The sequence below is a fragment of the Hymenobacter telluris genome (assembly GCF_017313265.1).
Classification (GTDB): domain Bacteria; phylum Bacteroidota; class Bacteroidia; order Cytophagales; family Hymenobacteraceae; genus Hymenobacter; species Hymenobacter telluris.
Genome location: NZ_JAFLQZ010000024.1, coordinates 1 through 57,671, shown reverse-complemented (window position 1 = coordinate 57,671; position 57,671 = coordinate 1). Strand labels below are relative to the sequence as shown.

33 protein-coding genes and 6 pseudogenes (1 of these 39 running past the window's edge) are annotated in these 57,671 nt (G+C 51.3%); 18 read left to right on the top strand and 21 right to left on the bottom strand.

Annotated elements, in window-relative coordinates; genetic code table 11:
- From J0X19_RS25295 to J0X19_RS22910, 4 genes are all read left to right on the top strand, one after another.
- A protein-coding gene (locus tag J0X19_RS25295; RefSeq protein ID WP_394369135.1) for a helix-turn-helix domain-containing protein crosses the window boundary here: on the top strand, window positions 1-197 show its 3' portion. Its footprint begins 40 nt before the window's first position; only the last 197 of its 237 coding nucleotides appear in the window; its start codon lies beyond the left edge, outside the window; it ends in the stop codon at window positions 195-197.
- A 352-nt stretch (window positions 198-549) separates the two neighbouring features.
- Complete coding sequence (locus J0X19_RS22920) at window positions 550-1,599, top strand: tyrosine-type recombinase/integrase (protein ID WP_206986747.1); 1,050 nt, start codon at window positions 550-552, stop codon at window positions 1,597-1,599.
- A gap of 157 nt (window positions 1,600-1,756) precedes the next feature.
- Entirely contained in the window at window positions 1,757-1,945 is a 189-nt protein-coding gene (locus J0X19_RS22915) for a hypothetical protein (protein WP_206986746.1), read from the top strand.
- Between the two features lie 327 nt (window positions 1,946-2,272).
- On the top strand, window positions 2,273-3,037 hold the full coding sequence (locus J0X19_RS22910; RefSeq protein ID WP_206986745.1) for a hypothetical protein: 765 nt from the start codon (window positions 2,273-2,275) through the stop codon (window positions 3,035-3,037).
- A 619-nt stretch (window positions 3,038-3,656) separates the two neighbouring features.
- Here the strand turns inward: J0X19_RS22910 and J0X19_RS22905 are convergent.
- Complete coding sequence (locus J0X19_RS22905; RefSeq protein WP_206986744.1) at window positions 3,657-4,769, bottom strand: helix-turn-helix domain-containing protein; 1,113 nt, start codon at window positions 4,767-4,769, stop codon at window positions 3,657-3,659.
- 630 nt (window positions 4,770-5,399) lie between these two features.
- On the opposite strand from J0X19_RS22905, the gene J0X19_RS22900 reads away from it, so the two are divergent.
- The 5 genes from J0X19_RS22900 to J0X19_RS22880 all read left to right on the top strand — a co-directional run bounded on the left by J0X19_RS22900 (window position 5,400) and on the right by J0X19_RS22880 (window position 14,072).
- Window positions 5,400-6,575: a ComEC/Rec2 family competence protein gene (locus J0X19_RS22900; protein WP_206986743.1), complete on the top strand. Its 1,176-nt coding sequence runs from the start codon at window positions 5,400-5,402 to the stop codon at window positions 6,573-6,575.
- Window positions 6,562-8,880, top strand: coding sequence for a ThiF family adenylyltransferase (locus J0X19_RS22895; RefSeq protein WP_206986742.1), 2,319 nt, complete (start codon window positions 6,562-6,564; stop codon window positions 8,878-8,880). Before J0X19_RS22900 ends, J0X19_RS22895 begins: the two co-directional genes overlap by 14 nt.
- A 104-nt stretch (window positions 8,881-8,984) precedes the next feature.
- Window positions 8,985-11,000 carry a gluzincin family metallopeptidase gene (locus J0X19_RS22890; RefSeq protein WP_206986741.1) on the top strand — a complete coding sequence of 672 codons (2,016 nt, stop codon included), beginning with the start codon at window positions 8,985-8,987 and terminating at the stop codon, window positions 10,998-11,000.
- Window positions 11,001-11,154: 154 nt separating this feature from the next.
- Window positions 11,155-12,531 (top strand): ComEC/Rec2 family competence protein, encoded by a 1,377-nt coding sequence (locus J0X19_RS22885; RefSeq protein ID WP_206986740.1) that lies wholly within the window; start codon window positions 11,155-11,157, stop codon window positions 12,529-12,531.
- A gap of 524 nt (window positions 12,532-13,055) precedes the next feature.
- On the top strand, window positions 13,056-14,072 hold the full coding sequence (locus J0X19_RS22880) for a DUF2235 domain-containing protein (protein WP_206986739.1): 1,017 nt from the start codon (window positions 13,056-13,058) through the stop codon (window positions 14,070-14,072).
- Between the two features lie 598 nt (window positions 14,073-14,670).
- Here J0X19_RS22880 and J0X19_RS22875 read toward each other — a convergent pair.
- Window positions 14,671-15,891: an MBL fold metallo-hydrolase gene (locus J0X19_RS22875; protein ID WP_206986738.1), complete on the bottom strand. Its 1,221-nt coding sequence runs from the start codon at window positions 15,889-15,891 to the stop codon at window positions 14,671-14,673.
- A 311-nt stretch (window positions 15,892-16,202) separates the two neighbouring features.
- Between J0X19_RS22875 and J0X19_RS22870 the strand changes: the two genes are divergently transcribed.
- A complete protein-coding gene (locus tag J0X19_RS22870) occupies window positions 16,203-17,594 on the top strand; it encodes a serine protease (protein WP_206986737.1) in 1,392 nt (463 codons plus the stop codon).
- A 5-nt stretch (window positions 17,595-17,599) separates the two neighbouring features.
- Window positions 17,600-20,215: an AAA-like domain-containing protein gene (locus J0X19_RS22865; RefSeq protein WP_206986736.1), complete on the top strand. Its 2,616-nt coding sequence runs from the start codon at window positions 17,600-17,602 to the stop codon at window positions 20,213-20,215.
- Window positions 20,216-20,857: 642 nt separating this feature from the next.
- Here the strand turns inward: J0X19_RS22865 and J0X19_RS22860 are convergent.
- Window positions 20,858-21,145, bottom strand: a pseudogene (locus tag J0X19_RS22860) (hypothetical protein); the annotation flags it as partial.
- 676 nt (window positions 21,146-21,821) lie between these two features.
- Window positions 21,822-22,217, bottom strand: a pseudogene (locus J0X19_RS25290) (transposase); the annotation flags it as partial.
- A gap of 650 nt (window positions 22,218-22,867) precedes the next feature.
- Here J0X19_RS25290 and J0X19_RS25285 point away from each other — a divergent pair.
- The 3 genes from J0X19_RS25285 (at window position 22,868) to J0X19_RS22840 (ending at window position 29,078) form a co-directional block, all read left to right on the top strand.
- The gene (locus J0X19_RS25285) at window positions 22,868-23,062 is read left to right on the top strand and encodes a DNA methyltransferase family protein (protein WP_206986757.1); all 195 of its coding nucleotides are present in this window, start codon (window positions 22,868-22,870) and stop codon (window positions 23,060-23,062) included.
- A 212-nt stretch (window positions 23,063-23,274) separates the two neighbouring features.
- On the top strand, window positions 23,275-24,309 hold the full coding sequence (locus J0X19_RS22845; RefSeq protein WP_206986733.1) for a cytidine/deoxycytidylate deaminase family protein: 1,035 nt from the start codon (window positions 23,275-23,277) through the stop codon (window positions 24,307-24,309).
- 110 nt (window positions 24,310-24,419) lie between these two features.
- Complete coding sequence (locus J0X19_RS22840) at window positions 24,420-29,078, top strand: molybdopterin cofactor-binding domain-containing protein (RefSeq protein ID WP_206986732.1); 4,659 nt, start codon at window positions 24,420-24,422, stop codon at window positions 29,076-29,078.
- 220 nt (window positions 29,079-29,298) lie between these two features.
- On the opposite strand, the pseudogene J0X19_RS25280 reads toward J0X19_RS22840, so the two are convergent.
- Window positions 29,299-29,496: pseudogene (locus tag J0X19_RS25280) on the bottom strand (integrase core domain-containing protein); the annotation flags it as partial.
- A gap of 62 nt (window positions 29,497-29,558) precedes the next feature.
- Between J0X19_RS25280 and J0X19_RS22830 the strand changes: the two are divergent.
- From J0X19_RS22830 to J0X19_RS22820, 3 genes and pseudogenes are all read left to right on the top strand, one after another.
- A pseudogene (locus J0X19_RS22830) lies at window positions 29,559-30,332 on the top strand (IS5 family transposase); the annotation flags it as partial.
- Between the two features lie 600 nt (window positions 30,333-30,932).
- On the top strand, window positions 30,933-32,243 hold the full coding sequence (locus tag J0X19_RS22825; RefSeq protein ID WP_206986730.1) for an acyltransferase family protein: 1,311 nt from the start codon (window positions 30,933-30,935) through the stop codon (window positions 32,241-32,243).
- 755 nt (window positions 32,244-32,998) lie between these two features.
- Window positions 32,999-33,901, top strand: coding sequence for a hypothetical protein (locus J0X19_RS22820; RefSeq protein WP_206986729.1), 903 nt, complete (start codon window positions 32,999-33,001; stop codon window positions 33,899-33,901).
- A 432-nt stretch (window positions 33,902-34,333) separates the two neighbouring features.
- Here J0X19_RS22820 and J0X19_RS22815 read toward each other — a convergent pair whose 3' ends face one another.
- The 8 genes from J0X19_RS22815 to J0X19_RS22780 all read right to left on the bottom strand — a co-directional run bounded on the left by J0X19_RS22815 (window position 34,334) and on the right by J0X19_RS22780 (window position 42,024).
- Complete coding sequence (locus J0X19_RS22815; protein ID WP_206986728.1) at window positions 34,334-34,885, bottom strand: hypothetical protein; 552 nt, start codon at window positions 34,883-34,885, stop codon at window positions 34,334-34,336.
- Window positions 34,882-35,751, bottom strand: a complete 870-nt coding sequence (locus J0X19_RS22810) for a hypothetical protein (protein ID WP_206986727.1) — start codon at window positions 35,749-35,751, stop codon at window positions 34,882-34,884. The genes J0X19_RS22815 and J0X19_RS22810 overlap by 4 nt, the downstream gene beginning before the upstream one ends.
- Window positions 35,752-35,833: 82 nt before the next feature.
- Window positions 35,834-36,385 carry a hypothetical protein gene (locus tag J0X19_RS22805; RefSeq protein ID WP_206986726.1) on the bottom strand — a complete coding sequence of 184 codons (552 nt, stop codon included), beginning with the start codon at window positions 36,383-36,385 and terminating at the stop codon, window positions 35,834-35,836.
- Window positions 36,382-37,638, bottom strand: a complete 1,257-nt coding sequence (locus J0X19_RS22800; RefSeq protein WP_206986725.1) for a hypothetical protein — start codon at window positions 37,636-37,638, stop codon at window positions 36,382-36,384. The genes J0X19_RS22805 and J0X19_RS22800 overlap by 4 nt, the downstream gene beginning before the upstream one ends.
- A gap of 5 nt (window positions 37,639-37,643) precedes the next feature.
- Window positions 37,644-39,587, bottom strand: a complete 1,944-nt coding sequence (locus J0X19_RS22795) for a type II secretion system protein GspD (RefSeq protein WP_206986724.1) — start codon at window positions 39,585-39,587, stop codon at window positions 37,644-37,646.
- Between the two features lie 16 nt (window positions 39,588-39,603).
- Window positions 39,604-41,055 (bottom strand): GspE/PulE family protein, encoded by a 1,452-nt coding sequence (locus J0X19_RS22790; protein ID WP_242583239.1) that lies wholly within the window; start codon window positions 41,053-41,055, stop codon window positions 39,604-39,606.
- A complete protein-coding gene (locus tag J0X19_RS22785) occupies window positions 41,055-41,588 on the bottom strand; it encodes a hypothetical protein (protein ID WP_206986723.1) in 534 nt (177 codons plus the stop codon). Before J0X19_RS22785 ends, J0X19_RS22790 begins: the two co-directional genes overlap by 1 nt.
- Before the next feature lie 19 nt (window positions 41,589-41,607).
- Window positions 41,608-42,024: a prepilin-type N-terminal cleavage/methylation domain-containing protein gene (locus tag J0X19_RS22780; RefSeq protein ID WP_242583236.1), complete on the bottom strand. Its 417-nt coding sequence runs from the start codon at window positions 42,022-42,024 to the stop codon at window positions 41,608-41,610.
- Between the two features lie 361 nt (window positions 42,025-42,385).
- On the opposite strand from J0X19_RS22780, the gene J0X19_RS22775 reads away from it, so the two are divergent.
- Window positions 42,386-42,913 (top strand): OmpH family outer membrane protein, encoded by a 528-nt coding sequence (locus J0X19_RS22775; RefSeq protein ID WP_206986722.1) that lies wholly within the window; start codon window positions 42,386-42,388, stop codon window positions 42,911-42,913.
- Between the two features lie 163 nt (window positions 42,914-43,076).
- On the opposite strand, the pseudogene J0X19_RS22770 reads toward J0X19_RS22775, so the two are convergent.
- The 8 genes and pseudogenes from J0X19_RS22770 to J0X19_RS25275 all read right to left on the bottom strand — a co-directional run.
- Window positions 43,077-43,795 (bottom strand): annotated as a pseudogene (locus tag J0X19_RS22770) (IS5 family transposase); the annotation flags it as partial.
- Between the two features lie 758 nt (window positions 43,796-44,553).
- Window positions 44,554-44,736: a hypothetical protein gene (locus tag J0X19_RS22760; protein ID WP_394369136.1), complete on the bottom strand. Its 183-nt coding sequence runs from the start codon at window positions 44,734-44,736 to the stop codon at window positions 44,554-44,556.
- 116 nt (window positions 44,737-44,852) lie between these two features.
- On the bottom strand, window positions 44,853-44,987 hold the full coding sequence (locus J0X19_RS25065; RefSeq protein WP_257573413.1) for a hypothetical protein: 135 nt from the start codon (window positions 44,985-44,987) through the stop codon (window positions 44,853-44,855).
- 1,116 nt (window positions 44,988-46,103) lie between these two features.
- Window positions 46,104-46,652: a hypothetical protein gene (locus J0X19_RS22755; protein ID WP_206986719.1), complete on the bottom strand. Its 549-nt coding sequence runs from the start codon at window positions 46,650-46,652 to the stop codon at window positions 46,104-46,106.
- Between the two features lie 32 nt (window positions 46,653-46,684).
- Window positions 46,685-54,118, bottom strand: coding sequence for an RHS repeat domain-containing protein (locus J0X19_RS22750; RefSeq protein WP_206986718.1), 7,434 nt, complete (start codon window positions 54,116-54,118; stop codon window positions 46,685-46,687).
- A 45-nt stretch (window positions 54,119-54,163) separates the two neighbouring features.
- Window positions 54,164-54,637 (bottom strand): hypothetical protein, encoded by a 474-nt coding sequence (locus J0X19_RS22745; RefSeq protein ID WP_206986717.1) that lies wholly within the window; start codon window positions 54,635-54,637, stop codon window positions 54,164-54,166.
- Between the two features lie 283 nt (window positions 54,638-54,920).
- Window positions 54,921-56,450, bottom strand: a complete 1,530-nt coding sequence (locus J0X19_RS22740) for a PKD domain-containing protein (protein WP_206986716.1) — start codon at window positions 56,448-56,450, stop codon at window positions 54,921-54,923.
- Window positions 56,451-57,032 (bottom strand): annotated as a pseudogene (locus J0X19_RS25275) (immunoglobulin domain-containing protein); the annotation flags it as partial. It abuts the gene before it with no gap.
- Window positions 57,033-57,671: the final 639 nt, after the last annotated feature.

Genomic DNA, 57,671 nt, shown 5'->3' with positions numbered 1-57,671 from the left:
TACGCGCTTTGCGGTTGCAGAAGGGGCTGAGCCAACAAGCGCTGGCCGACGAAGCTGATTTGAGCCGACCCACGATTCAACGGGTGGAGACCGCCCACTTATGTGCTAGCTTGGATGTGTTGACGAGCATTGCGCGTGCGCTACAGGTGCCGCTACGAGAACTGCTAGATTTCCCCGAGGCGGATGCGCAGTCGTAGTACAAAATGCATTGTTCCAGCAAGTGCGGGTTGCGGACTATTTTCATCGCCAGCTAAGCTCGAATCCATGCAAAAGCTATAGGCTTCAATTCGACAGTTAGCGCGAGCGCATCAGTCGTCTCTTATTAGAGTACAGAGGAGCAGCGGAAAGAATACGTGTTCCTTATGGTCCCGAAAGGAACCATCCAGTCAGCTTGAGATATAAGTTATGATAACCTTTACTTATCATAACTTATATTTGCCCAACCAGAACGAGCGGTTTTCGGCTAAACCCGACACTTGTATATAAGGTGGGGGCTATAATCAGGGTAGCTTCCTGAGTCTCTCGTTCAAGTAGTACCCAAACCTTTCTATGAACGAAGACCTCTCTCTTGTCCTGGCGGCCAACGCTAACCAATCGGTCAGTGCACAACTGGCGCGGGCGTCGGCCAAGGTCGCAGGTTTCTTGGAAGTCGGCCTGCAGGGCGCCGCGAATACGGAGCGGGCCTATACCTCTGACTTGAAAGGCTACGTGGCCTTCTGCGAGCAGCACGGCTTGCAAGCCATGCCCGCCGACGTGGACACGCTCACAGAGTACGTGGCGTACCTGGCCTCTGAGAAACCCGAGTCCGCACCCAGAGAGGGTAGGCGGAAGAAGGGCCAGCAACCGCTCACCGGGCCGCACGCCCTGGCCACCATCAAGCGCCACCTCGCCGCTATCCGCAAAGCGCACCAACTCGCCGGCTACCGGTTGCCGGCTACCCTGGACGCGCTCAACCTCGTGATGGAAGGCATTACCCGCACCCTGGGCAAGCGGCAAGTCCAGGCGCAAGCTTTCACGGTCGAGGAACTCAAGCAGGCCATTCGCCGCATCGACCTGGACACGTCCGCCGGCATCCGGGACCGGGCCCTGCTGCTGCTGGGCTTCGCGGGGGCCTTTCGGCGTTCGGAACTGGTGGAGTTGAACATCGAGCAGCTGGAGTTCACCGAGCGCGCCTTGCTGGTGCACCTGGCCAAAAGCAAAACCAACCAGTATGGCGCCGTCGAGGACAAAGCCATTTTCTACGCGCCGACGCTGGATTTCTGCCCTGTCCGCTGCCTGCGGGCCTGGCTGAACTTACTGGGCCGCACGACGGGGCCGCTGTTCGTCAAAATTCCGCGTACCACGCCGGGGCAACTGGCCGTTCCCTCTACGAAGCGACTCTCCGATATCTCGATTAACAAGCTGGTGCAAAAGCGGCTGGGACCCGCGTACTCGGCCCACTCGTTACGGGTTTCGTTCGTGACCACGGCCGTGCTCAACGGCCAATCGCACAAGGCCATTAAGAACCAGACCAAGCAAAAGACCGATGCCATGATTGAGCGCTATACCCAGCTTAACAACGTGGTGTCCTACAATGCTGCCCAAAGCCTAGGCCTCTAAAACCTGGGGCCGCAGCGCCTTTTAACAAAAGTCTAAGTCTATCTTCCATAAGTTGATCACTTCATCTTTAAGTAGATATTGCAATAAGAAGAAATAAAAAAGCATGTTATATCCTCCAAGACAGTCCGCTCCACTCAACTACCCTAAAAACAAGACAATGGCATTTACCCAGCAAGACCGAACTGATTTCTTGAACGAATTGGAAAAAGCTTCTCAAAACTTAAGCTCTAACCAAGCTGAATTTTATCATGCCGTATTGCATCAACTGATATTAATTGCAACAGAGTCGACAATCGACCAATTGATTGAGGCTGTGAATCGTGCTAAGAATGTGACAGAACTTTAAGCAACTCTCATCATCGGATAAGAATAAATTCCGTCATTGTTATCTTCTTGGACTGAACCACACAATCACTATCTTCGTTGCCTACGTATCACCTCATCTAGAATTATATGGCACGGAAGAAACTAGCAGAGCTTACCTCTACAGGCTTGAAACGTGTTCTAAAAAATGCATCAGGTCGGGTTGCGATAGAGAATTTGCAACGAGGTGTTGCTATAACGGTACTTGACAAAGGTCAAATTATTCAAATACGTCCGGATAACACCCGAAGGGTAGTCCGCAAACAGTTGGCAAACCAACCTGTGCGCATTACCGAAACTGAGTTGCTCCTTGATTGAACATATTCCACGGCTTCGCATGCTTGCCGGACCCAATGGGTCCGGCAAGTCTTTTTTAGTACCTTCTCTACAAGAGGAAGTCAACCTTGGTGTTCTCGTTAATGCGGATGAGATTGAGGCTCGTCTTAAAGCTCAGTTTCGGCACCGCAATCTACGATTGCTAAATCTTCATGACTGGAGCCTACAGCTTACGCAAGCAGATCTGGAAGCTTTTTGGTATACAGAAGATAAGCAAGCAGCTATAAAGCCTGGTCAACGCGAAACACGTCACTTGCGCATTGAACAAAACGTGCTGCTCTTCAGCCGTGCTAAAGTTGATTCATACTTAGCGGCTCGAGTTGCTGATTTCCTGCGTCACGCCTTGTTGAATACGCAGCAGACCTTCACCTTTGAAACGGTAATGTCCCACTCTTCGAAAGTGGACTTTTTGCGAGATGCGCAAGCTGCTGGTTTCCGTACCTATCTGTATTTTGTTGCTACTGAAGACCCTGAGATAAATGTAGGTCGTGTTCGAGCCCGGGTTCAGAAAAAGGGGCATGATGTGGCTCGCGACAAAATAATTTCCCGTTACAGCCGCTCATTAGACTTACTATTCGACGCAGTGCGTTTGGTCAACAGAGCTTTTATCTTTGACAACTCGTCTGTGGCCCCACAGCTAATAGCTGAAATAGAAGAAGGTCGTAAGGTTACATTCAAGACGGATATTCTCCCAGCTTGGGTGGATAAGTATTTTAGACAGAAAGCTCTTCAAAAATAGTATTGTGGCTACCTATTGCCATGACCTTGTTTGTGCGATTATCTTAGAAATGTCACTAAACTCACTACTAATTCAAATGGAGGATGGCATAGCTCCTAATGGTAGAACTGACGTAGTTTGAATTACTTTATTTAATAAAGTTATGCTACTGGAGCTATCAAGGGACTTTTTAGCTCCACCTCCAGTTGATTATATTGTACTCGCAAGCGCGGATTGAGTTGGCTAAGCCGCCTAGACGCTGAAATAGCTTCGGGGCGTGTCATATGGCGTCTTGCAACAAGTTGCTTGACTAACCAAGACATATTATAAAGTTGCACTGGTGGTACGTAACAGCGGCGACATAAACTATTGCAGAGTGCTAACATGGGCCAGTTATTAGCATGAGCTAACTGGTACACTGAGCATTCCGCCAGGGTTAAACCATCAGCCTGCGCCTCTAATACTGCTGCTCGAAGTTGGTCTTGATGACTGAGTTGAACTATTTCTAAGCGACCGGCAACACGATATGGCTCTATTGCACACTGAGACGGCCCATCTAACCCTTCCCATAGCAGGCAGGTAGTAGAATAAGTAAATGGCAATTGGAACACTGGGTCGAGTAAATCAGCCGCCTCCAATTCTATGAATAACTCGGCGTCTTGGATGGCAAATTGGTCGTATCGCATTCTTCAATTGATAAATATTCATTGCGAAAAGCACTCAAACTCGTGCCAACCAGCGCTGCTGCTTTACTAACTGACACAACGTCTTCTGCGATGAGGCGATGTACCAGTTGCCGGAAACGTTGTGGTCGAGCAGCCTCACCAGCATAACTTCCATAACCCGTCTCTAACTTATTCTTCGCCATTCTAATGCAGAAATATTTATAGTGACCAGCTGTAATGATCTCCAAGTCCGATAAGCGGCGCATTATAGCCTGCACAGAGATCCCATACTGCTCTTTAACTGCTTTCAACTCATAATGCGATATTCGGGTGCGAGTTGCGCCGAATTTCCACGTAGTTACCTTTCTAGGTAATAATAAAGCACTAGCGAAACGGTGGCAAAATGTCTCTATTAGCTTAGGTTCCAGCCCCTCAAAGGATAAGACAAGATGTCCGAGTTCGTGCAAGGCCGTAAACCGGCGACGTTCTGGGGTATCATGTTCATTCAATACTACTACTGGCAAACCATTCGGAAAAGTGGCTAGGCCATTGAAAGCAGACGACGTGGGTACGCTAAATACGCATACACCTTTATCTTCTAGCGTATCTATAATGCTTGTTATGGGGTTCATTCCTAGCTCCCATGCCTCTTGGATGTGTACTACTGCCTGCTCCACATCATCCGCAGTAGTGACAGGCCAGCGCTTAGGTGAGTTAGTTTGCGAACACCAGCCAAAAGGAGCCTGAAAATGGTGTGAGATACGAAGCAATTCTTCGACTTCTAGGTAACGCTCGACGTAGTCACGGATGTGTTCTTTAATACTGGCGGCTTCCTTCGCACTGAGCTTAACCTTCTTTCGAAAGTCGACTTGACCAAGACTCACACGCTTAGACCGGAAAAAATAGCCTGGTTCTACCCCAAGGACTTTGGTGAGCAGTGACAGTATCTCACCTTCCGGTTCCATTAAACCTTGTTCGTACTTATGGAGTGCCTGTCTGCTAACACTCCCAATTTGGTCAGCCAGTTCTTGTAGGCTCCACCCTTTCATCGTGCGGGCTGCCCGTAAATTTTCTGCAAAGGCTGTCATGCTGAATACCTCATTAAACAAGATATAGCTAAGATGCTTTTAGTCAATGTGTAAGCTGAATTGAACGCTGTTTTAACGAGGGTTTTGTTTACAAACATGTAAGTAATATTTGTTTTGTCTACCCTATAGAGGCAACTAAGCAAGATTGAACTTAGTATATTTGCTAAATGATAGACTAGTTAAGCTCATGTAAGTTGCTTACAAGGGCCAACTAATTCTTCAGCATTTATCTCATTTCACTTGTCATTGATGCTTCCACCATAAAAAAACCAGCCGCCATCAGACGCGGCGACTGGCTCCATTACTAACAACAGAGAAAGCAATTACGGGGTCCAATCGTTTGTTGCTTTCTTCTACACGTGTTAACGGCCTAGCCAGCTGAAGGCGCGGCGCACGGTAATTATGACCGCAAAGATAGATTGCGTTTATCAATTTACGCATTATCATTGCTTCTTGTTGTACCGTGGATTGGCTCAGCGTGTCCACTGATTGGACACTTTCCACCGACTACCCTTGTAGGTTATTATTTCCTCGGGCCATAGCCTTGAGTCGTTTGGCGCATTTCGGTATACCTCTTGGTAGCCGAGTGCTGGCACTTCACTTGGGATAGTCACTTCCGGTATTTTGTACATGGCTACTGCCACCATTAAGTATTATCCGGTTTGCAACGGAGACTGCTCGTTGCTCACCTTAACCGACAACACCACCATCATGGTGGATTGTAACATCCGCGAGTCCTCAAAGGGTGACAGCGACGAAACCCAGTTTGACGTAAAAGCCGATCTGCTGCAATCTATTCAGCGTCGTGAGAGTAAGCCGTTCGTGGACGTGTTCGTGCTGACTCACGGCGATAAAGATCATTGCCTCGGCTATACGAAAAACTTCTACCAAGGCGATCCGCTAAAGTACGATAAGACCAATCTAGAAGCCCAGGAGATTATCATGGATGAAATATGGTTTTCGCCCATGATCCAGGAAATTCATAGTAACGACGAAGAGGACAATGTGCAGCAGGAAGTAATGCGACGCGTGGCTCTTCACCTCAAAGGCGACCCTAATAGCAATAAGCCAGGCAACCGCATCTTGATTATCGGGTATGACGGCAATGATAGCTTCCAGAAGCTGAATCATCTGCGTAAGATCCCAGGAAACATCATCACAAGCTTCAACCAAAAAGAGCAAACCCTTTTTTCGGTTTTCCTGCATGCTCCCTTTAAGGAGCAACTGTATGATGAGGAAAAGACTAAGAACTCCGCCAGCATCGTCTTTCAGGCTCGCTTCAAGCAGTCACCCGCTGACACGAACTTCTCGTGCCTAGCAATGTTTGGCGGAGATGCGGACCATTACTCTTGGTGTATCATCCAAACCAAAACGGAGCAGAGCAACAATCATATCAACCAGCAAGCACTGAATTGGGACCTATTTTTAGCTCCTCATCACTGTTCTTGGACGTACTTCAACGACTGCCCACAAAAGGACAATCCAACTCCAAAAGATAGCTCTCTGGCCATTCTAGATTACAAGCGTCTGAATGCAAAGGTTATTGCTTCTAGTAAAGCTATCCTTGATAATGACGACAATCCACCTCACCACCAAGCCAAGAAGCAGTATGTAAATAAGGTAGGCAGCGTCAAATTTCTGAACACTGAAACGCACATTGTAAAAAAGAAGACCCCCCAGCCCATTGTCTTTGAGGTGACAGCACAGGGGCCAGTGCCGCCCAAAATAACGGAAGGCAGTGCCATCGGAGCTGGAGCGGCCGGTTTGGGAGCCATCAACAAGGTTTCAGGTTATGGCGCTCGCTAAGTTTAGCTCCTCATTAAGTTCTTACGAAGGTCAGTTAGCGAATCCTGCACTGCAGGATTCGCTAACTGACCTTCAACAATTTTTGGGCGGGGCGCCATTGCCTCTGCTGGTGTGGTCCGACACTCAGGTAGTGCTACCACTAGATGTAGAGGTTGAGTTGCCGCCGCTGGGCAACTATGAAGACCTCGATATTCGAGCTATAGAACCAGTTTTTATAGCTTTCTCGCTAGCCCAATATCCGACTCTACCACCAACAGTATACACGGACCGGTTGGATTTTCCCAAAGATCGGCTGGCTCACCTCTACATTGCCCAACTTGGGCTGCCACCCGCTTTTTGTCTAGTGCGTGGCAGCATTAAAGAATGGTATGCCAATAAGCGACTGCGCGATGTTGTTACACGTACTGGTAACTGGCTCCGCGATGCGGCCGTAGGAAATTTAACGCTGGACAGTGGTCAGTATGACCCTCTACGATTAGAGGGATATACGGGTACTATCATTTACCCGTATGATCAATTTGCTGCCATCATTGAAGCTAAAGACTCCTGGAAGCCTAACCAGAACTTTGCCATGGTTCTGTTTGAGAATATGGCCAAGGAAGAGGAAAAGCCGGCCTTTCGGTTTGTGAAGCTAATAACTCCAGAAACATACCATGCTACGCTTTTAGATTATATTAAGGCAACCAAGGAGTTACTGGCTGATAAAACCTTTAAGGTCAAAAAATACCACATAGGGTATCTACTGTGGAGTAGCACATCCGATAGCTACGCACACTACTCCGTTAATCTGCCGCAAAGCTGGGAGGAATTTCAGACCTTCTGCACTTCGTATGGCCTGAATGTGGGCGCACTAACGCAATTCATTACGCAGGGCGATGAGCATTACAACTTTTTTCCCGAGTTGCCTATTGTCTGCGGGTTGCGTCGACCTAAGCCTGTTATTGGTTTCTCGGCGGACCTTGAGTTTGTTAATTTTTTTGTGGACTTACCTTCATCTGCTATCCAGGAAGGGCAGATCACTACTAACCCTGCGGTTCGATTTCAGGCGCATAACGAGCCGCTAACTTTGCGCAAAGCTCGCAGCATATCAGGCAGCTATCCGCTCTTGCCGGTCATCACATTTGCTGTGGGTTGCGGTGCGTTGGGTTCCAAAATAATCATGCACCTAGCCCGCAACGGAGCAGGCAATCTTGTCTTAGTGGACTCGGATAAGGTGTCACCGCATAATCTGGTTCGCTACGCACTGCACGCCGAGGCGGAGGGAAACAATAAAGCCTTGGCTCTAGCTAGCACTATCAAGAACCTGTACCGACACGAACCCGAACTTGTTGCCTTTGGCCTGCCGCAAACAGGCGAATCTATCTGGATTGGCAAGAGCGCTGAACAGTTAAATGGAATAAAGTACATTTTAGATTTTACGGCTTCTGAGGCTTTCTTTACGTCGCTGGTAGTCCAGCCCCATTTGTCACATGCCGCCATCAACCGTGCAGTTATTTCCGACCAAGGCAATCTGGGTATTTTAAGCTTGGAAGGCACCGAGCGTAATCCACGGTTAGACGATTTGCAGGTGGCCTTATATGCACAAGGCAAACGCAGACCGGCCGTATCGGCGTGGCTACAACGCGAGCAGGCCACATCTACCGGCGAAAGTACACTCGTCACAGTGGGAGTCGGGTGTAATTCTGAAACAACCATTCTTGCCGATGAAGTTATCAGCACCCATGCCGCCTACGTGGCCCAAGTTCTGAAAGCTGAGACTAAACGAGCTGAACGGACGGCGCAGGGACAGGTTTTTCTTAGTAAGGTAACCTGTTTCGACGGGTATCCGGTGCTGAATACCGAGCGGATACTAGTGCCTAAACGTGAGGTACTCACGGCACTGAATGATTCGAGTTGGCAGATACGCCTGTGTCCTAAGGCAACTAAGGCAGTACGGCTGGCCCTACGTAAAGCGTACCCCAATGAAACGGGCGGCGTCTTCATCGGGCAGGTTAACTATAAAACCAAGGTCATTCATGTAGTGGACGCGGTGTTAGCCCCACCAGATAGCCGGGCTACACCTGTATGTTTTTTCCGGGGCGTAGAAGGTTTACCGGAGGCAATCGGTCGGGCAGTTGAGCAGTCAGGCGGGCAGTTAGGGTACGTGGGGGAATGGCATACCCATCCGCTGGGCCCTAGCGCCATGAGTGCAACAGACCATGCAACTGTGCGCCGCTTTAAGCAGGAGTTTGAAGAGCTACCCAATCCGCTTCCAGTATTCCTGCTTATTGCTACACACCAGGAGTTATTACCATTCATCTACTAGCCAGCTCTCAGCCTTGCTTAGGCTTGTTGCACTTTGTCAACTAGTTGGTTTCGCGCCCTCCAATGATGTTTGAATACGTTTCTCGGTCTTAACGCTACTGCTCTGTGAATCCACCCTATTTCCGCCAACTGCGAGCTTATAGCTTTGATCCTTCTTTATCACTGCGTCTCGACACCGCAGCCATTAACCACCTCACTTATAAGATCGAATGGGAGCCTGTGGCTTCGGGGCCCGTTGGAGAGTATGTAGAAGTAATTGACTACGATCCGACCGTGCGCCGATTCTACTTGCCAGTTGACTTAAACGACCGCTACCTGCTGGCGCAAAACGGTTTGGAGCCGAGCGAGAGCAACCCGCAGTTTCATCAGCAGATGGTGTACGCGGTGACGATGACCACGATCAAAAATTTCGAACAAGCATTAGGCCGCAAAATTCAGTGGGCCCAGCGGCGCACGCTCGATGGCCCGAATTACGAAGAGTATGTCCCTCGATTGCGTCTTTATCCGCATGCCATGCGCGACGCTAATGCGTACTACAGCCCGTTGAAGAAGGCCGTACTGTTTGGTTATTTCTCCTCTACCCCTGCTGACGATACCCAACTCATGCCTGACTCGTTGGTGTTTACTTGCCTGAGCCACGATATTATCGCTCATGAGGTGACGCATGCTATTCTTGATGGTATCTATGAGCATTACAGCGAGCCAACCAATCCTGATGTACTCGCCTTCCACGAGGCATTTGCTGATATAGTAGCCTTATTTCAACGATTCACATTTCCGGAAGTGCTACGTCATCAAATTGCGCGCACCCGGGGCGATCTGACCTCCCAAAACCTACTGGGTGAACTAGCACAGCAGTTTGGAACGGCTATAGGTGGCTATGGTGGCTTACGCGACGCTATTGGCCGTCGTGATCCTAACACAGGACAGTGGCAGCCTAAAGAACCAAATGGCGATGAATATCGGCAACAGACCGAACCGCATGCACGTGGCAGTATTTTAGTAGCCGCTGTGTTTGAGGCGTTCCTATCTATATACAAGGTGCGGATTGCGGATCTCTTGCGTATCGCCTCCGGAGGCAGTGGCATTTTGGCCCAGGGGGAATTACACCCGGACTTGGTAAATCGCTTGGCTGCCGAAGCGGCTAAGGCAGCAAATCACGTACTCACGATGTGCATTAGAGCATTAGACTACTGCCCGCCGCTTGATATTACATTTGGCGATTTCCTGCGAGCGTTGATCACGGCTGACGTAGATTCGGTGCGCGATGATCGATATCATTACCGGCTGGCTTTCATTGACGCATTTCGGCGGCGAGGGATTTATCCCCGAGGCATTAAAACGCTGAGCGTCGAGAGCCTGCGATTATCCGTTATTGGTACCAGCGAAGAATATACCCGCTCCGTAGCTTCTCAGGAAGTATTCGCCGAACTCAACAGCATGCTGCGGGAGTATGCTGTAAGTATAAAATACCAGAGCGACCGGGCTATTATAAATGCAATAACCCGGCACTTTATTCAAAAGTTAGATACGGGAGTTGATGGAGATACACCTGGCTTGCACCAGTACATAGGCTACCACTTTGCTGCCTCTACCGAATTTGCCAGCCTGACTGGGCTAGCATTCATTGACAACCCCAAACGGGTGGGTGTGCACACGGTTTCTTATGGCCCGGGTCCCTCTTTCCAATTGCTGAATCTGCGGCTCGTTAGCCGGGTGGGCCCTGATGGACTTCAAATCAACCATGTCGTATTCTATTTGGTGCAGCGTAGCGGCGTTTGTTTACGAAATGATAAGGTGGCCGGCTGTTTCAACCTGCAAGACAAGAAAGAGGAAGGAGGCGACGAGGAGACGCAACGCATGCAATTTCGCGGCGGCTGTACCCTTATTCTAGACTTGGATACCATGACTCTCAAGTATGTCGTGCGCAAGCCATTGCTCGATTTGGAAATCTGGACTAAGTCGCGAGGAGAACAAGCACAGGTAGACGCAGCGCGTGCTGAACGGCAGTACCTCTATATGCAAAAGGGCCAGCACCAGCATCACAACGCCTATACCCAGTACTTTGGAGAACATGTACAGCAGATGAGCGAGCCTTTCGCCTTTTTACATCAACACTAAGTCACTAATTATGACTACAGCTTCTTCAATCGCAACACCGACTACTAAACCAGATGCCGTAGATACTACGCGGGTGGAGATTCGCATGTATTGCCTAGGCACCGGCGATTGCTTAGTGCTTAAGTTTTTTGCATCTAACAGATGTCAATTTACAATGCTCATCGACTGTGGTAGTTGCGTAGGCGACCGTACTGAGTTTTTGCCTTATGTGCAGAACTTAATAAGCTATGTGGAGGGCAAACTTGACCTGCTCGTAATTACGCATGAGCACCAAGACCACATAAATGGGTTTGCTAAATGTGAGGCTGAATTTGAGCAGTTAGAAATCGGAGAGGCTTGGTTTGCATGGACGGAAGATCCCAACGACCCGGATCAGCGTGCGCTAGACTTATTGAGTAAACGTCAGAAGGCTCGCTTAGGCTTGCGTAATGCGCTGGATAAGCTCCATACTAACCGGGCGCAGATCCGAGCCGAACAGGTAAACTTGAAAGCTAACAAGCAAGCCCTAGTGGCCCTTGATGCCTTTTTAGATGGTATGGATACGCTGGGTGGTATTAATTTAGATGAGTCACCTAAAGTTAAGAAATCGCTGGCAGGCATGCGAGCCGTGAAAGAACTGCTCGTTCGCAAACAAGTACCTATCCGTTACCTGAAACCCGGCTCATCGCTGGCATTATCAACACTGCCTGGCGTGTGCTTTCACGCACTTGGCCCTTCGCTGGACCGGCGTTTCATTTATGCGGAAGGCAAGGAAGGCCAAGACACCTACCGACGGCACGAGGTGATGGGTGAGGGTGTACTGGCCATGAACAGTTTAGCTACGCTCGGGCAGGAGCCGACGGAGGCCGACTTGCCGTTCGCTTCTTCTTATGTAGTAGGAGCTACCGGTTTTACAATGCCCGTGCCTCCTCACCAAGAGCAGGCCCAAGAGCTGTTTGACCAGTACTTAGGACCTGACCAAGCATGGCGCAATATTGAGAATGAATGGTTGTACACGGCGGGAACGTTAGCCATTCGTCTGGATTCACATATCAACAACACGAGTTTGGCCTTGGCCGTTGAGTTGGGCAAAGGTGGCCCGGTACTGCTTCTGCCTGGTGACGCTGAATATGCCAACTGGGCTGGCTGGCACGCCGTTGAGAAGTGGAAAGGGCTGGGTCCTAATGGAACCCATTTTGTAGAGGACTTACTCAACCGTACAGTATTTTATAAGGTCTCGCACCACCTGAGCTTCAATGGCACACCACTCGATAAAGGACTACGTCTAATGAACAGTCCTGACCTCGCAGTGATGGTAACGCTGGATAGAACGCGTATCTCGTCGCGTTGGCGAACAACAATGCCGAATAAGCGATTATTGCAGGAACTAACTGAGCGCTCACAGGGCCGATGCATTCTCATGAATGAGTCCGACTTAGCTTGTACATCAACTACCACGTTTGACTTAGACTCTTTGGGTGAGGCACGCTACCAAACTGTAAAGCATGCTAATCGTATTCTGGCTAAACAGTACACGGTATATATGACTTGAGTCCAGTCGTTCAAATAAATGCAGAGAATTTATTTCTATCTGTGCAGCTAATTCAGGCGTTATTAAGTTAGTAGAGCAAAGCTGGTCCACTTAGACCAATTATTAACTAATCCCTCACGACTCGCTATACTTAGTCCAAGTGTTAGTTGTCGCTAGCGCATGTAAAGTTCAAAGCACTTGAATTGGCACTTTAAGGAAATAACTATTTTGTCAAGCGAAGACTTAATCCTGAATTGAATTCAGGATATATACTAGGTACTCGATGATAACATACAGGGTAGTGTCTGATAAGTAGCCGAGCTTGTTTTGAGTCATATTGCTGCACTTATATAAACTTTAAGGAAGGTTTGATAGAAACCACATCCTTAACTCAGTATACTTCTACCTGACGCCTCCTGAAGGGTAAGATGAAAATAGACTGCTCTACCTTGAAGAGCATGTAAAGGGACTCTATATCATTCAAATTTTCGAAGTGCCGCATAAATTATATTTTAAACATGCCGTTAAACGGCAGTTGCTTTTCTATGAGCAAACGACTAATTGTGCTATGCGACGGCACGTGGAATAAGGCCGAGAATGTAGACCGGCGCAAACGCAAGCCAACTAACGTGATGAAGATGGTAAGAGCCATCCAACCCGTGGCTTCAGATGGCACCGTGCAAGTTACGTATTACGATGAAGGGGTGGGTAACAACCCAGGCCTAGATCGTTGGCTAGGCGGAGGAATTGGAGCAGGCCTAGACCGCAACATCAGAGAGGCCTACCGCTTTTTGCTTTACAATTATGCACCAGGTGATTCAGTATTCTTTTTTGGCTTTAGCCGCGGAGCTTACAGCGTCCGAAGCCTAGCCGGATTTATCCAGCACTTAGGTCTGCTGCCGAAAACACATGATTTCTTTGTGCCGGAAGCATACGCGTTGTACCGCCAGCGGCCCCCTGCTAAAAACAACCAAACTGCTTGGCAGCAACAAGTGAAGACCTTCCGAGAAGCCCACTATTCTCATACCATTGCCATCGAATTTGTGGGCGTGTGGGACACGGTAGGAGCGTTGGGGCTTCCCTTAAATGTGTTTACGCTGTTAAATCGCCGCCGCTATGAATTTCATGATACCCGTCTCAGCCCAATTATCCGTCACGCGTATCATGCCTTAGCTATCGATGAACAGCGCCGCACGTTTCAGCCTACTCTCTGGGAAAATCTTAGTTCCGATCAGGTGTTAGAGCAGCGCTGGTTTGCAGGTGTGCATACCAACGTCGGGGGTGGCTACGAGCACGACGGTTTAGCTAACTGCTCGCTGCACTGGATGAAGGAAAAAGCAGTTGCCTTAGGGTTGGGTGTTGACGAGGAGTTCCTGCGTTTCTACAAACCTTGGTTTGGCGATGAAATGCGTGCTTCAATGACGTGGTTTTATCGCGTACTGGGTCGACAGTTAAGATCTATTGGGGTCGCCAATAACAGCTATGAGGTTGTAGATGAGAGCGTTGATAAGCGCAGAAAGCATACTCCAGCCGCGTATGTTCCTATGAATCTACCGTCTTGATTTGTTCACGACTATTTTTCCCTCAGCAATTGCTCCCCTGACAGCCTGTGAAGTTTGACAACTTTGTAACTAGCTTATTCTATTCATGGGCAGCATGTTCTTCTACCTGTGAAAAAACTTAGTGTCTTACCTGCTATTTACAGCTTTAGACAGTCTGCATATGATCGAATTTGACGATTTACTTTCCGCCCGGCCTGAGTAGTGGTGGAGATACCCCACAAGAAGCAGCCAAAGCGCAAATTTATTTTCTAGCAGAAGCTCTCTAATAAATTACATAGTCATTGAAAACACAAACAGCGGTATAAAATGCCTGCGCATGATCTCAGTGACAATGCGAGTGAGTGCGCGACACTTCCATAGACGTGGCGTGTGCCTTGCACAACTTGCGCGTCACTAGCTACATCATGCTTTTCAAGGGCAGCCGCTTATGATCTACCAAAGTGATTCAGATAAGCTTTAGCGTTTGTCAGCAGAAACGTAACAGTTTAGTATAAACGTTTTGTACGCCGTGGTAGCCGACGTTTGCACCCCAGCTATCAATAGGCATGACTAGAGCGATTGTGTGTTGCAGTGTAGAAAATTGCAGAATAGGCAGTACTTATAATGAAACTATCAGAGGTTGGCCGGTTGGCGCGACCTCTATCTGGTAATGATATTGGGTCTGCCAGTCAGCACGGGCAAATTGGCGCATGGTGGGCGTTTCGTAGTTGCAGCCGAGGCGGCGTATTTGACCAGTACGGGATATAGGCCGGGTTACAACCCAGGCGATGGTAGCTGCGTCGGGGTGCCCATGCCGACCGTTGGTAGAGAATAAGTAACAGTCTGAATCGGTGGCTTGTAACAGGTCTGGACTGTTGTTAGCAAAGCTACCATGGTGAGAGAGCTTTATGCAATCAAACCACCATGGGCGCGGCTCGTTGGCATAATGACATTCCAATTCGTGCATGACCACCGAGGGATGCGAGTCGCCAAGCAGCAGTACCCGCCGTCCATCGGCTTCCAGTACCAAAGCAATGGAACTGCCATTGGCAGACGAAGTATCTTCTCGAAATTGAGTATTCAAATGAGCCGTCAGCGAGGAAGGGGCACCAATAAGCCGGGGTAAAGCAGATAGATCCGATTTCTCTGTAAGTAGCCACCATTCATAGGCGTCGTCGAAGGGTGCGCCGCTGTGCAACTGGCTGGAGAAGCCCATTGCCCTGAGAGTCCTTCGCCAACGCCTCTCCAGGTTTTGCAGGCCAGTCAAACTAGGCGAAAGCACCTTAAGCACTATTCCTGGGGCTACTTCAGCTACCAATGGCACCTTTATAGCTTCCTGCCCGGCGTCGGTATTCCAAGCGTAGCCATGCCGCAATAATAATGTCCCGAGCATTGTCCCTTGTCGGGCGCTGATGGGGTGCGCTTCAAGAGCCGGGCCGCTGGCCAGTGTTATTTTTCCGCGGGCGATGATTTGCTGTAATACAGTTTGGTCGGCGACCGACAGAGTGTCAACCATTGATTCCAGCGTGGAGAACAGGTGACGATAACTGTTGTGCCATACCTGCTGGATAGGAATTAGGCGTGGGCTATTGGCATCACCGTTTTCCGCAAACAACCCATTCACCGCTCCTGTGATATGGTCGGCATCAATGTGGGTGATGATGCAGCAGTTTAGCGGCTGCCTATTCGTAGCCTGGGTCAGCAACAGTGGTCGCAGGTACCCGGTGTAAGTAGAGCTGCGGCCGGCATCTATCAATATGTGAGCTTCAGTACCTAAACTTAATAGTAGGCAGTCGCCATCCTCCGCTGGCAATAGAGTAATAATTAAAGGTTGCGTCATAATATTGGACAGGTAGTCCTAACGATATTTATGTTTGAGAGATACAAGCATTCTCACTAGTTACTGATTGCAATACGCTGAACCCGAATTATTCAAACTTTATCTTAAACCTCAATCATTTGATAGGCACTGTTTCAGTGATAGCTTGGCCAGTAATTGGAGCAACTTATTTGTTTTTAAAATAATGACGATTATGTACATCACTTCCTTACGCCATTCATCTGTGCCTAGAATAGTAAGGTTCGGCTTTTAATTAAGACATACAAGAGGAGAATAGGCCGACTAGACGGTGCTTATTACTTTCGTAGTAAATGTCGTCTATCCCTCCTTTTACGCAACTTCAAACCACCGTAGCTCGGATTGTTGCTGGCGGAAATCATGGTACGGGCTTTCTTATTGCCCCAGACATGCTGCTAACGGCTAACCACGTTGTTCATGATGTGACGGATTTGACTGTTACATTTCTGCTACCTACTGGTGAATATACAACATCGGCTACCGTAGAGCTTTTAGGTTCAGCAGCGCTTGACCTAGCTATACTGCGTTTGCCCCAGCCATTTGCTGACTCAACCCCTTTACCTTTAAGCTCTGCAAAGCCTCCACAGCAGGCAGTTTGGGAAACATTTGGATTCCCTTCCCTTCACCTACTATCAGGACGCGTTTACAGAGGCCAGGTACTCCAGTACAATGCGCTAGCCCCTTGGCCACTGACACTTGAAGTGAATGGCGTCAGTCCTGAGTATAATCTTGAGGGGTTATCGGGTAGTCCGCTGGTTGTAGATGCAAAGGTGTGTGGGGTTCTGCGCTATCAGCAAGGAGAGGATGTAGGTGTCATGCTTTTAGGCCAAGTAGTGGAAGAATTGGTTGCCCTCGGTATAGTTGTGGATGGGCCTTCTATTACCACTATTACCCCCACGTTTAATAAGGAGAGGTTTCGACAATTATTCACGCCTGAATACACTACAGACTACGAGCCCTTTTATGTAGCCCGTGAGGTGGACGAAGTTTTTCTACGTTGCCTACTTTCACCAAAGAACATCTGGTTGCATGGAGCCTCTGGTACGGGTAAAACGTGCCTAGCTAACCGTAACTTGCAACAACAGACAATCCAGCATATTTACTGCTATTTGACTGCTTTACCAAACCCACGTAATGCAACGGCTATCCTACAAATGATAGCGGAAGATATTACGGAGAAATATCCTACTCAGTTGCGCACTTTCACTTATAAAAGCACTAGTGACATTAAACAATTAGCACACCTGCTAGCACACTTATTTCCTACCGACAACTTTATCATTTGCATTGACGAAGTACATATAAAGGATTCAGCTGTGTTTGAAGAGTTTGTAAACAGTATGACCGCCGTCTGCGCCGAGTACCGAAACTGCCGAGCGAGCTCTAAAGTTCTGAAATTTATCATCTCAACTATTCAACAACCAGCAATTTACCATTACAACATCGCCAAGTTCAATGAGCAGTTCTCTTTTATTGAATTAACCCATTGGAATGACCAAGAAATAGAACAACTACTGGGCAGAATGAATACAATTGGACATTTACTGGCTAGAGAAGAGCAGAGTATAGTGGTTCAGGCCTCCCAGTCTCCTAGAATAGCAAAAGATATTGTACATCAATACGCTTTAAATTATAAGCAACAGACTCTAGAGCAAGTCATTGAATACGTTGTCGCCAGAAGCTAACAGACATGGAAAAGGTAATAAAATCATCAGTTAGTGTTCCTATAGAACTCTACGTCACCCGTGATGCTGACGCCCAACTGGCTACTGTCATTACTGAAATGTCGCGTCCAGGCTATATTTCGGTTGCCCGGCAAATGGGGAAAACTAGCTTGTTACAACATGCTAAACAGCAGTTGCAAGGAGAAAACCGGACCATCATCTATTTTGATTTGTCTGCAGCTGTTTACGAAAGTTCAAGCCAATACTTCCAACACATTATTGATACAATATTGGAGGTGGAAGAAGATAAATTATCTCAGGCTAAACATGCAATTATGCAACGTAGACGTGAGTCCTTTACTACTGTTTCGGCCTCTAGCGAATATGATAAAGAGTTACGCTTGATTTTACGGGAATTACCAGGTACGCTCGTCCTCATCTTAGACGAAGTGGACGCACTTGCTAAAGCAACTTTCTCCGACGAAGTATTTGCCCAGATTCGTAGCGTATACTTTATGCGCAACACTCACAATGTTTTACACAATATAACATATATCCTATCAGGTGTAATTGAGCCGGCAAAGTTGATTAAAAACAAAGATAATTCTCCATTCAATATTGCAACACAGATATTCTTAGACGACTTTACTTTTGAAGAACATTGCGTCTTTGTAGAGAAAGCAAAATTAGCAATCAGCCACGAAGTAAAGGCCAGGGTATATGAATGGACCTCTGGTAATCCGCGTATAACTTATGAATTATGCTCGGCATTAGAAGATAAATTATTGACTGGGAATCGCATTGATACTGATACAGTAAATGATATAGTTCAGGAAATGTACTTATTGCAATACAACAAGGCACCAGTTGATCATATTCGGGATGTGGTGTTGAAAAATTCACTCATTCGTAATGCAGTAAAGTCTGTTAAAAAAGGCGATAATATTTCGGATGAAAGTGCCGGCCAACTCTATTTATATGGAATAACTGCCTCTAAATTCAAATCGCAAGTTCCAAAAATTAAGAATAAGATTCTAGAAGCGGCATTGTCGGATAATTGGCTACGAGAAGCTGAAATGCAACAGAAAGATCTTTACACTTTTGGCCTCGAACAACTGTCAGTTGGAGAAATCACTGAGGGCATTGCTTCAATCAATCTATATTTAGAAAATACAAATTTAGACAATTTCAATCGTAACAAAGCCTTATTTTCAATAGCTAATGCATACCATAAGCTAGAAAACTATATTCAATCTAATGAATACCTAGACAAGTATAATGTTGCCCGTGAGGAAAATCCTGATGATTATTATTTTGCACAGTTTCTTCGAGCATTAAATCTAAATTTTTTAAACTATGTAACCGAAGGTATTGAGCTTATGCAAAATATTATTGACCATGGTGTGAAAAATCAAATATATTATAGTGCTATAATCAACCAAGCCAATTTTAAATTAACCAATAGTTTTGATAAGAACTATTCTACCGCAATAGAAGCTCTTCAAAGCGCTATTGCACAAGTTACGCAGTCAGAATGGCCTGATAATTATAAAAATTCTATAGTCAGTTCGGCCAATTTCAGGCTCGCACTCATTAACATGCGGTTGGGAAGTGAAGCGGAATCTCGTGTTTATTTTGAACGAGCTTTACCTGGTGCGGTATCCGAAATGCAACCGTCAATTTTGGTTGGCCTGATTTTATCTAGCTCTGTTGAAGAAAAAATTTTATATGCCAACCGCTTACGTAAATTAATTACTGACAAATCCTTGTCGCTACTCCCTAAAATAGAGAGCGATATTGATTTTACTGAAAAATCATTACGCCAATCACTAGGCGTTCTATACAACTTCTATCAACATGACTATTATGCCTTAATAGAGGAATGTGCTATACACTATTATAATGGCGCAAAGCCTATTTATGCAATATTATATGAAGTTGGGATAGAGAAGATCGAAAGTCTTTCATCAGGGGTAGAAGGAATTTTTACTTTAGCATTAAAGTGTTCTAATATTACAGAAAATTATACGGCAAAATGTCTCCAAGGAATTGCTCTATGCATTGATAAAAATGACGAAACATTCGCTAAACGAGCTATTGTCGCACTTGAATCTATGTTAGGTTCACCTGATTACGGGCTTCTAAATTATCGTGATTTAGAGTTTGTAATAAGAGGAGCTGTTACCTATCAGGCAATGAATATTTTCTCTACAGCATTACGTTTCATCAGCTACCTGACTGAGCGACTTGATGCCGAAGATGAGTCATCATTACCCGGTGATTGCATTGCAATTTATTACTTAGCAGGTGGTATTCATGCGCAAACAGGAAACATAGCCAAGCAGACTACTTTCTATGAACGGGCATTGAGCTTGGTGCCAAAGTGGCGTGTCAGCAAACAAAAACCTCCAGTACTCATGGATAGTGAAACGGTTGATGCAGTTATTACTGATATGAATCGGGCAGTTATTACTAGAAAATTACAAGGAGCAGCTGTATTGGCGAATATCACTAAATATGACGGAGATAAAATTCCACGCAATACAATTTTAACTGTTCGCTATAAGAATGGGCAAATAGTAACAGGAAAAGCTAAAAAGTTAGCGGCCGACTTAAACTCAGGTAAATGCACTGTGATGTAGAAGAGTGTTTGGTATCAGCAACGAAATTTTAAAATGCGAGTACCAAAAAAGCGGCTCATCTGTCAAATGTCCCATTATTTGCTTGCATGGCTGTTTGGCTTAGTACAAAAGCCCATCGCTTGCCTATCAAATCTATCCACACGCCCCGCAATACTGGCCTTAGCGGTGATGTTAGGCACTACGTGCCATCTTGGCAAGAGAGGTGAGGATACTCGTGGTTTAGCTATAATACAAGGTTACCTCATTGCCTTAGTAGCATATTCGTAAGTACCGGCTAGCACAGCATTACTGCTGCCATTAGTGCAGGACGCATTATACCCTAGCTATTTATCCTCAGGGAAAAGAATTAGGCTGTCTTACTAAAGGCCACTGTTTAGTAAAACATTTATTCCATCGTACAACCTAGATGAGAAGTTCTTCTAGTTACCTTACAAGGCTGTTTTTACTACTTGCTAACAAACTATTATTTGGCTAAGACAGAAGCAAGTAATATCGGTTCAAAAAGTTAGGATCATAAAGACAACCGCCATTTTCTTTCTGGCCCCACTTCTTAGCCCTACTTTTTAGAGTGTATGTTGCGGAATCGATAAGGAAAGGGATAGGGCGAGAAACCTATGGTGGCTATTGCAGAACTGCCAACGGCTAGGTGCCTTCATGACATCGAGCCGTTTGGTTGTCAGTAGCCCTTATTTCCTCGTGGAGAGGGCGGGCTGTAGGCGGCGCAGGAGGTTTGGGTAGGGCGAAGGCGAGCCCTAGTTGCTGTTGAGGACGATACTGGAGCAGCTTCTTCAGATTGTAAGCCATGGTAGCCAGTAGCATTGTCTCATGGGCGCTGACCCGGCCGCACATGTTGACCTGACGCAGGCCGTAGTGCTGTAGCAGGCCTCCCAATACGGGCTTCACCGTGCTTTGGCGCACGAGCCGCATCCGGTGCCCTTGCCGGCTCTACTGCCAGGCAAGCGCCCATCGGTAGTGCGGGTCAGGCCGTGCGTGTCACCTTACGTTTGTTGGTTTTCGGGGCGCATATCGCTTTGCGTGGGCAAAGTCGGCAATCGCAGGTGGAGGCTCAGTAGGTCTTAAACAGGCCGCTGTCCAGACTCGTCTCGTAACTGCGAAAGGACAACAACTTGCCCACCGGACAGGTGAAGGAATCCTATCCAGATCGTAGGCAAACTCTTTCACGGCGGGCTTGTATTTGCCAAACACGGGGATCCAGAGCGTGATGCCCTGTTGCTCGAGTAAGGCGTAATTCACACTGGTCGAGTAACTCGTATCCGCCACCAGATCTTGCAGGGGCACGCCTTGAGCGAGCAAGCGCTGCTGCAAGTGGTTGACGAGTTGGGGCAAGTGCACATGTCGCGAGAGTCCGCCAAGTCGGCCTGGACGTGGCTGATCACGCCGTGGGACTTGTCCACGGCTAGGCTACAGTGGTAATTCAATGCCCGGGCTTTGCCGAGCTTAATGAAGATGCGCGCTTCGGGATCCGTGGGGCTGTAATGGGTTTTATTGCTCACCAAACGGGTACGGGGGCGCTCAGACCCAAAGTGCCCGGTCCGGTGTCGGGCTTGTCGATTAGCCACGCGGCTTAATACGTGCGTTGAGGTGTCTAAGATGGCCGCCACAGACTGGGACGCAGCTTTCTGATCCGGCTTCCCCGCCAGCTGCATCCGCGGGACGATTGCTTCCAGAGGTTGCTTCTCGCAGAGCTATAGAGCGATCCGTTGGCTTTGACCGGGGCCGAGTCCACCGCTTGGGTGCTGTCGGCGACCAGATCCTGAACGACGCATTGGGCGAAGACGTGGTCGAATAGACGCTTAAGGACTTCCAGTGGATACAGCTGCCGGGTGCGGCTGATGGTGAAATGCCAGGGCAAGTATTCATTAACTTCGTAGCCCAGGAAATAGAGAATATCAAGCCGTAGGGCACAGGGTTCTACGAGGGGCCGGTCGCTGACCCGATTCTCCAACCGCCTTACGAGCAAGAGCTTAAAGAACACGACGGGGACAAGCGAGGGCTAGCCGGTGTGGCTGTAGATCGTTTGCGTCTCTTTGTAAAGAAATCGCCAGTCAACCAGCTCAGCTAATCGGCGATGAACAATGTGCAGCGGTACGTGCTCAGAGGCGAAAGCGCGTGACCTTTTGGTCGGTAAACTGCTTCTGACCTTGCATGCTCCGGCTACAAGCGCAATAGCAAACCGGATAGCACATTCTGCAACAGTCACGATGATATTTTGACCTCGTTACTGATTAGTCTATACTGAAGAGATATAACGGACGCAAGAACATGTAGTCTGGTTTCTATTAACTTTTACTGAAAACTAAATCGTGATATGCTTACTGCCTAGATACAGGTTATGTTTTAAAGCGGAATGTGGGCGCTAAGTAATAGCCAACTCTCAACAAGCTGACATGATTGGATTCAAAGCTTACTGCTTCCCTACTCAGTTATTAGTAGGGTCAAACACGGCAACAGCGTATCCAACACTAAGCTTTAGGGCCTATGGTTGAGAGAAGGACGATGGTATTTATCAGATTATGCTGGTCAACCCGATTCTGTACTGGGTGGACGTCCCACACATCTGGCACGGCAACACAATGATCGGGCAAGAACAGAACGGCAGTCTGATCGCGCAGTCCCCCGGCGCAGTGCGAGATTATACTCAGCAAACCGCCGTTTGGGGTAAAGACAGAAGGCGCGGAAGCACAGAACCGATATGCCTACAAGATCAGCCCTATACTGATGTTGTTCGTGCAGCATACACTGGACAGCCTAGCTGCTAATGGCTTATGCGGAATACTGCTAGATGAATGGGTGCTATTTCGAACTAGTGATGTTGCTTTCGTATAGGTCAAGCGTCATTTGCTGGACTTATGTGACCTATGGTATATCGTGAGTTTGCCGGGGCCTCCTACAGTCTAGTACAGACTACTTGGTAATCAATGGGCTACAGGTATAATCAGAATTTTATATATATTTTATTGTCGCAACTTCAAAAGGAGGGAAAGAATTGAATACTGTTTATATATTGCATAATTAATATTATTTCTTCTATTCTCATTATGGCGGCTATCCAGCATCCCCCCATACCCCACACCGGACCATTAGCTTCCTACTGGAGCCGGCAGGTTCAGGAATTAGTTTTGCTACCAGTCACCGAATTTGAAGCCGGTCAGCGTGAGCGCCACCAGCTTTACAGCCTGCTAACGATGGCCCTGGTCGCCTGCTACTGGAATGGCAATAAATATGGGCAGCAGGGCAACTACCCGTGGCGCGCTAAGCAACGTCAGCCCAACCAGTCAGGATATGTTGGTGGCGATTATCTAGGTCATAATATTGCGTCTATTGCCGTAGATGGGCAAGGAGAGGTTATCGATTTCGATTTCAATCACAATGAGATTCTGGCTAGCTCGGTAGAGCATGCAGAGTCGCGCCTGATTCGCCGCGTTTTTAGCCTGACTCAACTATTCGACGATTGGGATACGGCCGACTCAGGCAGCCAGACCGGCACGGTTGGGGAGCCATTCACTCCTGCCAGAACGCCTTACAGCACGCTTTTAAACCGGGTTACGATCTATACGTCGTTGGAGTCGTGTTCTCAGTGCTCGGGCATTATGGCTCTGGGGTCGGTGAAAGCAGTGGTATTTCTGCACCGCGACCCCGGTCAGAACAGTATCGGCAATATTCTCTACAACCTGCGACCCCAAGGTGAGCGCTACCTGCCCCCATTACCTATTCCGGCCGATACTTTCGGCTTGTCCTATTTTGGGGAGCTGAACGCTGGCTACGAGCAGTTTGCTGCCGAGTTAAAAAACAATCCGGAGTCCTGCGTTTTCCTGCCCGATGATCCAAGTAAAAAGAGGGAACGCAGCCCCAGTGTGACTTCGTTTCTGTGTACCGACCTAGCTCACGACGTGTTTAATCGTGCTCTGCAGGAATTTACGCAGTTAAAGGAAGTGCAATACCCTGATTTTGCGCCACCACAAGAGGAAGGCCAGCCGAAACCTCATAATAATGCCTGGGTGCTACAGCATCTACAACGCTTTCTGAGCTATGCCATCCGAAAAGGGCAACGTGGTACACCGCATAAGCTATAAGCCCAGGTAGTATCGGCGCCAGCGTTACCAGCCATTTTACTTGTGGCCGCTTCATTACCAGCTAGCAGGTTTTTCCTTCCGGAATACTCCCATCACATTACCATTTTTTTATGAATGAGAATGTTGCGTTTTTTCTCAACGGCAACGCTGTAACCGTTGAGCGCCCCGCGGCCGACCTGCTGCTCATTGACTACCTGCGCTCACCGGAGGTGCACTTAGCCGGCCCCAAGAAGCCCTGCGGCCAGGGCGGTTGCGGCGGCTGCACAGTTATCGTATCGCACTGGGAGGACGGGCAGATTCAACATACGGCAATCAATTCCTGCCTGCGCCCGGTAGCTGCCCTCAATGGCTTGCTGGTGACCACCGTGGAGGGCACGGGTGCTTACCGCGTGCCCAACCCGAAGTATCTCACCCAGCAGGCCACCTCGGGTAGCCGGGCTGGTGCCCCGGCTGATGCACCGGCCTCGCCCATACTGGTGCAGGCACTGGCCCAGACCCAAGCCAAACGGACGCAGGTGCTCGCCGATGCCGACGACGCACGCCAGCAATTGCAGCAGGATGCACCCGGCCTGCAACTCGATGACGAGGCCGCTGGATTTCCGTCGGAGGTGACGCATGCTGGAGTGAATCCGGTGGCACATCGCTTAGCCATTAACAACGGTTCGCAGTGTGGTTACTGCACCGTGGGTTTTGTCATGAATATGTCAGAATTTCTGCTCAATAACCCGAAGCCGACCAAGCGCGAAATCGAGGAAATCTTTGACGGTAATATCTGCCGCTGCACCGGTTACCGGCCCATTCTGGCAGGCATGGAAACGTTTGCCAGCGACTGGAGCCCAGCCGACGAGGCGAACCTGATGCCGTGCCTGGGCGACTCGGACTTTATGGCGCAGCGTCCTGCTACCCACGTTCACATTCCCGTTCCGTTAGCGGCCCGTAAGCCTCCTGAGCGCGTTTCTCTGGCTCTGGGCGGCGATGGCCAGGGGGCCAGCAGCTGGCTGGCTCCTGACAACCTAGCCGAGCTGCTGAAGCTCCTGCGCGAGCACTATCAGGCGCGTCCTTATCTATTGCACGCTAACACAGGCTTCGGTATTTATCCCGCCGAATATCGGCACGCCAAAGTGCTGCTCGACTTGCGCTTCGTGAGGGAACTACAGGTATACTCCTGTACTCAGGATGGGCTAACGCTGGGCGCAGGCACTACCTACACGACCCTGCTCAAGCGGTTGCGGCAACGCCAAGATGACCAACTGCCTCCGGCAGCAGCCGACGCGGACAGCACTCGACTGGGAGCTATTCACTACATGGCACGGCGCACAGCCGGTCGCCTAGTACGCAATGCGGCTACGCTGGGCGGCAACCTAGGTTTGCTCTTAAAACACATGGTGACTAGTACCGAAGCTCCTTTCCCATCGGACCTAGCGACAGCATTAGTGGGTATCGATGCTAAAGTGAGTTACGCTGACCCGCTGGCCGGCGATGAGCCGTCCGCTTTCTTACCGTTGGAAGAACTAATTGCCCGCGCTGCCCACGACCCTGACGTAGCCCAGCGGCTGGTGCTGGTAGCTCTGCACCTGCCGGCTGGTGCGCCCACCGACGTGGCGCTGGCCCAGAAAGTGGCTCTGCGTGATGTAAATGCCCACAGCATTGTGAATGCCACTACTCTGCTGACGCTGCAAGCCGACGAAACCGTAGATGACGCCCGCTTGGTATTCGGCGGCTTGGCCCCCTATCCGTGGCGGGCCACAAAAACAGAGGCGGTGCTACGCGGCCGCTCCCTTACTGCTGAAGCTCTGCCCGGGCTGGTGCAAGAACTGCTGGCCACTCTACAGGCCGAATTGCGTGAGCACTGGCAGGGATGGCAGGTCCGCTACCTAGAGGTACCCGACGAGGGCTTCACGCCAGAGTACCGGCAAGCGCTGGCGGTGGCCTTCCTGTATAAGGCGATCATCAATGCCTGTGTAGTGCGGGGAGTGCCACTGCAGGCCGACCTGCGCTCGGCTGGCATCAGTACCTGGGGGCAGTGGCCAGTGAGCACAGGATCCCAGTCTTACAAAGTGCAGGATTTTAAGCGTCCGGTGTCGCAGCCGTTCATTAAAGCTACGGCCCTACAGCAGGCGTCCGGGCAGGTACGTTACACGCAGGAACTACTGCTGCCGCCCGGCACTGTGCAAGGTGCGCTGGTGCAAAGCCGGCGGGCCTGGGCCAGTTTCTATCTACGGGAGCCGGGTGCGGACGAAAAGCCCCAAAGCCTGACGTCGTTGCGCCGCCACTTAGCCGAGCGCTTTCCCACCGGGTTTGTGGACCTGATTACCTGCGAAGCCTTCAAGCACGGACGGCTCAACATGCAAGGTATGTGTCTCGATCAGCCTATCCTGGCCATCGACGCGGTAAGCTATGTAGGCCAGACGCTGGCCCTGGTAGCGGCCCGCACCGAGCGGCAGGCTCAGGCTATTGCCGACTATGTCGCCACCAACTGCGTACAGTACGGACCCGCCCTGGTGCCGGCTGGCGCACCCGCCTGGTGGAACCAGCCCGTGCTAACCTTAGCGCAGGCCATCGAGCAGAACAGCATCTTCCCCGACTACCCCCAAACCGCTCCCTACTTTAACCACATCTGGCGTATTACCCGCCCCGGCAGCGACGAGAAGTGGATAAACGACTGGGCCGAGTGGCAAGCCGCCGACCGGCCGCAGCCCCGACACCTGACCGACCCGCAGCAGTCCAGCCACATGCTCGACGACCACCTGTGCTGCGTGGTGGAGTCAGGTCAACAGGTGGGCGGGCAGGCCCATTTCTATCTAGAAACGCAAGCCGTGCTGGCCGTGCCCGCCGACGACGGCCGCATGATAGTACACGCCTCGACCCAGAGTCCCCAGGAAATGCATTGGACGGCCGCCAAGGCGCTCGGCTCTACCTTTCACAGCGTCGACGTACGGGTGCCATCGGTGGGCGGAGCCTTCGGAGGCAAAACAGAGCAGACGCGCTTCGTAGTAGGGGCAGCTGTCATCGCGGCACAGGCTATGAAGCAGCCCATACGCCTGGCCCTCTCGCGCGAACAGGATACGGCCCTCATCGGCAAGCGCCACGCCTACTACGGCCGTTGCCGGGTAGCTATCGATACCGGCCAGGTCGGCAGTACTGACCAAGTCGATGAAGCCAAGCGGGGCCTGCTGCGCGGGCTGTCGGCCCAGCTCTGGGGCGACGGTGGGGCATTCTACGACTGCTCGTTTATTGTGGCCAACTGCATCATGGCCCGGGCCGATAACGCCTACCTGATTCCACACTTCCAGGTTCAACTCGACGTTTGCCGCACCAATACGGCCCCGAGCACCGCCTTTCGGGCCTTTGGCGACATCCAAGGCAAGCTGATGCTGGAAAATGCCCTCGACGACGCGGCCTGCGCCATCGGCCTGACGGCCGAGCAGGTACGCGAGAAAAACCTGTACCGGCGTGGCGACGTGACGCCCTTCGGCCAAGCCCTGTCGTACTGCTACATGCGCGACGTGTGGCAGTACCTCAAAGAGCAGTGCCGCTATGAAGCCAAACTAGCCGAGGTGGCCGCTTTTAACAAGGCTAACCGCTGGCGCAAGCGGGGCTTGAGCATGATGCCCGTAAAGTACGGCTCGGGTTACAACCTGGTAATGCTTGAGCAGGCCGCCGCCGTGGTAGCCGTGTACCAAGCCGACGGCAGCGTTATCATTCACCAGGGCGGCGTAGAGATGGGCCAGGGGCTGCTGACGCAGGTGCGGCAGGTGGCCACCTACATTCTCAACATCCCCATGTCGCTGATTCGGGTGGAAGGTCCCGCCACCAGCGTCATTCCTAACCCCACCAGTTCGGGAGCCTCCACGGGCACCTCCTACAATGCGGAGGTGGTGCGGCGCACCTGCGAGCAACTACGCTCGCGGCTGCTGGATTTCGGTTACCAACTGCTCAAGGACAAGGGCAACGAGTGGTGCCAGCAACAGGGTATCGATTTCTGGAACTACGGCGAGAAGGGCTGGCGCACTAAACTCGAGGTGAACGGAAAAGAGCAGCTGATCTGGCAGTCGCTGGTGACGCTGGCCTATCAGAACCGCGTGAACTTGGTGTGTAGCTTCACCGTGCCGATGAGTGGTGGGGAAACCCCCGTCCCCAACGTAACCTACAAGGAGCCAAAAGACCAGCCGGTCATTCCCGGTTACCAAAGCACGCCGATACCGAATTTCCAGCCGCAGTTTGACTCGTTTCCCGGCTTCACTTACTCGGCGGCCTGCTCGGTGGTGGAGATTGACGTGCTGACCGGTGAAACCAAGATTCTTAGTGCCGACTTGGTGTATGATCTGGGCTGGAGCCTGAACCCGGCTCTGGACGTGGGCCAGATAGAAGGTGCCTTCGTACAAGGTATCGGGTACGTACTGTCTGAAAAGCTGGTGTTTGAACCCGGCGGCTCCGATGCCGAACCCGCACCGGATGCCGGCCGTCTCAATACCTTGAACACCTGGACCTACAAGCCACCAGCTACCACCAGCATCCCGCTCGAGTTCAACGTGCGGCTGTTTCCGCGCGATCTGGCCGGCAATGTGCCGGAGAACTCCTCGGAAGTGTTGTCGTCCAAGGAGGTAGGCGAGCCGCCCCTCGTGCTAGCCGCCACCGTGTTCTTTGCCGTTAAGGCCGCCGTACGCGCCTCCCGCAAGCAGCGAGGCCTCAATGAGTTGTTTGCCCTCGAAGCCCCAGCCACCGTGCAGGAAATTCAGCGGGCCTGCGCCGTTGAGTTTGCTCAGTAAAAATCAGCTACGTAAAAAATTCGCACTAAGTAGACAGGGTAAAATCCCCGCCTCGATCCTGTGCAGGGTCAGGTCGGAGGATTTACCCTGTTTGTTTAATAATACTCCAGGAAGTATAAATACCAAGGCTCACTTAATGACTTGACGCACTATACCCATTTCAGGACTCAGTAGCCTGATATACCGCACATGACGACTACCGCTTACCGAGGTGGTATAACTAGACCGCACAGAGTTGAGACGTAGTTTGAAATTGAATTTCAAAGTGATTAGGGGCTAAATAGCCGAGAGCGGAATGCCGGCGTTCGGTGTTGTAGTAGGCGAGATAATGACTGATTTGCAGCCGGGCTTCGGTAAGGTTGGCAAAGCTACCGCCATCCAATAATTCCGTTTTGAGCTCACTCCAAAACGATTTGGCGTGGGCATTGTCTGAGGTGGTCTAGGGCGTGTGAACAGTTAAATTAGGGGGATGAAAACTCAATATGTGTTGAGCGAAGCCCAATGGGCTGTGCTGGCGCCGCTTTTGCCAGGTCGTCGGGGTCCCGCCGGGCAAGACAACCGACGCTTTGTCGAAGCCGTGCTGTGGCTAGCGCGCAGCGGGGCGCACTGGCGGGCATTGCCGCCGGTCTGGGGCAACTGGCACACAACGTACACACGCTTTGCTCGCTGGTCCAAAAGCGGGGCCTGGGGTCGGTTGCTGGCCGCCGTGCAGGCCCACGGCGCCAGTCTGGGCACGCTGTTACTGGATTCGACCACGATTCGGGCCCACCAGCACGCAGCCGGCGCTCGAAAAAAAACGGCTCGGCCAACGCGCTCGGGCGCAGCCGCGGGGGCTTGAGTACGAAGTTGCACCTGCTCACCGATGCGCTCGGCCGCCCCGTGCGTGCCCTACTCACGGCCGGACAGGTCCACGACCGGGCCCCTGCTGAGGCGTTGCTGGCTGACTTGCGCCCCGCCTGCCTGGTCGCCGACCGCGGCTATGACTCCCGAGCTTGGCGCGCTCATTTGGCCGCTCGCGGCACGTTAGCCATGATTCCCGCCCAGCGAAAGCCCGGCGACACAGCCTACACCCCGGCCCGATACGGCCACGACTGCACCCGCTACCGTCAACGAAACGTCATCGAACGCACCTTTGCCAAGCTCAAGCAGTTCCGCCGTTTTGCCACTCGCTACGACAAACGAGCCGACTGTTTCTTTGCTTGGTTTCAAGTGGCCGCTACCTTAATCTGGCTGAAAACTGTTCACACACCCTAGTCTAGGTGTACAGAAACAGGACATATATTTCAAGCATCATAACAGCAAGTCCACGCCAGATGGACGGCGCGAATACAATGACGTCTTCGAAGTCGAAACCTAGTACCTAACTTTGAAAAGCTGCTGTACATTGGTCGTCGTGCAGCAACTGGACGTTAGCTCTAAGCTGCTTTACCGCTGGCTGTAGAACCAACTCGTTGCCAAGGTAAGCAGCGTGAATAATGTGTGGAGGTATGCAATTTGAGAACCCAGCTTACGAGAGCCGAATAAGATATACCAGCGCTGACTACCACGGCCGCATCAAGGCAGTCGGGACTGTACTCGGCTCTAGCCAGCTAGGTACTCCATACGACAATGGGCAAGCTGAAACTGACTGGCAGTATACTTGAAACCGAATTATTACCCAGTAGCGGGTTCTTTTCCTCGCTGAAGAGGCCCGCTGGGAAGTCGCCTATTACCTCGACACCTACTTCAATATCGGCCACCAGTTGGTCCTGAAAGATTACTCGTCGCAACCAGTTGAACACAATTTCTAAATCAACCTACCTTAGCTAACTAGCTGTTTTCACTGGATCAACACAACCGTCACTATAACTACTTATGCATTTAAATGTTGCCACTACTATTCAGAAAAGACCCATCAATTATAATTTGGAGTTTCTTCGGGGCTTGGCCGCGCTGATAGTTGTTTATCATCACGTTATTGAGCATAGCCACTTGTTGGATCCAGGCTATGCACCGAAGGGCGTATGGTCTTTTAATCCACCCGGCCACTTGAGCGTACTTATCTTCTTCATCCTCTCTGGCTACGTCATCGGCCTGACTAACCCAATACCTTTACGGGGAAAAACTATTCTTACGTACCTGAAGAAGCGTTTCTGGAGAATATATCCGATTTACGCGGTAAGCGTCCTATTCACAGGGCTCATTTCTTATCCCAATCACAGTGGACTTGAGTTAGTCCAAACTCTATTATTCCTGCAAATTGCGGATATAGGCGACACCTTAGCAGAAAATAATCCCTTGTGGAGTCTCGATATGGAGATACTATTTTACATGGCCTTCATTCCTGTTTCCGCTTTCAGAATCAATAGCCGACTATTGACAATAATAGCCTTCGTACTGCCATTGACGTTGATATTCCTGTTCACCAATGTAACGGTTGGTTTGCTGATTGCACATACTACCGCTTTCTGTTTCTGGTTACTGGGTATCGTCTTTTCTGAGAAGTACATGCTTGTTGAACCCAAAAAACTTAACTACTCATTACTGTTGAGCAGTGTATTGGCCTTTGCCTCTTTAAACTACTTCAACGCTGTGCTTACTCTACTCAACCGGGTGTTAGCCATCTTCAGGCCGTATTCTTCCCTAGACGAATCCAATTGGAATGCCAACATTAGCCTGATCAAAGATTTCGCGTCCTTGCCACTTTGCGCTATTGTTATTCTACTGTTTGTGGGAGCTAGTGGTAAACTCGTACGCTATTCCTATTATGCCTTGCTGGCCCTGAACCTGTCAACATTCTACTATCTCTTCCAACATTGGCACGAAGCCCAAATTACTTCTTTTGCTATTCCCGGCTTGCTGTTTCTATTCAGCATAGGCTTGCTACTATTCCAAGACAATTCAGTCCTCAACCAGAAGCTGGAATCCTTTATGCGTTGGGGTGCGCAACTTGGTAGCATTTCCTATGGAATCTATGTCATTCATTTCCCTATCCTTTACAGCTTTAGCCTTTTTCCACATTTTAGCGGTAGTGCGGTTTCTTTTGCGGGACGGTTTATCCTATTTATGGCTTTTACACTTACAGCAGCGTTTCTACTAGAAAAGAAGTGGCAGCCTTGGATTATGAACAGATTTGCCGCTACAAAGCCTACATCCGTGAGTGAGGCAGCATTAAAGTCTGTATGAGAAGATGGCTATGCTGAGAGTTCATAAAGTGGCGCATAAAGGGAACCCAGTTGTTAATACTAAGTCTGAACTTAGCTAGGCAAAAGGACTGATTAGTACTGCTTGTGAGTGTTGTTGTGTGACGGTGGGGCTACCAGTCAAACCTTTGTCATAGCTAACTATCATCCTCGCGGCTATTTAACTATGATTGTTGTAGAGCTAACAACTGCTCGTTGCATCAACCTAGAGCTGTTCCAATAATAATAGTCCGTTGACCTTCCTTGAAAAATTACCTCGAAGGCGGTGACGATGACTTAGACACACTTATTACTAAACCTTGCGGTAAAAACCAACACTTATGCGGCTTTGGATTATTTAAGGGCCCTTAAGGCTTAGGTATCTCGCTTACAATCATTTCATACAATTTTAACGTGAATAAAGTAAGCAGCAGACAATCAGCACCATACTTTACAGAGGACTGTCAAAATGCTGCTTATACCATAGCCTGATATACTCTGGATTAAAATTATTTTAGCTGACTTAGTTGCGAAGATCCATATTAGTTATTTAATATTACATTGGAAAAGATCAAAAATAAGGCCCAATCTGATTGGTACATATGATTGTGATAACACAGAATATGAAAGTCTATTTATATGACTTTTTAGGAGTTAGCCTTTTGATTAAATCAATAAGCTAATTAAAAATAGAACATTCTAAGCAACGTCATTAAACCAGCAGCTTCGTACTCTTATTATCCTATTAATTTATCTTTTATGACAATTCTTCGTTTTAAACACGCATTAATTTTATCTGCTGCGCTGCTCACGATAAGTAGTAAAGTTGCCGCCCAGAACAACTCTAGCCTTAGTGCAATGGCTGTTCCGAGCCTGAATGTAACCATGAATAGCTCTGGCCAAGCAATAGTCACAGCTGCCGCTATAAACAGTGGCAGCAGCACTGCTACTAGCTGTGGGTCTGTTACCCTAAGCTTACTGAAAGATGGAGCACCGGCTGATACCGTATCGATTATCGGCAACGAATATTATAATGGTGACATCAACACGTTAGATGGGCCTACCCTAACGGCGCCCGCCAACTCAGTTTTTATCCAAGTCAATTTTGCTAGTTATGGTATTCCCCTTGCCAGTAGCAATGGGTACACTATTAATCCTGGCTGCCATGCCGCTAATAGCCAATCGTATGTGGAATCACGGCTGTTAGGACGCAATACGGCTTCCTTTGCTGATATTGATGTGTATGAAGTATTTGGTGACCCCTGCGGGGGGCAAAGGAAGCAGTTGATTGTTACTGCTTCGTCCGCCATGAGTGAGGTCGTATTCACCACAACTGGCCCGCATACTGTTACTTTAATCGCAACCGATGCGTGCGGTAACATCAGCACTGCCGCTACTACGAGTATTAACGTATTACCAGCTGATAGCAATCCAAGCCTCAGCCTCGACGATCAGCTGCGTCTCGAACCCAGCGCGGACGCGAGTGGCCGCATTTATTCTTTAGTTAGCAAAACCCGGCCTTCCGGCTTTGAAGTCGACGAGGATGGGGTAGCCCGTACTGGCACCTACAGGCATGGCGACGGCACAACCTTCGAGTTAGTCAGGAACCAGCTTATCATTCGGGGCTCCCGCGCTCCGCATGCGGTCAAAATACTGCATTGACCTGTATCCATTAGATTTCTTATGACAGTGATACATTAAACCTAACACGGACTAAAGACAAAGTCTTTTTTGCACAGATGGAGTCTACGGAGAATTGAATCATTCCGTAACCCATAGCAGGTATACAGTATCCGGGTGAGGTGAGTCTGATTAGGAGTGGAGATCACCAGGAATTTGTGATGTTACTTTCATATATAGTCAGAGCCAAAACAATAGCTGATGCCGTAGCGCACCAGCAGACGGCACAAGACCAAGCACATGAACTGCGCAAGCCTAACCTACAGGTTTAAAGAAAGTTGGTAAATACCAGTGCTAGTGAAACGCGACAGCACTGGTATTTTCTTGATCCTACATAGCAAAAAAGGCTTTACTGCGTCCGTCTAAACTAGCTGAACACAGTGAAGCCGTATGCCTTAAAACACCTCGCTGTGCTCACTTGCTAGCTAACCGGTGAATCACCCGCCCCTGCTGCTGGAACCGCACCTTAATGGAATCCTGACCGATTGTTTCCACCCGTAACCCGTTCTGCTCGCTTTTCTCTTTCAGTAAGTACTGCCCCCCATTGATGACTACCATAGCCACCCGGGTGTTCTTTCGCTGATTCTCAATAGCGCCGAGGTATTCCACCCGCGGCCAAATTATTTCCGACGCAATAGATTGCGGTGGAGGAGAGGTTACAGGATGAAGGACTTTGAAGGCGATGGGAGTATGCACTACTGCCCGGCCAGAAGAAATAGACACCTGCTCCGCTGACGGATTGACAGTGGTTTGATAGCCACCTGCCAGGAAGGGGTCCGGATAATTCAATTGCAGTTTTGGAGTGGAAGCTCCCTCCCTGGGACGTACCGGAAGCGTAGCGCTACTCTGGCTGGGCTGCGGGCTAGCGGCTTCCTGATCGAGGGAAGACCACACTCGGAAAAAAATACTACCCCAGATAACCACTGTTACCGGCAGCAGCACGTAAGCAAGCCGTTTGTTTTTCACTGGACGATGAACGAACGTTTCCCGGTCCGAGGACCAGCGTTACCAGCCCGGTCCACGGAGCGTACGGCCCAGAAGTAGGTACCCGGTACCAGCAGGGTACTGGCAGCCGGAAACGTAAAGCCGGCCGTTGCTGCCGCTCGGGGGAAAGAAGATACGAAAGTGGTCTGATCTGCCCCGTAAACAAACAAGCTGTCGGCTGCTACATCCGTTCCGCCCCGGCTCCAGGACAAGGTGAGGGGTAGGTTGGAAAAGAGTTCGCCATTCAGTGGGGTCGCTAACGAGGGCATCCCCGGGGCCGTCACATCCACTTCAAAGCTTTGCGTAGCCGATTCCCGCAAACTGGTGGCATTCAACGCTGTTAGCTTCCAGCGGTATATCTGACTGCGGCCAGGGAGGCGCAGTTGCACCGAGGCACGCGCGGCACCCGTCAGCAGCGTATCCAGCGAGCCTGTAGCCGTGCGGGGATTCGGTTGCAGCGTAAGAAGGTAGCGTTCGGCGACTGCCAGGGGCACCCAGGCCAGCGTAACGAGCGTGCGGTTTGTTACGCTGCTGTTGGCCGGCTGGAGCAGGGAGATGCCCTGATTGGAGAGGCTGCCGGTGGTGTCAACCCGAAAGCTGCGGGTGGTAAACAGCGTCTCATACGCTGAATTCAGCGCCTGCACCCTCCAGTGATAGCTCCCTGGTACCAGCGAAGTAGCGAAAGAAGGACGGCTGGTCAGTGAATCCAGGAAGAAGGTGGTCGGCCTTTCGAAAGAAGGAGCGGCAATTTGAATCCGGTACTGACGGGCCCCGGCTACCGGTTCCCAGCGAAAGGTCTGTAGCGCACTGGGAGAGGTACTGCTATCGGTCGGCGTAAGCAGGACCACTGGCCGAGTGGAAAGCTCAGGTTCGATGATATCATCACAGCCGGTCAGGAAGACCCCACTCCCCAAAAAAACTATCAATAGACTAGTGCTTCGCATCTTGTAAGGAAGAGATGTTCTGTACATACAAATAGGCATAGAGAAAACTGCGCCGCTGCTTGCGATCTTCTTCCAGGGCGAACCGCACTGATGACAAGCGTCCCACCGGACGCCGGTACTCCAGCTCGTGCACCACCTGTTCAAGTCCGCGAAAATCACCCCGCAGCTTGGCAATTCGGGTTTCGAGCAGGTAGCCATTAGAACTGGTTTGCTCGCCCGAGGATAAGGAAGCCAGGGTGACCCGGTGCTGGCGGCAGGCCCTAGTCAGCTGATCCAACGCGTACCCTTCCTGACGGGCCGAATCATTGCTTATACTACGCATCAGCCAGGTAAAGTGAGCCGCTTGCCCTTGCAGTTGCCTAGTAAGTTGGGGCGCTTGCTGCAATTGCCGGGAGTCGGACAGTTGCTGCCGGTTAAGCTGGAGCAGGTCGAGTGTGGGACGTAGGGCAACGCCATAGGCCACGGCTGCTCCTACACATACCCCCAACATTAGCAGCCGGTTGCGCTGCCGATAAGTAAGCATTCGTCCGTATTTCATGGTTGCCGGGGTGGCTCGTCCGCCGTGTGAATAGTGAACGTGAAGAGCCCCGTACCGGAACTATAGTCGTAGGTGAAATTCTGGTCGCGCACGGCCTGGACCCAAGGCAGCGCGCTTACTTGCTGTAGCCAGCCGTTGAGGACCTGAGCCTCCCGGCATTGCCCTTTCACACGCACGGTACCGGTATCGAAAACCGGCCGCTGCTGCTGGCTGGTTTGTACTGGATTTAACGGTTCGGAGTCGATGGTGAGCAGGCGTAAGCCCGCCGGAACAGTGGCGCCCAATTGATCGGCCCGGGTGCTGTGGCGCGTCGACTGCAGCCAGCCGGCGCCCGCCAGAAACTCTTGTTTGCGTGTCACCGAACGCTGTAGGTCGTTGAGCGTAGAGAGGGTGCGGCGGTTCACTTGCCCCTGACTAAGTAACGCCTGGTTTTGAGAAGTCAAATAGCTAAAGGCCACGAAATTTAGCAGCAGCACTAACAGGAACCCCGCCAGGGCCGCTATTCCTCCCAGCCGAAATAGTTGCTTCTGTTCCCACTCCTCCCGGGCCTGGGTGATAGAAGATGCCGAAAAAGTGGCAGGGGCTGAACCGGTTAGGGTTGCCAAAGCCGCCGCGTAAGGCAGCAACAGCGCCGTTGCGATGGTTTCATCACCTAGTTGTATCCCGGGAGCATACGCTTCGTCTAGTGGCTGGGCTTGCACAGCCGTAACCTGCTGGTTAAGTGTCGCAAGAGTATAGCCCGTCACCTGGTATGAAGCCTCGTGCTCATCGGCCAAGTAAGGCAACAGGACCTCGAACGCGAAGGGTCCCAGGCTGGCTGCGATAACATATCGGCCCTGCTGCTGTAGCGCTCCCACCAGCGCCTCCAGCGTGCTACGCCGCACCAGGGCTAGGTGCTGGTAGTCTGATCCGGTGCTTTGCTGTATGTGGAAGTCTGTTGCCAGCGCCCCAGGTAGCAGGGCCGCCAACACCGCAGAATCTTCCGTTGCCACGTGCGCATGAGGAGCGAAGGTTTTATGCACGATTCCCCGCCCCAGAATCACCAGAGCTACGGGAATATTTTCCGCGATATCCAGCGCCGCTAGATCATCCAGGGAGGAAAGGCCCGCATGCTGTTGTTCAGGTACCACCCGGTCGCCCTGACGCCGCAGCACGCACACGTCTACTTGCTGCCGGGCTTCCGGCAGCAGCGTCACGGCTACCCCGACGACACGCCGGGGACGGGTTAGCGAAGAATGAATCCGGTGCATCATAGCCCTTAGTACATGATGGTCGGCCGGATGAAAACGACCAGCCGGTTGGTTTGCTTGCCTTCCTGGCGCGTACTGAACAGCCACTTCAGCACCGGGATGCGGGAGAGAAGGGGCACTCCCGTACCACCGCTGTTTTTGCGGATTTCTTCCAGGCCGCCCAACACGATCATCTCTTCGTTTTTCACCCGGATCATGGACGTAAACTGCCGAGTGGCCGTGCCAGGAGGGGCCCGCTGAATGGTCGGCTCGATAAAGTCCGAGAATTCGGCCGACACGTCCAGCGTAATGTCTTCGTTACCGGAAACCATCGGGTTGATCTTGATGGATAAGTCGGCGGACACCTGCTTGAATTGCTGGGTCTTGGTGATGACCGGATTCACGCCGCCAGTGACGTTTTGATTCTCCTCGACGTAATACACCGACTGCCCGATTTTCAGGTTAGCCTCGTGGCCGTTGAGGGTGGAGAGCTTCGGGGTGGAGCGCAAATTTAGGTAGCTGTTTTGCTCAAGGGCCTGCAGCGTCAAATAGAAATTGGGGGTCACCCGCCCCAGGTTAACCAGGCCTTTCGAGCCGAGCCGGCTAAGCAAGGAATTGATACTTTTCGAGCCGATGGTCATGTCCAGGCCGGGAAACAGCTCGCCCCCCGTCCGCACCGTAGAATCCCCTAGAAACGCCCGGATACCGGTTTTAGTGGAATGCCCCCGCCGCAATTCCACCACGATCACTTCGATCAGGACATTGACGACGGGTTTGTCCACGGCTTTGAGAAACTCCGTGATTTCCGCAATCTGTGGGGCGCCCCCGCTCAGGATCATGCTGTTAAGTTCTTTGAACAAGCGAATCTCCACCCCCTTCTTCAGCTCGGCCGGGATAAATTCGTCGAGCTTGTCAACGGGTCGAAACTGCATTTTCACCACGGCGGTATGGCGGAAGCCCTCCAGGGCCCGGTTGCCGATGGTGTAGAGGCCTTCGCTTTGCTGGTAGGTGTGGGTCGTGCCTTGCAGCAGGATCCGCAGGAAGTCGTCGTAGGTAACCTGCTTGACGTGCATGGTCGTGTTGCCGGTCAGTTCCGAAAACAGCACGTAGTTGATGTTGAGTTCCTGCGAGACGTCGGTCAGCAGCTTGCCCATCGCCACGTTTTCCGCTTCGATGCGCAGGTAGCGCCGCCCATCAGCACCGGTTGCCACCCCGATGTCGGCCCCACTGCTGCTTTCCTGCCCCGGATTGGAAATGCTGCCCGTAGCGCCTAGAACTGCTCGCCGGGAACGACTGGCAGGCGCAGACGCTGTTGCGTCCGTGGCTTCCAGCACGTAGGAAGCATTATCGGGGTGTAGTAACCGCAACGAATTGGTATACGCCAGCTTGTCGAGCGCCTGGCTTAAAGGCATCCCTTCCACGTAGCCACTCACCAAGCGCGTACCCAGGCCTGGGGCCAGCACGACGTTACGTTTGGTAAGTTGCGTAACCTGTTTGGCGAAGGTCGTCAAACTGTCATTCTGCAAATCCGAGGTAAAAATATCGTGGGCCGGATCATAGCTGAGCCGCAGCTTTTTGCCGGGAGGCAACCGCTTGATTTCCGGCGGGGGCACAAACTTGTAGACCCGGATGATGTTGCCAATGACCTGGATGTCAAGGTTATATTCCCGGGCCAGGAACACGATCAAGTCGATTACCTTGACCTCCGTGAAGCTGTTGGTGATGCGCAGATCCAGGGTTGGATCGATGCTCACGTTCAGGTTGTGGGTGAGCGCCAGCCCACGGACGAATTCCTGGATCGGCGCGTTGGAAACCGATAAGTTGGCGGTTTCCTGCAGGCCTTTAGCGGTGGAGTCACCCAGCACGCGCAGTTGCTGCTGCAGGGCCAGGAAACGGTCCGCCGGGGCACCAGCAACCACGGGCAACTGCTGGGCTTGCAGGGCATTAACAGGAAGCAGAATGCCAAATAGCAAGCCCCAAAAAAGGCTTTTAGAGATCAAATAAGAGCGGATACACCTCATCCAGAGTGGTGTCACCCTGTTCAAATAGCGAGAAGGCATTTTCAGCCAAAGAGGTAATGCCGCGTTCCCGCAATAAATCGGATACATTCAGATTTTGATTTTTTAAATAATCAGCTAACTCGGAATCCAGAGAAATAACTTCATAAACGGCTTTACGGCCGCGGTATCCGGTATAATAACACGCTGGGCAGCCAACGGATAAATAGTGTTTTGTTACGAGACGGAAGGGTCTGAACCGGCGGGGGTAAAGGTCGGGATTAAACGCTTCGGCCCGTCTGCATTCCGGGCAGAGTAGCCGCAGCAGGCGCTGGGCCACGCTGGTGTTGAGCGTATTGGCCACCATATAGGCGGGGATGCCCATGTCGATGAGCCGAGAAACCGTGCCCCAGGCCGAGTTCGTGTGGATCGTAGATAAGACCAGGTGGCCGGTCAGGGCCGCCCGGATCGCCATGCTGGCCGTTTCCGGATCTCGGATTTCGCCGACCATGATGATGTCCGGGTCCTGGCGCAGAAAGGTGCGGAGCGCGGCCGCGAAATTTAAACCGATGTTCTCGCGCAGCTGCACCTGGTTGATGCCCTCAAGTGTATACTCGATCGGGTCTTCGATGGTCAGGATGTTGCGGCTTTCCTTGTTCAGCAGCTTGAGCGTGGCGTAAAGGGTAGTGGTTTTTCCCGAACCGGTGGGGCCGCTGATCAGGATCAGACCAGTGGGCCGGCGTACTCCTTCCAGGTAGCTGCGCAAATCAGCGGGCCGCAGCCCCATCGTGTTCAGGTCGATATTGGTAGCGTCGTTGCTTAACAGACGGAGCACCACCTTTTCCCCGTGCAGGGTGGGCACAACCGATACCCGGATGTCAATTTTTTGCTGCCCATTCGCAAAGAAGATCCGGCCGTCTTGTGGCAGCCGTTTCTCGGCAATATCGAGCCCGGCCATGATTTTCACCCGGTTAATTAAGGCCGGGTACTCGGTCCGCGGCAGATGGTAGCGTTCCAGCAGCAGACCATCAACGCGGATGCGTACCCGGGCCTTTTCGGCGTAGCTCTCAATGTGAATGTCACTGCTGCGCAGTTCCCGGGCTTCCTGGATCAGCCGAAACAGGAAATCCTCGGACGAAGAACCCGGACCCGTAACCAGTTTGGCCTGCTCGGGCGTGGTGGGCCGCGCTGCTTGGCGTAGGAAATACTTGTTGAGCGTACGCTCGATGCGCTGCGAATCGGCCGGCTCCAGTTGCACCCCCTGGCCTAATGCCACTTCTAATTCGTCAACCAAACTGGTCGTCTCGATTGCTGCGTCCACGTAAAAGTGCAGGGCTGTGGGCGTACTAGCCTGGGGAACAATGCGGTAATGCCAGGCCTGCTCGGCGCTGATGAGTTGCATCAGGCTCGCCTCAATGGGGATGTATGCGAGTAGAGCTTCCATCAGCTTATATAGTCGAGCAGCCACTGGTCACCGACCGGCAGCTTGGTAGGTGATAGCCACGAAACCAGTAGCAGCAGTGCCAAATACCCGGCTTGTAAGCCGGCAAGGGGAATCCGCGCATCGATTGGCTTACTTACTACCCGGCGCACTATCAAGAATGTAAGTAATGCTACTACTAGGCTGCTGAGGTAGTATAGGATGAAGACAACGGGAGAGAAAAAGACCGCTACAGCTAACCAGTACAAGATGTCTCCTAACCCGAGGTATGCTTGCAGGGATGCGGCAAAACGTAACCGCACGTACAGGCTCAAAACAAGCATCTGTAAAACGACAAAAGCAACGTTAACGGCGGAGTCGGCCAGTACCGTTTCTAAAGGCTGCTGGTCGAGGCGGAGTCCGAAAAATAAGACAGCCAGTAAAGGAAAGAAATACCAGTATACTCCCCGCCAGCGCCAATCCTGCACTAGCATGCTGATAAGCATGCTGAAGGCCAGTACTTCAGCGCTGTAGTGGATGATTGTGAAAGTGGTCATAGTGCCGTGAGGATCGCAACTAATCTTTCGTTACTTCAGTCAGTTTTTGATCCTGGTCCACTTCCCACACGTTGTAGGTGCCGTCCCCATCAAAATCTACTACCGAGGTGGCGCGAGCCTGAAACGTAGTAGGGCCAGCGTTGATTATCTCGATCCGGTAATTGGCCTTTCCATCTTCCGTAGTTAGCTTCTCCTGCTCAAACCCTGCTTCGTCGAGGCTAGCTGCATAGCGGGAGTGCTCGTAGAAATAGGTTTTTTCCAGCGTCTGTAAGTGGGTCAGCATTTGTTTGGCTTCCACGCTACGAGTCCGGCTGATAAGAGGCATGAGTACGGGCAATGCCATTAAAATAAGGATTCCAATGATAACAAGTACAATTAACAGCTCTGTCAAGGTATAAGCTGCCAGCCGACCTTTATAGCTTAATGAACGCATCATGATAGTATATAGAATATTCGGTGGTAAAGAATGACACAATAAGAAAACATGGGGCAAGATAGCTAAATTTTTCATTACCAATATGTAATATTATCTACATTTTTGGTTTCACATTCATACAGAATACAGTTACATAGTCCATAAAACGACTATACCTTGTTGATTTTTTTATCCTTCAAAAGCCGTTAAAGACACTATTCACTGACTTTAATGGGAAGGAATATGTAGATATCAACTACAATTGTTCCTATTTTGTTATTATTTGTTTTTTGGCTTATTCAAATACATTGCTTTTACTTCACAACTTTTTGATGAAGTAGATTATGTGTAGTTTCGCAGAATAATTTATTCATCTCGTATTATGGTTGTCACTCGTCAATCCTTATTCAACACCGTATTTGCCATTGGGCTATTTTTTATTGGAATTATACAATTTATGGCCTCCCCCCCTAAGTTGGCGTATGTAGAGAACTCCAAAGTGCTGGAAAGCTACAAAGTGATGCAGGATGCCCGAGTCAAATACAAGCAGGAGGCTGAAAGCTGGCAAGCGAACTTGGATACATTACAACATACTGTACAGCAGGAGCTAGATGTTTACAATCGGACTCGAGCTTCCTTGCCCGCAACGGAGCGGCGCGCGCGGGAAGAGCAACTTGCGCAACGGCAGCAGCAGTATTTCACTTATAAGAAAGCTGTGACCGATAAGGCAGCAGCAGAGGAAGCACGACTGACGCAGGAAGTGATCAGCAAAGCAGATGCGTTTATGCGCCAGTATGGAGAGGCACATGGGTACGACATTGTATTTGCTGCCACTGAAGCTGGTACTGTAGTTTATGGTAAAGAAGGAGTTAACATTACACAGGAAGTAATACAAGCGTTGAACAAGTAATTGCAAGAGTATACTGATTCTTGAGGTATAAATTGGTTTAGTCAGGGCAACTGATAAGAAGTCTTAACTTCCTATAAATTGGCAAATACACTCTGATGTTCAATTCGTTACTCGCAAAAATATACACCTGTTTTCGATGAGGTGATCTAGGCTGTGTGGACAGCTAGCGCATCCAATCGAGTGCGACCAGCAGATGAATGACGGCTAAAAAAGACGTGGCCGTTTTCTCATAGCGAGTGGCAACGCCTCGCACTTCTTTGAGTCGACCGAAAAAACGTTCGATCTTGTTGCGGTCGGCGTAGAGGTTTTCATCGTAGTCGCGCTGGTTCAGCCGGTTAGCTTTGGGCGGAATGACAACTTCGGCCGCGTGCTGGGCGACGATGTAGAGTGCCTTTTCGGTGTCGTAGGCTTTGTCAGCCACCACCGCCCCGGGTGGTTCGGGCAAGGCCGCCAGTAAAGCGGGTAGTTGGGGGCTGTCAGCCGCTTCGCCCGGGGTGAGGACCAGATGTAGGCAGTTGCCCAGTGCGTCCACCACGGCATGCACCTTGGTGCAAAAGCCGCCACGAGAACGGCCTAGGGCTTCGGCTGCAGGTGTACTTTTTTTTGACCAGCTGCCGCTTTGTGCGCTTTGGCCGTTGTCGAGTCGATTAGTACCCAGGCATAGTCAGGCTCTTGTACCGCGTGGAAGAGCGCTTCCCACACGCCCGCCTGCGCCCAGCGGCGAAAACGTCGCGCCACCGTGTTCCACGGCCCGAACCGTTCAGGTAAGTCACGCCAGGCTACGCCCGTGCGCACGCGGTAGAGCACGGCATTGACAAACAAGCGGTTGTCACGCCCGGTACCCAGCCGGCCAAGGACGTGCGCTTCGACCACGTTCCATTCGCGTTCAGTTAATTCATGACGGCGCAGGGCGTAAAACTACTATCCTTGCTGTCCACACACCCTAGTTGAAACAGACAGCGCGAAGTCTTGACTTCTGTTGCCCATGACCGAGAAACTGAATCTAGGCGGATTGCCCCCCACCCGCCAGAAATATACGTCCGCCTTCAAAGTCGAGTGCGTCCGGCAAGTAGCGCCCGGTGCCTAGCAAACCGACGTAGCCCGCGCCCGAGGCATTTCGCCAGTACTGGTGGGCCGCTGGTAGCGCCAGGCCCTGTAAGCCGCGGTGCTTGGCGTGGCGAAATCAAGCGCCTGCATGTCGAGATTAAACTCGTGGAAATGAAGCGCAACATTTTAAAAAAGTCGTGACTATCTTCTCTCAGCCCTCTTAGTCATGAGCCGCTACCAATTCATCGGGCATTGCCCAGAAGCGTGGCCCGTGTACTACTCCCGAAAACTGGACAGCTTAAACGGAGGTAGTTAAGCAAATTGGCAGAGTGTTGAAGGGAGGCGTTTGGCAGTAGATTGAAGCCAGTGTTTGCCCTTTCAGGGCTTGGTGGGGCGGTGGTGGGTGAAGTAAGTATGCAGCTGTTCATAGTGGCAACCGTTGGTGGCGAGGTTCCAATACACGCACTCCACCCCCATTTGACGGAGCGCCAGAGACGCTCGACAAAGGTGTTGTCCGTGGTGCGCCCCCACCCGTCGCTACTGATGCGGCAGTTGGCCTGCAGCAATTCCTGCTCGAAGGCCGCGCTGGTGAACTAGCTGCCTTGATCGTAGTTAAAGACGAACGGTGCTGGTTGCTGGCGCAACGCGCAGCCCAGGGCCGAGAGGCCAAAGCCCACATCTAGCGTGTTGGAGAGCTCCCAGCTAAGCACGTAGCACGAGTGCCAGTCCAGCATGGCCATCAGATACAAAAAGTCGCGGGCCATAGGGATGTAGATGATGTCCGTGCTCTAGACTTCGTTCGGGGCCGTGATGCTTCGTTCGCGTAGCAGGTAAGGGTAAGGCGTGATGCCTTGGCCCAGCACAGACAAACGCGGTCTGGGGTAGACGGCCTTCAGATCAACGAGAAGCGTAGCAGCTGGCGCACGCGCTTCTCGTTGATCTGATAACCCTGCAAGCGTAGGTAACCGTTCAGGACCAACACGCCCTTGAAGCTGTGGCGGATGTACTCCTCATCTAGCAGGCACATGAGCTGCAGATTCAGCGCCGTTTCACCTTACGGCCGGTAATACTAGTTGCTGCGCGAGAGCTCTAGGGCTTGGCACACTGCCGTTAGTACCGGCTTGCACCAGCGCCCGTTGTTAAGAGATGATCATGGCGGATGCATTTTTTTTAGCAGCTGGTTCTCCACCTACAGCTTGACGATGTCCGCGTAAAGGGGCTCCAGATTGGAAGCCGCAGGCACAGCGATTCCTGCCTATTCGGAAGGCCTGCACCCTGCTCGCGCAGCAGCAGCTTCTAACGGCTAATTTGCGCAACAATTAACTGGTAGCGCGTAGCCAACTAAGCCAGCGGCTGCCGCTCGGTCAAAGTGGCTAAGGCTAACTCGACTTTTAACTAAGCTGTAAAGCGGCGACGGATGCGTTTTGGTGTCATGACGTTGACCAAGATAGACCGCCTCAACTGTCCAAAATTTGGGGGAGTACTACAATCAATGCACTGCCTGCCGCCATCACGCCCTCTTCTCTTCGTGCCGACCTTCATCGGTAAAGCTCAGGCCACTCCACAATTGCGGCCTAAGCCCAGCCAGCCACGGGTGTTTGAATAGGATGAGATGTGAACCTTCATAGGCCTCAAAGAGCGCATATCCTAGGTCTGACTGGCCTTGGAGCCGTACGCCAGTGCATTGTGGCCTAGGCGCTGTGCAGTTGGGGCGCGGCCATATTGCGCCGGTTGAGGCAGGCCTTACCTAAACAGTATGGCACTGGCACATGGCACATGGCACTTTACCGACGAATGGGAGGCTTGCGGCCACGCCTGAGCCTACGTATCGGTTCATCCCCTAAGGCTACAGGCACACCAGCACCGTGGAATCCATTAAATGCTCCTTGCACTAAAAATTTACCGTCTTCGTGCGCAGAATCTGATTGTTCAGTATTTCTTTAGCTATGCACCACGTCCGAATTCAACCCATAATGAATAAGCATAATCGGCGGTTGCCCTCAACTGATATTCCTCTCATTCTACTGCTTCTCCTTTTTTTTATATTCAAACAAATACATTAGACCTCCTACAATTATTACTGCGAAAGTGACCAGAGAAAGCACCTCATACCAATTGACCTCTACTGTTACAGTGCGTATCATCAATTCATGTATTTTATAATTATTTGAACATCTCTATGTTCTATACTCGTCTTTAGAAACATGCTAAACAAAGTTATTTCTTCTTTCAACTCACTCTTCTGAACAAAGTTTAGCATGCTTAGCTCAACGAGTAGCATACTAGATGTGTTAGGATCTAATACCTTGTATTCATATATATATTGTTCTTGATATATAAAATCTAAGTCACTAAGATAATTTCTATTAAAAAACACATTCCTAAATACATTAGAACGATCTAATAATATTGAAAACAAATCATGACTAATAAAGACTTCAGGATTTGACATCCATAATTCTCTATTATACGCCAAAGATTTTAGCATCAAAAACATATTCCTATAATGCCCATCATCCAACAGCGAAACTGAGGTTTCTAATTTTTTTTCGAGTAAAGCACTTTCAATTTGCTTATTTGAATAATTAGGTTTGACATCACTTTTTAATGCATTTAGCATTACATCAATATTATCTGAAAGGGATTCAGATTCATACTCGTATAACGCATCAAAGCAGGATGTGATATTCAAAGAAAGAAATGAAATGTCAGTATAATACTTTATCATTTTACTTTTTCCTTTAGCTTATCCCCTAATCCATGAAGTGCTCTACTACTTTCTCGGTAAAACCCCTCTTCCAATTGTAAGAAATTCCCGCTACCGGTTAATCTTTTATAATCTTCGGCCAATTGGGGCCCATATACAGGATCATTCATTACATTATTCCATGACTGAGCATCAGTTATTAATACTCCAATATTATGATCTCCTTCACCCCTGTCTATAACTTGATTTATACCAGTTGAAAGGTAACCATAATTTGTTTTTGCACTGTTGTTAGGGTTGATAGTTTTTACCTCAGCAAGTACATTCCATGTTTGTTTTCTTCTGCTAATACCAAATACCTCTATTCCTAAGAATACTCCAGTCGCAGAATACTTTCTTATACCAAGTGTATGATTAAGGGCAACTCCACCGACTTCTACACGACCTGTCTCTTGAGTTTGCATAATGTCAATTTGGAGATTATTATGATACCCACCAAAAAATCTTTCGGATTTTAACATATAAAAAGGAGCTAAACCATCATCCCTTTTTACTATTCTCTCATAAGCTATAGCCTCACCTACTGCCCCTAAAATTTTACCCTCCTCACGTGGAGCTCTTCCATTTGCCCATTCATATGCTCCGTGAACAGATGTGTTATTAGCATGGAATAGAGCGTCAAAGATAATAGGATTATAAAGTAGAGCTTTCACCGTAGCTATAAATCCAGGTAATCTAGGCCCATTACCATTGTCATCAATGAGGCTTATTGGATTGTTAGCTGAAACAACGAAAGGTGATTGATTAGGAAACTTCTTTTCTAAAGGGTCAGTACTCAAAAACTGTCCTAATGCTGGATTATAGATTCGTGCGCCAAAATCATAGATAGTAAGTCCTAGCTCTCTATTATTATCCTGTTCTTTACCGTTGAAACCATAACGGTAGCCACCGCTACCCGTGGCTGTATTTGGGGCCGTGCGCCCCGGCTGCATTTGGCCGAAGGGGTAGTAGTTGTAGTAAGCCAACAAATCGGGCTTGTAGGTGCTGGCCACCGCATCATCAGGCCGCTTGGTATCGCCTACCAGCGCCCGTACGTTACCTAGATGATCGACCAACTCGTATTGCTTCTGCCCCACGAGCCGATCAAAGTACTCGTTTGATACTGGAGGCAAGCTTTGACCTGTAGTCAGTTTACGCAGGCCTAAGCGGCTGCTACCGTAAATTGGCTGCTCTATGAGACTTACGGTAGTAATGGCCGATAGCCCACCACTGGATTGCTGCCGCTGTTGTTGATAGACAGCTAATACGTTACCCTGCGCATCGCGTACATAGAAGGTATGCTCGAGTTGGGCACCGTTGTTGGTGGAAATAGTCTTGCGCACGCGGTTGCCCTGAGCGTCGTAGCCGTAGAGGATAGCCCGCCCGTTGGCCTGCGTCACATGCTCGATCTTGCCGTACACGTTCCACGTGATGTTGCTCACCCCGCTCGTGGCGTCGCTGGTTAGGTTCCCGATCTCATCGTAACCGTACTGGGCACTTGTGCCGTTAGTCTGGGCGATGGCATCGGCGTAGTAGCTCTGGTTGGGCGTCGGATCGTTGACGCGCAGCAGGCGGTTATCGCGCCCATTCTGCGTGTCGTACTGGTAACTGAGTTGGTCCATAGCCAACTGGCCGAAGCGGCTGGCCCCGTTGCGGGTCAGTGAAGTCAGGTTACCGTTCGGGTCGTAGCTGTAGCTGGTAGCATAGTCGGCCGTGGGACTGAAAGTACCCGTCGTGGCAACGTGGTAGGCTGTCTCGCTGCTCTTGAGCCGGTTGAGCTGGTCGTACCGGTACTGCTCACCCACGGCTCCCTCAAACTGGGAAGGTTGGATGCTACCTACTGCACCCGTCAGGTCATTGCGCGTCTTGGTAGTCCAGGAGGCAATGTTACCATTAAAGAGGCTGTGCTGTGGTTGCAGGACACTCCCGGCGCCAGCCACCCACGCGGTATTGTCGGATATATAATCTCCATCGAAGTAGCCCAAACTCATCCCGAAGGCATCTTTGGCGGAGGCCGTCAAGCGCGTGCCTGTCCCATCTTGGCCCGGGTCCTGGCCCGGATGGTTGACGCCCTTGGGCCAGCCTTGCAGCGTGTAGGTGTAATCGATGCCCTGCACATGGTCCTCGCCCAACTCTAACCGCTTGAGGGGGCCATGGGCAAAGTACGTATAGCGCGCATCCTGGTCCCAGACTACTCCGTCCGTAGAAGTCTGCACCTGCGTGAGGCGGTTGTCACCGTCGTAGCTGTAGCGATGGTAAAATTGGTCGGGCTCACCTTCTTGGTAGTGCACCTGCGTGACCTTGTTGCTGATCAGATCGTACTCGTAACGCACAAATTTGCGCCCCAATCCCGCCTGCTCCTGGCCCAGCCACTCCACGTTGCCGTGGGGGTCGTAGCTATAATACGTATAGCTGTTGTCGGCCACGCTGCCGGGGTTGCCGTCCACGTCGTAGTACGAGTACGCCACCCTGTTGGTGAGATAGCGCTGCGTTTGTCCCCGATAGGCCATAGTAAAGCCCTGGTCCCCATATCCCGTGCGCGTTACCTGCCGCACCTCATCCACCGGCGGAAAGTTCATGTTCTCCAACTCCGACACTACTTGCGGTAACTCGACGCCAACAGCATTGGGCGCAGTGGCATTAGTAGAGCTTTCTCCTACTTCCGTCACCCGGCCCAGTAAATCATAGCGGGTATACGAGTACGAAGGCAGCTGCGCGTTGCGCTGCCGGGCGTTCTGTGAGAAGCGGAGCTGTCCTTTGCGGTTGTAAAAGAAATGCGTTTCGCCCCCGTCGGGGCTGCTTTGCTTCTCAAGCTGGTGCAGGCTGTTGTAGGTATACGTTGTCGCGAGCCGGTGCTGGGGCAACGGCCAGTTGCTACGGGCCACTGTGAGTAGCGTCGCTACCTGCGGGCTGGTCAGGCTAAGGCGCGATACGCCCGCTGGGGGCACTGTTTTGGTTAGATTACCTGCCCGATCGTAGTAATAGAGTGTGAAGTGATGGTAGCCCAGGTTATACCCAATTGTAAAGGTTTCCTGTAAGGAAGCCAGTGCCACGCATTGCTGCTGGAAATGGTTGGTGAAGGCGGTCAGTTGGGTTTGAATCCAGCTGTTTTGCTGCTGCTGATAGGCTTCTAGTAGGCGCCGAGCAGCAACCACGTTGCAGGCCTCGGCTACCGGTTCGAAGACAGGGAAGTCGTCGGAGGGCGGCGTGATAGTGGTTGGCTCCCCCCATTTGTAGCACAGTTGCCGCGTGCTTGTGGCCGACGGGCAAGTGGACTCGTTGAACTTCCAAGCAACCACTCCATCTCCATTTGAAACCGGATACGGATCGTTCTCGTTCACTACTTCAATTGCTGCCTCTACCAGGTGCTGGCGCCCGCTGGTAAGGTCTTGAATCATCAGACGCACATAAATACCGTTGCTGGTATCATCCGTGCGAGAAGAAGCAAACTGGGCCCCAGGCGCAAAGTAGGGCTCCGAAATCGTTCGGATCTGGGCCTTTTCGTAAGCTTGTCTCGTCGATGGGTTTACAAATCGAATAAAGTAATGATGCTTAAATGTCTCGATAGCATCCGCCAAGAAATTGGCGCAGCCAGTTGGCAACGCCGCCGCCGTGGGTGTAGGGAGGCAGGCTCCATTTACGTTGGGACTCCGCTTAGTAATCAATATATAATCCGTCCTGAAGGCAAAGGCAGAAGTCCTTCCGTCAGGGAATTGTCCTTCTGCCGGACGAGTAGCCCGGGCGTCAAGCAACGATCCATAAACGGGTTCCCCAACGACAGAACATCCCTGACTTGATGGAAAACCCCAATCAGCGAAGCTGGTCGCTAACGAGAAGATGTTTAGTGACTTCTCGTTGAGTTCATTCAACCGGCCCGTGCAACCTATCAATGGAGGACGAGTGGCCTGGGTGGTAATGCGATTGGCACCTTCCGTGAGGGTGCGGATAGCGGCCAGAATTTCATTTGTCGTTGTAGTAATCCCATAGCGAGTTCCACTTGAGCTTACCTTTGGAACCGGTTGCCAGCCTACAGCATTTGGGCAGTTATCAGTGGAGGTGTTTTTCACATACACGCTCAGTTGCCCGAACATCGCCTGCTGCAACTTCTTTTGTTCATCTAAGTTGCCGATTGCAATAACTCGTCCGTTGCTATCTCTAACTGGAGTAAGCACACACTCTGCTTTACACTGCTCCACCATATCCTGCACCAGACTTTCCACCTCGCAGGTGGGCAGCAGAACCGTCCCGGCAGCCAGCGGCGTTTGGGTAATGGTCGGCACGCCCCCCTCTCCAGAAGCCGGCGTCCACGCGTAGACGTCTCCTTCGATGTACTGGCCTTGTTGACGTAGCTGCAAGGTGATGACGCGGCGAAATTCACTGCGACGGTCCTCACACGCCTGCCGGGCCTGCTGAATCAGCGTGGCAGTCTGTTCTTCCACCTCCGCTTGGGTAAGGGCAGGGGCCGTCGATGTAGTACCCGTGAAATTTTGCAGGCAGGTATATACCTGATTCCGTTTTTCCTTATCGTAAGAAGAAGAAAAATTAGCTACTACGGTAGTATAGGAAGGAGGGGATTGATTCGCACTTGGATCCTCGCTCGTTACCGCGATAGCACTGAAACAACTCTGATGCGCCGGATTATTCGGATCGTACACAAACTCTTCGAATGCCCGGGTAGGGGACACCGTTCCTGGCGCTGCGATGGGCCGGGTCATATTTATACCCGTGCACTGCAAGAACTCCCGCACGATGTTGAACTGGTAGCCGGCAGGCAGTCCCGTCCCCTGATACACCATAGCTTCCAGACTAGCCAATAGACCACCCCAGCATTTCTGCAACTCCTCGCCTGGGAAGGATAAGCGTAGCTGCCCCGTTATGGGGTCCCGCTCCGTTGAGCCCGCCATATTCGTGACCAGCTGATCAACTTGCCCGGCAGTGTAACCGGAAACAGTCAGAAGTTCGGTAATCGTGTGAGGGGTGGCTGCATAGTCCGGGCGCAGATTCAATTCCGCCAACGCCGCTTGCAATTCGGCTTCAAAGCCTGGAGCAGTCGGATTGAAGGGTGGCGGACAGTAGTTGGCCAAGATGGGAAAATAGATGAATTCGTCGGCGCATCCGGCAATCGGAATCTTATAACAGGGTTGTCCTTCGCGGACTTCCTGCGCCAAGTTCTGGTCTGCCAGATAGCGGTACAGCTCGTCCACATCATTGAGAAAACTCCCCCGCGCTTCCGGATCCAGATAGGAGCTGATCTTCGACCATCGCGCATCGTTGGTGAATTTTTTGTCCAACTCTACCCGTAGCTTGTCTAGGTGCTGGGCTAGCGAACGGGTTTCAGTAGACGGACCAACAATAGGCATGGTAGCCGTCACCGGATATTGCTCGGCCGGCACCACCTCCCGCTCGATGCGGTAAGTGCCGGCGGGTAAATTGATGTCTGTTATGCTCGGCAGGCCAATAGACCCCACACTGCACCGGTCAGCCGCCCGTACCAGCACCGGCGCGAAGGTCGATACTTCATCTGCTCCCGGCTCACCATTTACGTCCACTACGCGGACGCGGACCTGATAGTCACAGCTAGAGCAGTAATTGATGCACCCGGCCGCCAACTGGGCGGGCGTAATGGAATAATTAATGCTAAGCGTCTGGGGCTCGGTCAGCGTCAAGGTTTTGCTGATGAGCTGGCCTTGTCCCGTAATGGATTCGACGATGCGGGTCGTACTGCCGGCGCCACTCGGCAAATCCTGCAACGCGGCATTCGCGGCGCCAACGCCAGCCAGGGCCGTAGCAATGGTCTTGCCTTCCTTGGTCTGATACGTAACCGAACTTACGTTATTAGGATCGGTGGTAATTACCTTGTACAACCCCTCCACCTGCGGGCTCTCCCGCCCGAACAGGTTGAATACTTCCACTGGGGCAACGCTGTTGTAGCTGGTGCGAACAGTATGCGCGTCGCTGGCCCGTACGCGCAACTTGTCGCCGACCCCTCCCTGTTCCACCACCCGGTTGGTCCCGTCGTTGCTAAAGAGAGTACGGGAAAAGGGGTACCCTTCCGCATCCGCCACGCGGTCATTGCTGCGACTGTAATAGCCTTGCTCCTGGGCAGTTTGCGGACTGCGCACCGTAGCATTCGCATCGAAATGGGCAGCTTCGTAGGGAATGCCCGGCGTACGGGCCAGCAATGCCGGCTTAAAGCCCAAGGCCCCGGCACCAGTGCCCTGCAATGGTATGGGCAGACTAGTTACGGCGTCCCGTCCGGCAAAATCCTGGACGGTTTGCACCGCCACTACCTGCTCTCCCAATTGGGTATCACTTTGCGTTGGCGTGGCCAATCGAGTCTGCGTCTGCCGAACCTGTTGCAAACCCGTAGCGAAAGTCAACTTTTCGGCTACATGGCCGTTTTCACTAAACGAGCGGGAATAAATCCAGTTGCTGGCCGCATCCGGTGCCGTTACGGCAAACTTCACGTCTTGGAGAGACCAAGGTCCCCAGTTGACGGGATTGGTCGCCCCGCCTGATTGGTTACCGAGGGCGCGTACCCGCCAATGATAGACGCCTTCGCCTTCCGCCAGCGTCAGCTTGTAAAACAAATTGGCACTACCCGTTTCTAGCAGCAACCCGCTCCGGTTCCACTCTGCTTCACTCGGCTGCGCGTTCGGATCGTAGCTGGCTATGGTGGACGATAGCTGGCCCGCAGCCCGTGCTACTTTAACAGGGCGGTGCAACAGCTGGAGTTGGTAGGAGGTAACCAGCGGGCAACTGCTAGTCCAGCGCAACGTTTGCTCATACCCGGCTACCGGTGTCGGCGCCGTGGGTACAACGGTAAAAGAGGCGGCCGCGTACGTCTCGTACTCGGGCACGCACCGCAGGCTGATGCGCGAGGTGGTCGGCGGGGTACCCGTCGTCGATGGCGAAGAAGGAACGGCCACACGGATAATGATATCGTTGGCCGCACTGTTGCTCCCTAAAAACTGACTTACATCCAGCAGGCGCCAGTGCTCAGCCTTCGCTTGGGTGATAGCAAGTGTCGTTTGAACGGAGGAAGGAGTGAGCGTTCCGCCCGAGGAACTGATCGTAACCACGACCTGCTGCGAGCAGGTGAAGGAGGCATTCGGGGCAGCGGCATGATCCGGCCCCGTATCCAGGTGCACCTCGACGCGCAGCTTCTTGAGATTTCCGCAATCCTGGCGGGGGAATAGCACGGCGTACTGGTCCGCTCGTCCCCACTGGGCCCGCGGAATAACGACGCTCGAAGCGCCACTGGGCTCGATGGAATAGTTAACCTGGGCCTGGCTCGTTGTTGGGCCCAGCAGAAACAGGAGCCAAAGCAGTACCCAGCTAGATAGGGTAGGCATTGCCGGCTTAGTCCAACGAATAGATAGCTTGATAAGGCACGTAAAGGAAGGCAGCATAAGAGCGCGGTTAGCGGCGAAAAATCTGGATAGAAAGTTCTAGACCTAGTGGGCAGGTCCTATCTGGTTGACTAAGCGGTACCCTTGATAGGCAGGCAAAAGCGCGCCCTGGGAATTCAGCACCTGGGTGCGGGCATCAACCGGTAGTTTGGAGGAAGCAGTTAAGCGTTCCTGCAACTGGAAGTCGAGCGTCACCCGGCGGATCGTCGCAGTGGGCGCATACTGGATGCTCATCTTTCGCAGGGTATTCTGAGGACCCAGCCAGAAGTCCAACGCCTTCAGCTGCAACCGGGAAGCCAGGACCCCGCTGTAACCCAGTTGAACATGCTGTTGCTGCTGCTGGCCAACCAACTCGCGCTGGCACTGCTGGAGCGTACCCAGTTGAATCACCGAGTCGCGCAGCATGAAGAGGCGCGTGGGATTCATGCCCGACTGGGCGGGCGTCGCCCGGGTGAGCAGGATGGTGCGCTGGGTGTGCAGCACGGCTGCCACATACCGGCCATCTTGCCAGACGCTCATCTCCTTGGATGTAAAGTAGCCTCTATTACCCTGGGTATAGATCTCACCGTGCACTACAGCTGCCTTTTCGGTGCGCTGGCCGGGTGGCACAGAGTAAGTGGTACTGGTGAACTGCAAGTGCGCTATCGTTTTGGCGCTATTCTGCGTGTCCGTCAGCTTATGATAAGCCGTTAATAACTGCTGCTTGCAATCTGAGGGAGCTACTGGCGTGAAGCCACACAGGCCCATGCTCGCCACCAGCAGCAGGTGTAGATGTACCCTGCATCTGCTGAGGAAAAAGGAGTTAATCATTGACCAGGTCGGTAGAGGGAGTATGGTACTGGGTTTCCTGCAGGGTTTTAAGTCCCTTTTCCGTTTCCACCTGTTTGCGAATTAGTTTGCCCTCCGCGTTATATTGGTAGCGCAAGGCAAAGTGCTGGTCATCGAAGCTGGCCAGCAGGCGCAAGCTGATGGGATCATATACGTAAGCCGTCATCTGCGCCTCGCGCGGCTGTACGCGCACGTCATCCACCCACACGTTTGGAGCACCGTTGTTACTAAAATGCAACACGGGAGTAAGCAGGTCACCGAGTCGAGCACCGTTTGGGCTGTTCATCGGCACACGGGCTTCAAACAACAGCCATTCCCCCGTTCGCACGCTCGAGGTAAGCGGAAAGCGAAAACCCGTGTTTGCCCCGGCCGGAACCAATTCCACAGTTGAATTGGCATATGTATCTACCAGTTGGGCATCCGTATAACCGGCTAGGCGTACCCAGGCTTTAACCAGTAGCCCGCTGGCGTTAAGCTGCGGGGTTAGCGGCACGGGTTGTAGCGTGAGTTGACGGCTGGCTTGCAGCAAAGCTGACTGGCTACCGGTATGGGCTTGGTCGGCGACAATCTGCAACTCACTATTGCGCAACAGAAGGCCGTCTTCTCCGGTGCCGCTGTATTGGTTTTCAAAGCTCTCGAAGAGCACCGCCTCGTACTCGGCATTATGCGCTTGTAGGTAAGGAAGCGCCTGGGCGCTCGTGCCGTACCCGGTTTTACCGTAGCCGAACTTGGCCGTGCTGGGCACGCCCAGCGGATCACGCTCCTGCAATACCTCGCCGTTGGGAGAGGTACGCTCTGTAACTGCGGCCGTTAGCCAAGCGGACGGGCGGTTGCGCAGACTACCCTCCCAGTCAAAGGCTCGTAAGTTGAAGGTACCAGCGGAATAGTTATGGGGGTCGGGAGTAAGGCTAGTACGAAAACTGTAACTGGCTTGGGGGCTGGTCTGCCACTGGCCCTGTAAGTAAGGATTCGCAGCGGGCGTACCAACAGATGGCGCAGGGCTGGGAGCCGCCACGAGTTGATTCGTAAAAGCTGTAGCCGAAGCGGCAATGACATGCGGGATTGTTACTATTTCGCTCAAGCATTCAAATGATACCGGAGGCACACAGTTAGTATTTGGAGTAACGTAGCTGATTGCCCCGGAACGGGTGTTAAGTTGGAACTGCCCGCCGCTCAGCACTTGGGTCTCACATAAGGGAGTAATAATTTCTAGCCCAGGTAAGGTGTAAGTAGCGGAGCAACTACCGCCTGCCACATCGAAATAATCTCTGGTGACGACGAGTGTAATTTGAAAGAGTCCCTGTTGTGCAAACGTATGAGTGGCCTCGAAGCCGGAGCCTGAGGACACAATCAAGTCTGGTGTGCCATCGCCCCATTGCCAACGGTAGTTACTATTGCCCGGCGCTGCTACGAAGCGTACTTGGTATCCCTTTAAATATGGGGCTGGTCCACTGAATCCCCCATCTACAGTAAATACTGCAGAGGGAGTTCGAATCGTTACCATGACTTGCCTAGGACTAGAGGCGCAACCAGATGTACCAGACGGCCGGGCCCGCACATAGTAGTACGTAGTCGGATTATTGACGGTGACGGTAGCGCGCGCTCCAGTAGTAAAGGGTATAGTAGCTGTGGCGCTCTCATACCAGTCATATACCATACCTGGTTGTGCAGAACTTACAATTAACTCGGCTGATTCTCCTGGCGCACATACGCTCGCGTTTGCGACGACTGGTATGGGCGTTGTATTACTCACCGTTACTGTGACGGCTTTCAACCCTGATGAACAACCTAACTTGCCATCTCCCTCTGCTGATACATAATAGGTAGTAGTAGCGGTAACAGTTCGTGTAATATTTGGTCCATATCCAATGGGGATAGTGGCCGCAGGACTATCATACCAAGTGTAATCTACATCTGGTTCTATCGGATCCACATTGAGCTGTACAGACCCTGGTTCACAAATGGAAACGTTGGCCACAGCTGGTAATCCTAAAGCGCTCGGGAACACATTACTACGGAAGGTGATATTATCAAGAGTGTAATATCCTACGGAGGACACTTGTACAGGGCCCCCATCAGCTCGCATCCCGATATACTGGCTCGTTGTTAGGAACAGATGAAGCTGACCGCTTGGCCACTGTGCCCCACTTCCGTTCGAATTGGCATCAGGAACGGTAAATATCAAGTGATCCACTCCATTCGCAGGATCTGCTTGCCTAGTTGGCGTTAAAGGGTAAGATCCACTTATATAAGCAGCCCTCAAATCTGAGTGCCTGCCGGAGGGAACGTCTACTGTAAAACGTCCACCAGTATTAGGTGGTACTTGCAGTGTCTTTTGCCATATCGTGACCCCCACACTACCGCCTAAGCTGCTATGGGTTCCAGCAATGGACTGTGGTTTTACTATCAGCCAATTAGTAGCTAGGCCTGATACCGGCCTAACGGAGAAGGCCGGGTTACCATTATTGGGATTGTAGGCAGGCAAAGGTTGCGTTGCAGGAACCCACCCGTTGGAGGCAAATTCCCCAGGATAGCTGTTGGTATATCGAGAATAGCAATCACCTGTTAAGATGGGATTACCTGATGCGTCCACTTGTGGCTGACAGGATGAAAATGGCACATCAAACGGCTCTAGGAAATCGGGCGCGTTACTACGGAAGGTGATATTATCAAGAGTGTAATATCCTACGGAGGACACTTGTACAGGGCCCCCATCAGCTCGCAT

Bases quoted from the DNA above. Each gene is read 5' to 3' on its own strand.
- J0X19_RS22805 (WP_206986726.1), bottom strand. From the start codon at position 36,385: ATGAAATACGGACGAATGCTTACTTATCGGCAGCGCAACCGGCTGCTA.
- J0X19_RS22800 (WP_206986725.1), bottom strand. From the start codon at position 37,638: ATGATGCACCGGATTCATTCTTCGCTAACCCGTCCCCGGCGTGTCGTC.
- J0X19_RS22790 (WP_242583239.1), bottom strand. From the start codon at position 41,055: ATGGAAGCTCTACTCGCATACATCCCCATTGAGGCGAGCCTGATGCAA.
- J0X19_RS22885 (WP_206986740.1), top strand. From the start codon at position 11,155: ATGCTCATCGACTGTGGTAGTTGCGTAGGCGACCGTACTGAGTTTTTG.
- J0X19_RS25065 (WP_257573413.1), bottom strand. From the start codon at position 44,987: ATGTGCCTGCTAGATGAGGAGTACATCCGCCACAGCTTCAAGGGCGTG.
- J0X19_RS22825 (WP_206986730.1), top strand. From the start codon at position 30,933: ATGCATTTAAATGTTGCCACTACTATTCAGAAAAGACCCATCAATTAT.
- J0X19_RS22745 (WP_206986717.1), bottom strand. From the start codon at position 54,637: ATGAGCGTCTGGCAAGATGGCCGGTATGTGGCAGCCGTGCTGCACACC.
- J0X19_RS22775 (WP_206986722.1), top strand. From the start codon at position 42,386: ATGGTTGTCACTCGTCAATCCTTATTCAACACCGTATTTGCCATTGGG.
- J0X19_RS22750 (WP_206986718.1), bottom strand. From the start codon at position 54,118: ATGCTGCCTTCCTTTACGTGCCTTATCAAGCTATCTATTCGTTGGACT.
- J0X19_RS22905 (WP_206986744.1), bottom strand. From the start codon at position 4,769: ATGACAGCCTTTGCAGAAAATTTACGGGCAGCCCGCACGATGAAAGGG.
- J0X19_RS22875 (WP_206986738.1), bottom strand. From the start codon at position 15,891: ATGACGCAACCTTTAATTATTACTCTATTGCCAGCGGAGGATGGCGAC.
- J0X19_RS22780 (WP_242583236.1), bottom strand. From the start codon at position 42,024: ATGATGCGTTCATTAAGCTATAAAGGTCGGCTGGCAGCTTATACCTTG.
- J0X19_RS22900 (WP_206986743.1), top strand. From the start codon at position 5,400: ATGGCTACTGCCACCATTAAGTATTATCCGGTTTGCAACGGAGACTGC.
- J0X19_RS22820 (WP_206986729.1), top strand. From the start codon at position 32,999: ATGACAATTCTTCGTTTTAAACACGCATTAATTTTATCTGCTGCGCTG.
- J0X19_RS22880 (WP_206986739.1), top strand. From the start codon at position 13,056: ATGAGCAAACGACTAATTGTGCTATGCGACGGCACGTGGAATAAGGCC.
- J0X19_RS22870 (WP_206986737.1), top strand. From the start codon at position 16,203: ATGTCGTCTATCCCTCCTTTTACGCAACTTCAAACCACCGTAGCTCGG.
- J0X19_RS22895 (WP_206986742.1), top strand. From the start codon at position 6,562: ATGGCGCTCGCTAAGTTTAGCTCCTCATTAAGTTCTTACGAAGGTCAG.
- J0X19_RS22865 (WP_206986736.1), top strand. From the start codon at position 17,600: ATGGAAAAGGTAATAAAATCATCAGTTAGTGTTCCTATAGAACTCTAC.
- J0X19_RS22740 (WP_206986716.1), bottom strand. From the start codon at position 56,450: ATGGTAACGATTCGAACTCCCTCTGCAGTATTTACTGTAGATGGGGGA.
- J0X19_RS22915 (WP_206986746.1), top strand. From the start codon at position 1,757: ATGGCATTTACCCAGCAAGACCGAACTGATTTCTTGAACGAATTGGAA.
- J0X19_RS22920 (WP_206986747.1), top strand. From the start codon at position 550: ATGAACGAAGACCTCTCTCTTGTCCTGGCGGCCAACGCTAACCAATCG.
- J0X19_RS22845 (WP_206986733.1), top strand. From the start codon at position 23,275: ATGGCGGCTATCCAGCATCCCCCCATACCCCACACCGGACCATTAGCT.
- J0X19_RS22840 (WP_206986732.1), top strand. From the start codon at position 24,420: ATGAATGAGAATGTTGCGTTTTTTCTCAACGGCAACGCTGTAACCGTT.
- J0X19_RS22785 (WP_206986723.1), bottom strand. From the start codon at position 41,588: ATGACCACTTTCACAATCATCCACTACAGCGCTGAAGTACTGGCCTTC.